This is a genomic window from Halalkalirubrum salinum (assembly GCF_005543295.1).
Lineage (GTDB): Archaea > Halobacteriota > Halobacteria > Halobacteriales > Haloferacaceae > Halalkalirubrum > Halalkalirubrum salinum.
This window is the reverse complement of record NZ_SRSG01000024.1, coordinates 113,405-171,075: the sequence shown is the minus strand read 5'-3', so window position 1 is coordinate 171,075 and position 57,671 is coordinate 113,405. Positions and strand designations below refer to the sequence as shown.

Sequence of the window (57,671 nt, the reverse complement as noted above, 5' to 3'; positions counted from 1 at the left end):
CGGGTGCTCGTACTCGACGACGTACTCTCGACTGGCGGGACAATGAAAGCGATCCTCGACGCCTTAACAGATATCGGCACCGACGTGGTCGACGTGGTAGCGGTGATCAAGAAGGCAGGCCCGAACAAGCTCGACGACACGGACTACCGCGTGAAGACGCTCATCAACGTCTCCGTTGAGGATGGAGAGGTTGTTATTGTTGATCCACAAGGCGACGAGTGACATCCTCGCCGCAGTAAACCGCGCGTTTCTCTTGCTGATTAAAGCTAATACGGATTATCTGATCATGCGTTTGTCAACGGTCTAGCGATCTTATCAATTATTCATCGTAAAAATAACAATATTAATTATGATGTTTACTGATATGTGCTCAAGACGTTATAGATAGCATACTCACCGATCAGTTGAAAACTCGAATAAACGTGCTATGAATGTACAAAATACGGAGTGTTGTCGCGGTGATTTCTGATTTTACCACCGAAAGACGTGGGGTTTTTAACCCAACGCTTATACTAATTTGGTATGCCACACCGTGCACGCAAAGGTCCCAGCAATACACCACGAATGAGCCGTCGACAGTGGATCTCCGCCCTCGGACTCGGTGGAGCTGCTGCGTTAGCTGGCTGCACTGGCGACGATGGAAACGGCGGCAACGGCAACGGCGGTAACGGAAACGGCGGTAACGGAAACGGCGGTAACGGCAACGGCGATTCAGCGACCGCAGACGAGCCTGATCCGATCGACCTGAGCCAGTCACCGCCTGAAGTCGACGGAGAGTACCACGTCACAGAAGCGTCGACGTTCGAAACGCTGAACCCAATATACAACGACGAGGACAGCGCGGGAACGGCAATCGGTTATGCGCTCGATATGGGGTATACGTTTGACCAGAACAACGAGGTCTTCGGACTGCTCTTTGAGGACATCTTCACCGAAGACGAGGGTGAGACGTGGACCATCCAAATCCGTGACGGGCTGGAGTTTAGCGATCCCTACGGCCAGTACACCGCCGAAGACTTTGTCTACTATATACAAGAAATTCACCAGTCAGAGTGGGCACAGAGCGTAAACAGCATAGACTGGGCCGGCGTTGAGGTCGAAGAGACGGGTGAGCTCGAAGTGCAAGCCACATTGGCGAACCCAAACATCATCTGGCCAGAGACGTTCGCTCCCCTCGAGTACCCAATTCCACGGGACCTGCTCGAACCATACGTCGAAGAGGAAGACGCAGAAGGGCTGCAACAAGACGAGGAATTGCTTGAACTGCAGTTTGCGGGCAACATGGGCGCATACGTTCTCGACGAGTGGATTCGCGATGGCGGTACCCAGTACACTCGCAACGACGAGTACTACCTCCGCGATCTCGCCGAAGACGACGACCTCCAAATCTTTGGCGAAGCACCGTACTTCGAGACTCTTCAGATCGAGATTATCGAAGAAGAGTCTTCGCGTATCGCCGCGATCCAGACCGGTGAAACAGACAACGTCGCGTTGCCCCCGAACCGCGGCCAGGAGTTCATCGAAGACGACGAGACGATAGTCGTGTTGACGCCAACGCCGTTCAACAACATCCTGTCGGTCAATATGCGCGATAACGGCTGGACCGCAGGACCAGGCAACCTGTTTACTGTGACCGAGTTCCGTCAGGCGATCGCCGCCGCAATTGACAAACAACAGTACATTCAAGGGATCCTGAACGGGTTCGCACAGCCACACTACACGTGGCAACCGGAGTTCTCCGAGTGGTACGCTGGGACAGATGAGCTCACGCTCTGGGGAGATCCCGAGGAAGGTGTCTACGGCGGAGAGGCTCGCGAACTGGCCGAACAAGCGCTTGAACAGATCGACGAGGACTACGCGTACGACGGCGACACACTCGTCGACCCAGACGGCGATCAGGTCGAACTTGAGATCTACTACAATGCTTCTTCAGACACCCAAGAACTGGCGGTTGATTTCTTTGCAAACGAGTTCGAGAGCAACCTCGGCTTTATTTTGAACACAAACGCGATCGACGCCACGACGTTCAGTGAGAACTACTGGAACGCTGAACCGGAGGGTGGCACAGACACCGTCAACGGCGAGGAGGTCGAGTGGGAACAACCCACCGCGAGCAACCCCGGACCACGAAGTGTCACCCCTGAAGAATCCTGGGACTTTGCGACGATCTTTGGGCTCAACACGTATCCCCGGAATCCGATCACAAACGAGGCCTTCTTCGACGGGGCGAACAGCTCCTACAATCCTGTTGGGTACTACCCTGGCTTCGATGCGGGGAGTGTCTTCGAGGAGATGCGAAACGCTGGCAGCCGCGAGGAGCTCGCAGAGGCGTTCTCCGAACTGCTCGTGAATCTCAACGAAGAACAACCCTACATTATGCTCGCTTTCGGTGACGACATCGAAGCGTACAACCCCGACCTCCGTGGGCCAATCGCGAACTTCTCAAGCGGATGGGACTTCGGTGCCTGGCACAAGGACGACTAATTAACCTACGAGTGCTTCGACGGCTTGAGTCTGCTCACAGGCGGAGCGTATTTCACTTGTGGAACACATACGTTGGGCACGCATCGACCACATCCGAACACGAACTGATATCCAACCCCGCCAATAGACCGAATTTACACAAACACGAACATGGGCCTTACACGCTACGTCATTGCACGCGCCGGCTGGGCAGCATTCGTCTCGTTTACGATCGTGACGATCACCTTTCTCCTGCTCGCGTTCGCACCAAACCCGTCAGTCTCAGAGGCGGCGACGCAAGCTGCGCTTCAGGGCGGCGATCCGGCACAAGCAGTTGAACAAGAACGGCAGCTCCGTGGGCTTGACCAACCCCTTCACGTTCGGTACCTCGACTTCCTCGAAGGGGTGTACACCCTCGATTGGGGCTGGTCACAGAACCGCCAGCAGCCAGTAACCGCCGCGTTGTGGGAGGGAATCTACTACACTGCACAGTACTCGATTCCATGGACCGTTCTGACGCTTCTCATCGGGCCAATCGTGGGCGTGTATTCGGCGGCGAATATGTACTCGTGGCGTGACCACCTCGCGACCGGCTTTGCCTTTTTTGGCTGGGCGATTCCGAACTTCTTTTTTGGTATCGTTCTGCTCGTCATCTTCGGGGTCTACTTACAGTGGTTCCCGATACAGTACAGTACGAGCGTCCCGGTGTTCAGCCTCGCGAACGTACATCAGTTGTTTTTACCGGTGTTCGTCCTCGTCACGGGATCGATCGGCTCCGTAATGCGTGTCTCCCGGAACGAATCTGCGGAGTTCCAGAACGCGGAGTTCATGAAGACCGCGAAGGCTAAGGGCGTCTCAGTGTACCGTGCCTACGCCTATCACGTGATGCGACCGACAATGGTGCCATTGTCGACGACGATCGTGAGCCAGTTGCTTGTCATCTTCCTCGGCTCGTCGCTTCTCGTCGAGATCGTCTTCGGCATTCCCGGATTAGGACGGATCACGTTCGACGCGCTCATCAACCAGGATACCAACCTCGTGTTGGGATCGACCCTGCTTTTCACCTTCATCGCAGTAGTTGGGAATCTCATCGAGGATCTGGTGTTCACCGTGCTTGACCCACGAATCAGTTACGACGATCGATAATCATGGAGGACTGCTAACTATGGCTACCGAAAGACCGGATCGATTTGATCAGATAGACTGGGATGAGATCGCCGGGTCCACCGGACGCGAACTCTCGGTCAATCTGAAACTTATGCTGCTCACTGGGACACCTGTCGTCTTGCTTGGGCTCTACGACCACTTCGTCGTGGGTGCACGGGAGGCGACGTTCGAGCGACTAGGCGAAGACCTCGGGCTCGCCTCGCAGTTCGAGGCGATCGGGCTGACGTTCGATCCCTCGAGTCTCGATATCCTGTTCGTCTTTACATTATTTTTGTTCCTTTGGTTCGTACTCTTGCCGCTGTATCAGAATCCTCGAATGACGAGATACTACTGGAAAGAGTTCAAGCGAAACCGTCCGGCAGTGGTGAGTCTCCTCTGGCTCGGGCTGATTTTCATTGGTGGTGTGATCGGGCCGTTTTTCATCAGTATGCCTGAACAGAACCTCATCGCCGCGTACCAGCCGCCGGTATTCGGCTCAGTCGATCAGGTTCACGTCTCACAGTGTATGGGTTCGATCGAAAACGGCCGCTGTCACGGAACCTGGGAGTATCCGCTCGGCACGAACCGTGGCGGAGAGGACGTGTTCGCCGCTGTCGTTCACGGGATGACCGTCACCATGCAGATCGCGTTTATTACGACAACGATCGTTGCGGCGATCGGAATTACGTTCGGCACCGTGAGCGCGTACGCTGGCGGGTGGGCCGACGAAATCATGATGCGATTCACCGACATCATCCTCTCGTTCCCGACGCTTTTGTTCTTCCTCCTTATCCTCTACATCTACGGCGCTGGGCTCGGGATGTTCATCCTGGTGTTTGCCGCATTTGGTTGGGGTGGAACAGCCCGGTACGTCCGAAGTAAGGCGTTATCCGTCTCCGAGGAGGAGTTCGTCAAGGCAACGCGAATCAGCGGTGCGGGAACGTATCGCATTGTCCGCAGACACATTGTTCCAAACACCGCAAGCAGTGTCATTACCCAGTTGACACTCATTATCCCCGGATTCCTGCTTGCGGAAGCACAGTTGGCGTATCTCGGGATCGGCGATACGGCAGTGCCGACGTGGGGACAGCTCATCTCTTCGGGCCGGAATGCGATCGACTTCGCACCGTGGATCGTGTTGGTTCCGGGGACGGTCCTGTTCTTTACCATCCTCGCGTTCAACTTCCTGGGAGATGCGCTGTTGGACGCGCTGAACCCGAAAGCCGAATCTGAAGCGGGGGGTGAGTAACTGTGGCTACCAACAAAGACACAACAGAGATGACCGAGTCGATCCCAACAGATAGCGCTCAGGCCGAGGATTCGACCGAACCGCTCCTCACTGTTGAGGGGTTACGGACGAAATTCGCTACCGACGCCGGATCGCTCGTCGCGGTCGACGGGGTCGATTTTACCGTCGAGAAGGGTGAGACGGTCTGTATCGTCGGCGAATCCGGCTCTGGGAAGACTGTTGCGACCGAATCGATCACTGGGCTTATCGATCAACCGCCTGGAATGATCGAGGGGAAGATCCGGTTCAACGGACACTCTCTGACCAGCATGACCGAGTCCGAACTCCGTTCGGTCCGGGGCAATGAGATCACCCACATCTTCCAGAATCCTCAGGAAGCGATGAATCACTGCTACACTGTTGGGTGGCAGATCGTTGAGGCGATCAAGATCCACGACGAAGATGTGACTGATGCGGAGGCGAAAGCCCGAGCAGTCGATATGCTCGATCGAGTCGGCATCGACAACGCGAGCTCACGGTTCACCGATTATCCCCATGAGTTCTCTGGCGGGCAGAAACAGCGAATCATGATCGCAATGGCGCTCGTCACCGATCCTGATCTGTTGATCGCAGACGAGCCAACAACTGCACTCGACGTAACCGTTCAGGGACAGATCTTACAGTTACTCAACGATCTCCAAGACGAATTTGAGATGGGAATTTTGCTCGTTACGCACGATTTGGGCGTCGTTGCACAGATCGCCGATCGGATTGTCGTTATGTACGCTGGCAAGGTAATGGAGCGCGGGAGCGTGTTCGACATCTTCGATACGCCATCGCATCCATATACACAGCAACTGCTCGATTGTCTCCCGGGCCGAGGCTCTGCTGTCGGCGGGATCCCCGGCAAACTGCCGGACCCGACAAACCACCCTGACGGGTGTCGGTTCGCTCCACGGTGTGCACACGCGGTCGACGCGTGTAAAACCGGTTCGCAGCCCGAAGAAATCACAATCGAAGGCGATCACAGCGTTTCATGCGTTTACTATACGGCAGGGTACGATCGAAGTGTCGTCGAACCACCGTCTTCTGAATCTACTGGCAAGAAAACGGAGGTAGAGTACTCGGATGACTGAACCGCTTTTGTCTGTTCGTGATTTACAAAAGCACTACCCGATCAAAAAGGGCTGGCTGAACAGACAGGTTGGTGCGGCCCGGGCTGTCGACGGCATCAGCTTCGATATCCAAGAGGGCGAAACCCTCGGTATCGTTGGCGAATCTGGTTGTGGGAAATCGACTGCTGCAACCTCGATCGTCCGCTTGGAAGAGCCAACGGCCGGGGAAGTCATTTTCAACGGGAGTGGCCGCGGTGGTGCAAGCCGGAACGCGGACGGGACACATCCAAACGATGTGACTCGCTTCGATCGCCGAGAACTCAAGCGATTCCGCCGGGATGTCCAGATGATTTTCCAGGACCCGTCTTCGAGTTTCGATCCACGGATGCCGATCGGCGATACTGTCGCCGAGATGTTGATTGTCCATGGCATGAATGATAAGCATCGCCGGCGTGCGATCGTTGAAGATCTCCTCGAACGAGTTGGGTTGTCCGGATCGGATTACGATCGGTATCCACACGAATTTTCTGGCGGACAGAAACAGCGGATCGCACTCGCTCGCGCGCTCGTATTGAATCCGAGCCTCATTGTCGCCGACGAGCCCGTTTCGGCACTCGACGTGTCGGTAAAAGCAGAGATACTCGGACTAATACGTGACCTCCAAGCGGAGTTTGACCTCTCGTTATTGTTTATCAGCCACGACATGTCGGTCATTCGTGAGATCTGCGATCGCGTCGCTGTGATGTATCTCGGCGAGATTGTCGAAATTGGTGACACGGAGACGGTATTTGCGGATCCACAACATCCCTACACAGAGGCGTTACTGTCGGCGATTCCGGTGCCCGACCCTCGATCCCGGACCGAACAGATTGAGCTCACTGGAACGGTTCCGAGTCCGACAAACCCCCCCAGTGGGTGTCGGTTTCATACGCGGTGTCACAGGGTTATCCAACCAGATGGAACCGACATCGATCAAGAGAGCTGGCGTGGATTGTTGAATTTGCGTGATTCGATCGCTGCTGACGAAGTTGATATCGAGCAGATTCGTGAGCTTGCACAGGCGAGTGAGCCCGAGGTCACCGTTGAGACGCAGATCCGCTCAGAGTTTGGAATTGCGTCGCTAGCAGATTCTGTGCTTGATTCAGCTGTTACCGAAGCGATTGAACAGCTTGCCGCAGACCGTCAGGCTGTGGCGGCAGAGACACTTGCGGAAGTGGTCTGGACACCGTGTGAGAAACGCGAGCCCCCAGAGACGACACATAGCGATGGCCACGTTTCGAGATGTCTCTTGTATGAACACGACCAACCTGAGACGGTTGCTGCCGATGACTGACGGCAGTGCGGGTTGCGTACCAGTTGTACTGCGTAATTGATTCGTGTGCGAGTCGTGGTTATTCGACAGTCCTGATGACGAATACTGCCTCCTCGATCGACTCGCTCCGACAATCAGGGCACCGAGAGGGGCGATTGATTGGGTCGTCGAAGCGGCTGAATCCACAGTTCGCACACTCGGGAGGGGAAACGAGGAACTGCTCGTCGCGTTCGTCGCCGTCGATCGATCTGGCAACGTGTTGGAGGTCTTGATAAATTGTTGAAACCGGCAGCGACAGCGCCACTGACAGTGCAGGCGCAGTGTGGGGCTCTTCGCGTAATAGCGCAGCGACGCGCTCGCGTGTTGTTACTTCCGACATAATTATACCTGTTGTATCAAGGGTAAAGAACTTATCTTCGGAGTCTGAGTGTGAAGTATGAAAGCAGTTGTTCTTGCCGGCGGATACGCAACGAGACTCTGGCCGATCACGAAAGACCGGCCGAAGATGTTCCTCCCGGTCGGCGATCGAACCGTCATCGACGGTATCTTCGAGGATCTCGAAGCCGATGATCGAGTCGACGAGGTGTTCGTGAGCACGAACGAACGGTTCGCCGGAGAGTTCGAATCCTACATCGAAGACAGCGACTTCTCGAAGCCGACGCTTTCGGTCGAAGAGACCGTCGACGAAGACGAGAAGTTCGGCGTCGTCGGGGCGCTCGCCCAACTCGTCGATCGCGAGGGCGTCGAAGACGATCTGGTCGTCGTCGCTGGCGACAACCTCATCGGCTTCGATATTGCGGAGTTCCTCGACTTCTTCGAATCCAAAGGCAACACCGCGCTTGCGGCCTACGACGTGGGGTCGAAAGAACGGGCAAAGTCCTACGGCCTCGTAACGCTTGACGGCGATCAGGTCGTCGGCTTCCAGGAAAAACCAGACGATCCAAAGAGCACGCTGGTGTCGATCGCCTGTTATGCGTTCCCCGCAGATACCCTCGAACTCCTGGAGACGTACCTCTCGGACGGGGAGAATCCTGACGAACCCGGCTGGTTCATCCAGTGGCTCCAGGACCGCGGCACCGTTTCGGCGTTCACCTTCGACGACGCGTGGTACGACATCGGCACCGCTGAGAGCTACCTCGAAGCGGTCGAGTGGGCGACTGGTGGGGAGGCCGTCGTTCACGACGGCGCAACCGTCGAAGATTCTGAACTCGGTTCAAATGTCCAGATCATGGACGGCGCAACGGTCACCGGTTCGACGATCGAAAACTCAGTGATCTTCCCGAACGCCGCCGTCACGGACGCTGAGATCAGCAATTCGATCGTCGACATCGAGGCATCAGTCGACGGTGTCGATCTCACAGACTCACTCGTCGGCGAGTACACACAGCTCGAAGACGAGTAGTACACTCGGAGAGCTCAGCCCGTTTTACTTCTTTTCGGCTAGCCTCGCGTCGGTGATTCGGAGCCGTCCGCGGCCGCCGGGTTCGTCCCATTCGACGTCGTAGTCGAGTTCGATCGCCCGCTGCATATGTGGGCCATCGGTCACGATCGTCTCGAACTCACCACCTTCGCCGAGAATGTGGACGCCGTACTCCTCGTTGAGCGCCTGCAGCTCTTCGATCGCCTCAGCGTCGAGGGTTCGTCCGAGCCACGACTCATCGAGTCCGTAGGCGGCGACCTGGACGATCGTGATCTCGAACCCGGCCTCCAACATCTCTGCGGCGAGCGCTTCCGGATCGCGCTGCCAAAGCGGCGCATAGAGTTCTATCTCGAGTCGCTCGCACATCGCTTCGATCCGGCTTGTCTGGAACTCACTTTCGATCGCGCCGGCGGTGACGCCCGCGAGATCGAGTTCGGCTGCGAGTTCTTCGAGCGCAGCTTCCAGCGGTTCGAGTTCGCGATCGCCCTGTGCACCGGCGTCGATTGTCGACTCAGCGTCAAGTTCACCAGGATCGATCTCAAGGAGGTCGATGCCGATGCTTTCGGCGGCCAAGCTTGTAAGATCGGTCGCCGGCACGTGGTACATGTACGAATCGCCGCTCGGATGGACCGTTACCAACGTGGTGACATTCAGTCCGTGTTCGAGCGCCTGATACAGCGCCCACGAGGAATCTTTGCCGCCGGAGAACAGGCTCACCCACTCGTCGTTCATGCGGTAGGTAGCCGTTCGGGACGATAAAACAGCGTTGGTCCGGTTAGTGGGCGGTACCGCGCAGTTCGTGTTGCCGAGGGCCTACATGTAGCCAAGATCGCGCAGGCGCTCCATCAGGTCCTCTTTGTCCTGGGCGCGGCCAGCGCGCTCGGTCGTGTTTTCCATATCCTGGAGCCACGCAGGCTCTTGGTCGCTCTTTTCGGTCGAAATCTCGCTGCCGAGCGATCGGAACCCCTCGAAGTACTTCGGCGACACCGGAATGTCCGATTGGTCGATTCCCTCTGGAAGGTCGTCGAAGGCCTGCGGCACGTACCCTTCTTCGGGGTAGCCAGGGACGGTATCGGGAACGACGAAGTGCCAGAACGCCTCCCAGACCGATTTTTCGTCGAACTGGAGAATGGGTTGGATGCGATCGTGTGGCGGATAGATCTCCGGGTCGTGTCGCGGCGAAAAGAACGTCTCGTCGGCGCGAGCCTCCTGTTCGTCCCAGCGGACCCCAGAAATGACTCCGTCGATGTCGTAGGTTTCGAGGGCGTCGTTGAGCGCGACGGTCTTCAGCAGATGGTTGCCCACGTACGTGTCCAAGAGGAATGGGAATGTTTCCTCTTCGTATTCGAGAATGTTGTGGACGTGGTGTTGGTTGTGTTCGGATAGTGCCGAAATCGGGATGTCATCGCCCGGTTCGAGGTTGTGTTCGTCGACGTACGCGCCAATATCCTCGTTTCTCGCCCAGATGACCTCGATATCCCATTCGTCGGCCCAGTGGCGGACGAAATCCTTGATCTCCTCGAAGTGCTGATAGTGATCAATAAAGACCGCGGGAGGCACCTCGAGATCGTGCTGTTCTGCGACCTCTTTGATGAAATACAGCGTGAGCGTCGAGTCCTTTCCGCCGGTCCACATGACCGCGGGGTTGTCGTACTCTTCGAGGCCGATTTTCGTGACTTCGATCGCCTTCTCGATTTTGTGCTCGATCGACGGATAGTCGGCTGGTGATTCATCCTCGCCATCGGTATACTCTACATTCGGCGCAGATGCAAGCGGTGTCGTCATTCGCCCTCCAATAGGACGTGATAACGTAAAGACTCTTTCAAGATTGCTCGTTCTTGTCGGTACACGCTATTGTCGGCAACTGTTGCAGCGATGAGTACCGGATACGGATCAAAACTGAACACAGATTAATCCGCCAAAGTTATAATAGCGTGTCAATCAACGACTATCCGCGACGCTGAAACGTGACAACAGTTCCAACCGTCTCCTGTCCATCGATGCGTTCTGTCGTGACATTGAACCCAAAAAATCCGTCAGCCCCGATCGCCTCTTCGACGATCGCGCGCAGGGCTGCGGGTTCATGACCTTCTTGTCTGATCGCGATTCGAACGCTCTGGCGATTCTGGCTCACGTCCGCAACGTCGTAGTCGGTGTATTCGAACGCCTGCTGAATCGCTGTCGTGAGATCGCTCATATTCGATTGCTACGAGGGCAGGTTACAAAAAGCCACGATGTCCATGGAAAAATGCGGTAGAGTACGTGCTCCTGAACAGAGACTACTACTCGCTCGGGGCCGATTCGGAGAGCGACTCATAGACTGCCCACGAGGAATCGCTCTCTGGTGGATCCGTCTGCGTGCCATCGATTTGAACGCCCGATTCAGCGGTCACCTCGCCGACGATCGCCGCAGTGGTCCCTCGGGCCGTGAGTCGATCGACGACGGCCGCGCTTGCGTCTGGAGACGCGGTGACGATCAGCGTGCCCGAACTCGTTGCCGTCCATGGATCGATTTCGAGTGCTGAACAGACTGCTTCGACACCAGGGGCGATCGGAACCGAGTTGCGATCGACCGCCAGCCCGACCTCGGCGCTTTCGGCAACTTCGTGAAGCGCGCCGAGCAGTCCGCCCTCCGTGGCATCGTGCATGGCGGTGACTCCCGGTTCCGCAGCGATCGCCGCACAGTCACGAACTGTCTGGGTATCCGACAGTCGTGCTTCGGCGGCCTGTTGAGCCAAGCACGAGAGGTCCAGCGCTTCGGAGAACAGCGTCGCAAAGAGCCCCGTCGCCTCGATCGCTGGCCCTTTTGTGACGATGAGATCGTCGCCGGCTCTCGCTCCGTCGGGACGGATAATCTCGTCGTGTTCACCGACGGCGATCGCCGTGGCCGCGCCGACCCAGGGGAACGATGCCCCGGGGTAGCGGGCGGTGTGGCCCGTGCAGACGCTGATCCCGAGGTCACGACACTCCGCGTCGATCGCGTCCCAGACTGCCGCGAACTCCTCGTCTGTAATCTCAGTCGGCAGCGAGAATGCGATCGTCAGATGCGAGGGCGCAATCCCCGAGACAGCGACGTCTGAAAGAACGATGTGCAGCGCGAACCGACCTGCGCGCTTAAAGCCGAGGTCGGGGAGAATCGAAATTGGGTCTGTTGCGGTTACGAGCGCCGTCCCGTCGACGTCGAGGACGCCGAAGTCGACGCCGTGTTTCGGGCCGATCGTCACGTCCGCGCGGGCTGCGCCGAGTTTCGGAGCGATCTGTCGATCAAAAAACGACGCTGAGATCTTACCAAGCGGCATCGCCTCAAGCATTGTCGGTCTCGAAAATGTATCCTCCGGTCAGCTACGACGGTTGGTGTCGTTCGACGATCGCGTCCTGTCGATCCTCGTCTTCGTAGACGGCAGTGATAATGAACTCAGTGTTTTCCACCGTCGTTTCGTCACCCATGAAATTCAACCGGCCCAGATTGCGACCGTCTGGGGTCTGTATTTCGAGATGGCGTGCGTCGCCAGCGTCGGTCCACGTGACCGTCACCTCCTCCGCAGAGTCCGGGACGATCGAGACACCGACATCGGTTTCGTCGGTGTACTCGGTCTCGTCGAACTCCTCGTCGAACTCACCGATGAACACCGCGCCCCCGACGACAGAGGCGACTGCCACCGTGGCGACCAAGAGTGAAACGATACACCAGAAGTTGATCACGTCAAGCGTGGCTCTGTCGGCGGACTGGTCAGCCGCAGCGCCACGGTGTTGCATAACCTGACAGTCGAGACAGACGAGTAAAAACATCGCGCTCGATGGCGCGGGGGGTGTAGTACCGAGCACACGCCGAATTTCCGCAACCATACCAATTTTTCATGACGGCGATCGACCATCCATCATATGGATATCTTTGTCGCTCGAATCATGTCCACGGCGGTCAAAACGGTAACCCCTGACACGCTGGTCGAGGATGCGGCCGCCACGATGCTCGAAAACGATATCGGATCGGTAGTAGTCGTCAACGAAGAGAATCATCCTGAGGGCATTCTCACGACGACGGACTTTGTACAGATCGTCGCGGAACGAAAGCCGAAGGACCGCACGCCGGTGTCGGCGTACATGTCGACTGACGTGATCACCGCGTCCGCACAGGATCCGATCGACGAGATCGCCGAACAGATGATCGAACACGGGATTCACCACATTCCGGTGACGAACGAGTCTGAAGGGTTGATCGGTATCATCACCACGACCGATCTAACCGCGTATCTCTCTGACACGCAAATCGCGAACGTCTAACAAATTTGGGACCACCCAAGGCAATCCAATCGGAACGGCCACCCATATTCCCAATCGCACTAACCACTTCAATCGGAACGGCCACCCATATTCCCAATCGCATCAACCTCTTCAATCGGAACAGTCACCCATATTCCCAATCGCATCAACCTCTTCAATCGGAACAGTCACCCATATTCCCAATCGGCAAGACTACCCGGTAGCTCTTACATTCGGGACATCGTATAGTCACGTATGAACACTATTATGGTGCCCGTCGACGGCTCCGAGGAGTCCAAAGCAGCGCTCGAATACGCCTGTGAGTCGTTCAGCCCCGATCAGATCGTGCTGTTGCACGTCATCGCGCCGTCAACAATCTACGGTCACACCCCAGACAGCGGCGTCTATACCGAACAACTTCTCGAAAGTCAACAGGAACGGGCAGCGGGATTGTTCGAGGATCTCGAGTCGGTGATCGAATCGACTGACTCCGACATCTCCGTCGAGACGGTGACAGAGATCGGTCGACCGGCGACGACGATCGTTCGATTTGCCGAGGAAAACGACGTCGATCACGTCGTGATGGGCAGTCGGGGACGGGACGGCGCGGCGCGGATTCTCCTCGGAAGTGTCGCCGAAACGGTTGTCAGGCGCGCGAGCACGCCGGTGACCGTGGTCAGGTAGCGGCTGTCACCGATTTAAAAAAATGCGGCGATCGGAGACGATCGGGCTGTGGTGGTTCACTCGAGCACGCCAACGATGAGATACGTCTCAGGTCGCTCGCTCGCACGTTCGATCGTGAAGCCGGCAGCCGAGAGCGTCTCCGCGGCCGACGCGGCGTCGTAGCGCTCCTCGAGCGGTGGCCCCGCGACACCTTCGCCATTTTTCGACCAGTCGACAACGACAAAACGCCCTCCCGGAGACAGCACCCGGATAATCTCGTCCATTGTCCCTTCGAGCGGGAGTTCGTGGAAGGTCATCGTCGAGAGTGCGCTCGTTGCGCTGTCGTCAGCAAGCGGAATGTCGTCAGTTCCCGCTTCGAGCCGGTCGACGTTTTCCGGGACACCTTTTTCGGCGTATGCTGCGTGCATCGCCGCCTGGATGTCGATCGCCGAGACGGACCCCGCAACCGCAGCGACGTCGTCTGTGTAAAATCCAGTCCCGCTTCCGAGATCAAGCACGTGATCGGCCTCCGAGACGTCGAGTGCTGCGATCAGTTCATCTCGAGAGCAGTAGCGGTATCGTCCGGGATCTTCGAGGCGATCGGCCTGTCCGGCATCAAACGTGTGAAATCCCATGCGGCAGCTACTCGGTCGAACGTAATAACGGTTCAGCACTCGACTTCGACCGGCGGCGTGTCGAACAGTACTCGAAACTGTTGGACTCCTGACGCTGGGTCGTAGCCGTCGCGTTTGAGGTGGGCGATCGGCGAGACGTTCGGGTTCCGCTCGCGGTGGGCGTAGACCGCGGTTCGCCCGTTGCCGATCGGAAACAACCGAACGTGTAGCTGATGGCTGCTCGTCATTCCATCTGCGCGGTATGCACAGCTTGCGACCTCGTAGGCGCGACCCTCGTTCGTGTCGACGGCGTGGACGTAGGCCCGAAGAAGTTGTGTAAAGCCGTACTCGTCGATGAGCCGGTTGCGGATCGCATCGGGCGATGCTGCCCAGACTCCAGCGTACTCGTCTGCTGGCGGCGGACAGATCCGAAGGTGATGCGGCGTCAGTCGGTGTGGGAGATTGGCAACCGTTTTACCGCCGATCACCCGCAGCCGCCATAACTGGCGTGTCGTTGATGCGATCCAGAGTACCGACCAGACGAACAAAAGCGGCGTCACGATCGCACGGCGAGTGCCCATACCGTTGGTACGTCCGATGATATTTAACACCCGCTCTTATCAGGATATCGACCATTCAACTGGATGCAGCAAGGGAGGTGCGAGCGATCGTCTCCGGACATCTTCATATGCGTCTGGAACGAATACGCGTCACACCGTGGATACTCCGACGCTCCCAGCGCGGCTTCGATGGCTCGGACGACGACTCGTGCTGGGTGGGTATTATCGCGTGGTTCACGCGAACTACACTCATCAGTGGCTTGCACCGACGAAACAGACGCCGGGCGGATCGATCAGGAGCTACGATCTATACAACCGCCACGGCACCGACGAGATGCTCGCGGCGATCGAGTCCAGGTGTGGCTCCGACAGCGTCGTCTATGACGTCGGGGCGAACGTTGGGACCTACTCGTTGTCGCTGGCTGCAGGCGGAACTGGCCGTCGAATTCTCGCCTTCGAGCCCGCGCCGCCGGTGGCGACGCAACTGCAGGCAAACGTCGCGGTCAACGGCTTCGAGGACCGCATCGATGTCCGCGCACACGGACTGGGCGACACCGCAGACGTGATCCCGTTTTACGTTTCGAGCTACACTGAACTGTCTGCGTTCGATCGCGAAAGCGCCGAACGCTGGGAGGCCCACGTCCGCGAGATTTGTGAGGTTCGAATCGATCGACTCGACACGATCGCCGAGGAGACCACACCACCAGATATTGTCAAGATAGATGTCGAAGGGGCTGGCGCGGCTGTGCTTCGGGGCGCAACCCAAACGCTGGAAAGCGTCCGCCCAATCATCTTTTTAGAGATTCACGAAGACGGATTAGCCGCATCGACAACCGCCGAGTGTCGAAAAATTTTACAGTCACACAGCTACGACGTCGTCGATCGCGGAGAGTACTGGATATGCGTGCCGTAGCGGGCTACGACCAGAGCTAAGACCAGCTATATTCCGACCCACAGATAAAGTACCGTGGTATCATAGGTCATAGTATCCATGGATATCGACACTGACGCGCTGACTGGGATGCACTATGCGGCAATGGCACTCGCAGGGATAAGTGGGATCGTGCACCTCGTCCTTGGGGTTAGCTTTTTGCCTCACTGGATGGGGTTCTCGTTTCTGGTCGCAACTGGTGGGTTCGCCGCGGGAATCGTCGCAATCGCAACCAACCAGTATCGGCGAGAAACGTACCTGCTTGGCATTCCGTTTACGCTGGGACAGATTGTCCTCTGGATCGCGCTGACGCATCCAGAGTTTGTCTCGAATCCGGGCGCGATCGCGACGATCGGCCCCGTCGAAGCGATCGACAAGTTCGCACAGATTGCGCTCATTGCCGTGCTCGTGGCACTGTTGCGAACAGAATAAGTGAACCTGACGGGCGCGTCGACTTTTCAGCGCCGTCCGACGACGGCCAGCCAATCCCACAGGAAGCTGCCACAGAGTGGGCCCAGGGTGATCCACGCAAGCGTTCGCGAGGTCGGATCGGACACGATCGGCGACAGCGCGATGAAGATCACGAGCATTGTGCCCGCACCGACGGCTCGCCGCCGCTGGCTGGGCGGTAGCTCGTAGACTGGCAGTCCCCGGCGGCGGCGATACCACCGACCCGCGTCAAAGAGATACAGTGCGATCCCTGCGAGGAGGAACGCTGGCGGCGCAGCCTCGATTGCCACTGCGACTGCTGCGCCAACGAGTACGACGAGCCCATCAGTCGCGCCATCCAACGCGCCACCAAGTTCGGTAACGGTCCCCGTTCGCCGGGCGACGATCCCGTCGACAGCGTCCAATCCAGCCGCAAGCGCGAATAGCAATCCCGGAAGCCAGCCTGTCGCGGCGGGGACGAGAATGAATCCACCCAGTGCGGGAATCATTGCACCACGGGTGATGGTGATCCACGACGCCGGCGTGATCGGTTCGCTTGGATACTGCTGACGAACACCGCGAACCGTTCGGTAGTACACCCCACCGAGTGCGACGAGGACGATCGTCACCGCGAGCGCATACTGATCAAGCGCTGGCGGAACGCGTACGAGTCCGACCGATCCGACGCCCACACCTGTCGCGACGATCGTCCCGAACAGCACGCCGAACGGCTGACGGCTCATTAGGTACGTGGAGGGCTTGGACGCTCAAAAGGGGTACTACACCCGGAGGTGATCGACACAGAATCGGATTGACCGCGGAGTACAAGCCGATCGCGACCGTACCAGCGATCGATGCGGATCGCGCTGCTCGTGGCTGGCGACTTCGACGCGCCGACCGGCGGGTATCTCTACGATCGACGGCTGGTCCGTTGGCTCCGCTCGAACGGCGACAGCATCCGCGTGTACACGACCCCACACCGCGGCTACGCCGACCACCTCCTGGATGCGATTCGCCCGACGTTCCATCGAAAGCTACGCGCGATCGCAAGCGACGCTGACGTCCTCATCATCGATGGCATTGTCCATCCCTCAGTCGTTGCGTCGATTCGACTCCTCTCGACGCCGACTGTCGCGCTCTGTCACCTCCTCGAAGTGACCGTCCCCGCCCAAAGTCGATCTGACATCTCGGGTGCGGTTCGGGGCGCGATCGCGCCGTCGATCGAAGCGCAGTTTCTCGCCGACGTTGACGGGGTGATCTACAACAGCGAGACGACAAAACACGAGGCGGCTGCCATCGGAACTGAGCGGTCGATCGTCGCGCCGCCGGCGGGCGATCGCTTTGACGACCATCCATGTCGTCACCGCGCAGTCTCAAATAGAGACAGCACACAAGAGGCCGATGAGCCGCTATCAGTCCTCGCGCTCGGGACCGTCTGCCACCGGAAAGGACACGACGTATTGCTCGAGGCGATCGCGAGGCTGGATCCGACGACCGTCACGGTAACGATCGTCGGGCGAGAGAGTGCCGAGCCAAAATTCGCCCAACAGATGCGCCAACGGGCCCGTCAACGCAATCACGACGTGACGTTTACTGGAGCGGTATCGGACGACGCGGTGGCTACAGCGCTTGCAGACGCCGACGTGCTCGCGGTGCCGTCTCGGTACGAGTCGTTCGGGATCGTCTACCTCGAAGCCATGGGCTTTGGAACGGTGCCGATCGCAACCGATGCGGGCGCGCCAGCTGCAGTTATCGGCGATGGTGGAATCATCGTTCCGAGTGAGGACTCGGCGGCGCTGGCCGACGCGATCGCATCGCTTGCGTCAGATCGCGATCGACTCCGGGCGTACGCAACGCGGGCGATCGATCGATACGATGCTCACCCGTCATTCGAGGAGACGATGCGGCGACTTCGCGGTTTCATCGCCGAAATATCTGAGTCGTCGACATAATCTGTGCGACCGATCAATAGGCCTGAAAGTGGGGCAGACTGCCTCAAAGTGCGATCGATCACTCGATAGCTAACGGTTCGTCACACTCGGGACAGCGCTCGTCGATAATCGTCGCCTGAGCGTCGCAGTTCGGACAAATCGAACGGTGACACGCAGGGTCGCCCATAGCGAAACCGACGGTCCCGGATCATTTGAACCATGCGCCCGCTGGTGTCGAGCGGGGTTGACAGTGCGATCGTCGTGATTGAGGGGAGCGACAGAGCTACCTCTCGCCTTTGGGTGCGGTCGGGGCCAGATTTTGTGGGGGCGATCGCAACGGGTACCGACGATCCGCCGTTCGGAACGGTCGTCCACAACTCGGAGTGAGTGCAATCGCAATCGAGATTAGAACAGCGCCTCGCTAGCGTCGAGCGTGTGGGCCGGCCCGCCGACCTCCCACACGTCGGTTTCGATCCCGATCGCGTCGATCCGCGATCGAACCGTCTCGACGTGTTCCTCGCGCGTGTTGACGTAGACACTCGCTCCCGTGTCCGTCGAAAAGTACACTTCGACACCTTCCTCGCGGAGCTCCCGAACTGCGTTGAACACGGCGATCGTCTCCGGCTGCCAGTAGACCCACCCAGACGGGCCGGTCATCGTCGCCGCGGTTAGCGACAGCGAGTCGTGTTCGGCGAGTTTGAACGCATCAATAAAGTCTGCACGCCGGAGCGCGTCGCGCATGTCGGCGATCTGTGTCGGGATGTGGGCCATCCGCGCGCTGAACATGTGGCTTTCGGCGGCCTCTTTGTGGGCTTCCTCAGTTTCTTTGTAGGCGGGCACATGGGCGGCGACGATTCGCAACTCGTCTTCGAGATCGGATTCCAGTCTGTATGATCGACAGTCCTCGTCGTTCATGCCTGCATAGAGGTGTGAGAATCCGCCGGTTACGGCGCGTGCGGCCGACGATGAGCCACGCCGGGCGACCGTCGATATCGCGGGATGGGTCATCTCAAGGCCGGCGGCCTCGACGAGTGCGAGTGCGGCGGCTGCAAAGCCCGATGAAGAGGAGCCGAAGCCGATGTTCGACGGGAAGGAGTTCTCGCTCTCGAAACGGACTGCGTGATCGAACCCCGCGAGTTCGCGGACGTAATCGACAACGAGTTCGATCCGCTCGGCCGCGCGCCCATCGACAACTTCGCCGTCGATTTTTAGCAAGTCTTCACTCGCGTCAGGTTGCCACTCGACCGTCGTGGTCGTGTTCGTCGGGGCGGTGCAGACGCTGATCGAATCGTGGTACGGCAGCCGAAGTTCGGGATCGCGCATCCCGTGGTACTTGACGAGCCCCTGGATCGGGTGGGCTCGCGCGGTCGCTTTCATGCTCATACGGCTTTTGGGGTTGGCCCGGAGGTTAGTCGTTCCGGATCGACGAACCGAGTGACCGCGGTGGCGATCGGACACGCTGTCCCGATCGAGGACCCACGACATAAAGACATTTGACCGCGGTACGCGAACGGCGGGTATGACCGAGTATACCGTCGAGTTCGTCGGGACCGGCGAGACGATCGAGGTGTCCGACAAACAGACGATCCTCAACGCCTGTATTGAAGCGGGGATCGCCCAGGAGTACTCCTGTCGGGTCGGCATGTGTCTGGCCTGCAGCGCGAAGATCATCGAAGGGTCGGTGACCCAACCCGCCGCACGAGGATTCACCGACGAAGAAAAAGAGCACTACGCGCTGACGTGCATGGCGCGCCCGCAGTCTGATCTAACGATCGAACGCGGCGTCTATCCGCCGAGTATTGAAGATGAAACCGCCGGCGATTCGCAGGCTGCGGCCGACGACTGAGACGGATCGGTCCGACTCGCGTGCTCACTCAGACGGCTCGAAGCGGTGCCGAACCACCTCGGCGTCGTTATCCCACTCGAAGTTGCCGCCGTGGACGCGAACCATTCGTTCTTTGTACGCCTCGAGTGACGGCGATCCCTCCGCCTGCGCGTCCGCATCTGTCATCTCACCGAGCGTCAGCTCTGTCACATCTGTGACTTCGAACGTCGTGCTGTCGATCGTGAACCTGTCCCCCTCCGCAGCGTAGGGGTTCCCCCGGGTCAGCTGGGTCATCTGTCCGTTCACAACGGCGTCTTTGACGCGATCGTTTGGCAAGAGGACGTCCGCATCTATCTCAGCCATGCCGGTGGTACGCCTCGGATGTACAAGTATGGATCGCCGGACCGATCGACAAGGCGATCAATTGGAATGTGATCGGTTGCTGTTACGAATTTCGTAATTGCCAGAGTCAGGATATCCACGCCCGTGGTGGCCGAATTCCGTGGCCAGACCCGCAGATTGAATACGGCTGATGAACCCTGTTGAGATGATGCGAAAAGAGCACCTCATCACGGCGACTCAGCTTTCGCGGGCGGACATCGAGGCGGTGCTCGATCGAGCCGCCGAGATCGACGCCGATCCGAGCGCGTGGGCTGAAAAATACGAGACTGCCGTTCTCGCGCTGTGTTTTTTCGAGCCCAGCACACGAACGAAGATGAGCTTCGACACGGCGATGAAACGCCTCGGCGGCACGACGACGGACATGGGCGGGGTCGAGTCCTCGTCGGTCAAAAAGGGCGAAAGCCTCGCAGACACCATGCGCGTGGTCGAAGGATACGCCGACGCGATCGTCCTCAGACACCCGAGCGAGGGCGCAGCACAGCTGGCCAGCGAGTTCGTCGACGTGCCCGTTATCAACGCCGGCGACGGTGCTGGTCAACACCCGAGCCAGACGCTTTTGGATCTGTACACCATCCGCGAGCATACTGGATTGGACGACCTCTCGATCGGGATCATGGGCGATCTGAAGTACGGGCGGACGGTCCACTCGCTGGCGAACGCGCTGACGAACTTCGACGTTCGCCAGCACTTCATCAGCCCAGAGAGCCTCCGACTGCCGCGAAGCGTTCGGTTCGATCTCCACGAGTCGGGCGCACAGCTCAGAGAACATACCGAGTTGGATTCGGTCCTCCCTGAACTAGACGTGCTCTACGTTACGCGAATCCAACGCGAGCGATTCCCCGACGAGTCCGAGTACCGCGCAGTCGCCGGTGAGTACCGGATCGACGCCAAGACGCTCGAAGACGGGAAGAGTGATCTCGCGGTGATGCACCCACTGCCGCGGGTTGATGAGATCGCCCCCGATGTCGACACGCTCGAACAAGCACAGTACTTCGAACAGGCCCACAACGGTATTCCGGTTCGTATGGCGCTTCTCGACGAACTCCTCGGAGGTGTTCCCCAATGAGCGATAGAGAACTCCGCGTCTCAAAGATCAGAAACGGTACTGTGATCGACCACGTCTCCGGCGGACAGGCACTGAACGTTCTCTCGATTCTCGGGATCGACGGCTCCGAAGGATTGGGCGTCTCGATCGTCATGAACGTTCCGAGCGCTCAACTCGGAAAAAAAGACGTTGTGAAGGTCGAAGACAGAGAACTGAGCCAATCAGAGGTCGATGTCCTCTCGCTCATCGCTCCTGAGGCGACGATCAACATCATCCGCGACTACGAGGTGACAAAAAAGACGCGGGTTGACCAGCCCGAAACAGTCACTGGAATTCTGTCGTGTCCAAATCACAACTGCATCACGAACGGCGGCGAGCCCGTCGAGACGAAGTTCTCGATCGTCCCAGACGGCGTTCGCTGTGCATATTGTGGAACGATCATCCGCGATTCGATCGCTGAGCACATCGACACGGAGTGATTGAGGAACTCACCAATACAGAGCAATCGAAGATTCCGTCTACACCGAAGAGTTTTGATCCCAGACGGTATACAGTATATTATGTCTACGAAACTAAAACTCGTCCTCGTCATCGCCGTGATCGCACTCGTGTACGTCGTCTTTTCGGGCGACACCGAGCCAGTCGAAGTCGATCTCGACGAGTAGGAAACGAATACACGAGGAGCACCCGAACAATCGAACCGGTCCGACGAACCGCAACAAATTTTTCGGTCGCTCACCGCGACCGAGACGGATTCAAACAGGAACGACAAGAATGCCCCGAGTGTCCCGAACGAATCACTTACACAGAGTCGGGCGTAACACCACCACATGTACGGCATCGTCACGCGCAACGTCCCGGAGGTCGAGTGGCCTGATTTCGATCGGGGCTTCTATGAGGTCAAAGACGTCACCGGCCGGCCGGCCGAGCCGATCGAGAACGCGGTCAACATGGTCTCGTGTTTCGGGGACAACGCGGCAGCGAACGAGAATCCCGATCTTGTGCCGGTCGATACGGACGGCATCCCGGCAACTCGCGATCAGACCTACTTCGATTGGGCCTACATCTGTCCAACCCACGACGCCTACCGCGAGGGGCTGTTAGAGATTATCGCTGATTGTGCAGCAGTGAATTCGGATGTCCGTCTTGACGACGTTGGATTTCCGCGAGAGGGCTACTGTCGCTGTGACCGCTGCCAAGAGCGATTCGACGCAAGTGAGCACGATTCTTGGGAGGCGTGGCGCGCAGCGGTAATCACGGACTTCGTCGCCGCGGCAGCCGATCGGATTCCCGGCAAGACGTATCTTACCCTCTATCCTGACCCCTACCCAGGGCATCTCTACGAGCGGGCCGGACTTGATCTGCCGGCGCTTTCGGAGTACGTCGACGAGTTCGTCGTCCCACTGTATGACCTTGATTACGGGACCACCTACTGGCTCGAGACGATCGCTCGTGGGTTCCGATCGGCGCTCGGCGGCGACTACTCGTTGGCGGGAGCAGAACCGGAGACGCCGTTTTCCATCGAACTGTACGCGGTCGACGTCGACGTCGACAATCTCATACACGCCACGGAGGTCGCTGAGGCGTATTGTTCGGACGTGTTCTTTGGGTACGATGCGAGTCAGGCGGCTGCGGCGATCCGTCGAAAGCGGGCGGACGATCGTGAGGGCAAGACCCACAGACCGGAGTGACCGCCGATTGGCGGGTCGATCCAGCCCACAAACCCTTTAGCGACGCTGATAAAACATAGTGACAATGTCGTCGCTTTCGGATGTCTTGTCGGAGTTTGTTGCCAACCCTGACGCGATCGTCCTCTTTTCGCCGAGTCGAGGGTTTTACGATCGGTTTGCGGACGTAGACAACCTCGTGGTGGTTGCAGAAGAGAACACTGTTGACGCCGAGCAGTTCGTCGAGTTGCCGCTTTCGTTCGCGAACGTCCGCGATCGGGTTCGGTTCGGAATCGAAGGCGCAATGGACGACGGGATTCTTGAAGAGGGTAACATCGCCGTCTGTGTTACCTCGATCTTCGACGACGAAAACGACTCGGTGAGTCGGGTCCGTGTCAGCGAGTCGATGCGATCGGGCATTTACGATCTCTTTACGAACTCGCGGGCAGATCCGAGCGTAATTCGGGATGTCTTTGATGTGGCGATCGAACTCGGTAAGAAAGGACAGAAGGGCAAACCCGTCGGCGCGTTGTTCGTCGTCGGGGATGCGGGGAAGGTGATGAACAAGTCTCGTGCGCTGAGCTACAATCCATTCGAGAAGAGCCACGTACACGTTGGCGATCCGATCGTCAACGTGATGTTAAAGGAGTTCTCTCGGCTCGACGGGGCGTTTGTGATCTCCGATTCCGGAAAGATTGTCTCGGCATACCGCTATCTCGAACCGAGCGCCGAGGGTGTCGACATCCCCAAGGGACTCGGCACGCGACACATGGCCGGCGGTGCGATCAGCCGCGATACGAACGCGACCGCGATCGTCCTCTCAGAATCTGACGGGCTGATTCGCGCGTTCAAAGGCGGGACGATCATTCTCGAAATTGATCCGGAGGAGTACTAACGATGGCTGTAGAGACGGTTCTAACCGCCATTCGCCGGGTGTTCGCGGGGATTCCGCCACGAGTGTGGCTTTCGGTGTTGATCGTCATTATCGGATTCGTGCTGAGCTATCTTGTCGCCGCAATCAACCGCCGAATTCTCGAACGAGCCGGCGTTCCCGAGTCACTCGAGGGGACGGCGATCGAACGGACCGCCCGAGAGTTCGGGACGTCGACAGTTCGGATCGTCGCAAAACTCACCGGCTATTTTGTATTACTTCTTTCGCTTCTTGTTGCGTTAACTGTCGCAGAGCTTGGATATGCCGATCTGTTCTGGAGCGGGGTCGCGGTGTTTTTGCCACAACTGTTCGTTGCGGTGGCGATCATATTGATCGGCGTCGTCGTTGCAGACAAAGCCGAGTTGTTTGTTGCCGAACGGCTCCGCGGGATCAAACTGCCTGAAATCGGCGTCATCCCTGCGCTTGTAAAGTACAGCATCCTCTTCATTGCGACGTTGATCGCACTCGGGCAGGTCGGCGTTGCGACACTCGCGCTCATTGTCCTGTTGGGCGCATACCTGGTCGCACTTGTTGTCTTCACGGCGATCGCGACGCACGACCTTTTTGCCTCGTGTGCGGCGGGGGTCTACCTGCTTTTGAACCAACCGTACGGGATCGGCGATGAAGTCAGGGTCGCGGGACAACGCGGGATCGTCCAGGAGGTCGATCTGTTCGTTACCCGGATCGAGACTGACGGCGAAGAACACATCATCCCAAACCGGAGTGTGTTCAAAAACGGGATTGTCAGGATTCGCGAGTAACCACCGGAAACCGACACAGACTGCTAGGCTCGCTACTCACGATCGATCGGTGCCGCAGGCACACCCGCGACAGTTTCGCCCGGTGGCACGTCCTCTGTGACGAGAGAGTTCGCGGCAACCTGTGCGCCTGCGCCGATCTGGACCCCGGGAAGGACAATCGCACCCGCGCCAATCATCGCCCGCTCGCCGATCTCGACGTCGCCCAGTCGGTATTCTTCCTGGAGAAACTCGTGACACAAAATTGTTGCATCGTAGCCGATGATCGCGTGATCGCCGACGGTAATTCGTTCGGGCCAGAACACGTCTGGCGTCGATTCAAGGCCCCACGACACGCCGGTGCCGACGTCCACGCCGATCGAGCGCAGAAGCCAGCTTTTGAGTCGGAGGCTCGGAGAGATCCGCGCGAGGACGATCGCAATGTAGTTCACCACGACCCGAAGTGGTGATTTGGCACGCGGCCACGACCAAAGCGAGTTGTGTCGACCAGGTGTGTCGATGCGCTCGAGACGGTCATGGCGACGGGCTGCTGATCGGCTGCGCTCTCCGTTGTCTGTCGGATCTCTGTCTGCGCCGTCTGTGGAGCCCTGATCGGTCACGATCGTACGATTGGCTCGGGTGAACAAAAGCGTAAACCTCCGTCCCCACAGTCCAAACCACAGGCGCTTTGTCCCCGGGATGACGAAAAAAGAGTACTATGAGTACCGTTAGCGTCATTGGGTGCGGCCACATGGGCAGCGCCCTCGTGAAGGGATTATCGAAATCGGGCGAACATCACATCATCGCGAGCGACATCGATCCGGATGCGATCGCGGCCATCGCGGAGTACGCGAGCGAAACGACGACGGATGCGCCGGAGGCAACCGATTCACCGATCGTCTTCGCCGCGTTGAAACCAGATATTATCACGATGGTGCTCGCCGATCTCGATCTCTCACCTGAGCAGACGCTCGTCTCGACAGCGGCGGGTGTGACAACCGAGGAATTGAAAAAGCACACCGACGCGAATGTCGTGCGGATCATGCCGAACGTTGCCGCAGCCTCCAGGAATATGGCCACTGCGATGACTGGTGACGACATTCCCGCGGAGGTTATCGCGCTATTAGAGGAGGTTGGCGTCGTCGTCGAAGTCGAAGAGTCCAAGATGGACGTCACGACGGCGGTCAACGGCAGCGGCCCGGCATTTGTCTTCTATCTCATCCAGGCCATGCAGGAAGCCGGCATCGAGAGCGGGCTTGCCCCCGAAGACGCGCGCGTGCTCGCCGCCCAAACGTTCAAAGGAGCGGCAAAGATCGTCCTCGACTCCGATGAGGACCTCGATTCGCTCATTGACGCGGTCTGTACGCCGGGCGGGACGACAATCGAGGGAATGAAAATACTCCGAGAGAGTGACGCCGCCGCGGCGGTGACAGAAGCGGTCCAGGCCGCTGAACGCCGATCGCGCGAACTCGCCTCGGAGGCGGAGGCAGCGAATGAGTGAGGTACTCGACAAAACCGCAGGTGAAAGAGCCAGACAGCAGGCCGCGTCGGCCGATCGCGTCGTCGTCAAAGCGGGAACGAACTCGCTGACAACAGAGAACTCAAAACTCGACGACGAGAAGCTGAACAAACTCGTTGACGACGTGATGGACCTGCTTGAGGCCGGCAAGGAGGTCGTGCTTGTCTCTTCAGGCGCCGTCGGCGCTGGGAAGGGCCGAGTCGGCTACGGCGACGCAAAAATCGAAGAGTCTCAAGCGCTATCGACGGTCGGCCAATCGCTTTTGATGCAGCGCTACACCGAGAGCTTCGAGCGCTACGACCACAAGATCGCCCAGATTCTTCTCACCCAGACAGACCTGAACGACCCAGATCGCTTTGCGAACTTCACGAACACGATCGAGACGCTACTCGAATGGGGAATCGTCCCGATCATCAACGAAAACGACGCAGTCTCGACAAAGGAAATTCGGATCGGCGACAACGACATGCTCTCTTCGTCGGTCGCGATCGGAATCGGCGCAGACGCGCTCGTGTTGCTCACCGATGTCGGTGGCGTGTATACGGCGAATCCGAAACACGACCCCGATGCGGAGCTGATCGACGTCGTCGGAACGAACTACGGCGACGTGCAGGCGATGGTCGACGAAAGCGCGACCGAGCAGTTCGGCGGCATCCAGACGAAGGTTGGCGGCTCTCGCCGGGTCGCCGAACACGGCATCGTCTCGATCATCGCTGAGTCGACTGAACCAAACGTCCTCAAACAGATCGCGGAAGGATCAAGCGTTGGGACCGTTTTTATTCCGACAAACGGTGACACAGATGAATGAACACGCCACACAGAGAGACCGATCGGCTGAATCGAAGGTCACAGACGCTGAGAGAGCGGCTCGCGAGCTCGCACAGCTTTCTGACGAGGAGCGATCCGACGCGCTCCACGCGATCGCCGACGCGATCGACGACAACACTGAGGCGATCCTCGCGGCCAACGAACGAGACGTCGAGGCCGCAGAGGAACTGCTTGCGGCGGGTGAGTACACCCAAGCGCTCGTCGATCGCCTGAAACTCTCCGAGTCGAAGATCGCGAGTATCACTGCGATGGTCCGTTCTGTGGCCGGCCAGGATGACCCGCTCGGAGAGACGATCGAGGCCCGCCGGCTCGACACTGGTCTCGAACTGTACAAGGTGAGCGTCCCGATCGGCGTCGTCGGGGCGATCTTCGAGTCTCGTCCGGACGCACTCGTCCAGATCGCGGCGCTGGCGTTGAAATCCGGCAACGCGGTCATCCTCAAAGGCGGTAGCGAGGCCGCCGAGTCGAATCGAATCCTCTACGAGACGATCGTCGAGGCTGTCCCAGGTCTCCCAACGGGGTGGGCCGAACAAATCGAAGCGCGGGCGGACGTCGCGGCGATCCTTGAGATGGACGACGCGATCGATCTGCTCATGCCTCGCGGGAGCAGCGAGTTCGTCCAGTACATCCAGGACAACACTTCGATCCCTGTGTTGGGCCACACCGAAGGCGTTTGTCACGTGTACGTTGACTCGGAAGCGGACATCGAGATGGCAACGAACATCGCCTACGACGCGAAGGTGCAGTACCCGGCGGTGTGTAACGCGGTCGAAACCGTCCTCGTCCACGAGTCGGCCGCGGAGTCGTTTCTCCCGAAAATCGCCAGCGAGTACGCCGAAGCGGGCGTCGAAGTCCGCGGCGACGATCGCGTCGGAGAGATCGTCGACGTGGAAACGGCGACTGAGGCGGATTGGTCGACTGAGTACGGCGATTTGATTGTCTCGATTCGGGTTGTTGATTCACTAAGTGACGCGATCGACCATGTGGCACGCTATGGGTCGAAACATACCGATGCGATCGTGACTGATGACGGCGATCGGGCCGCGCGGTTCATGCGGAGTCTCGATTCGGCGAGCGTCTTCCATAACGCCTCGACGCGGTTTGCAGACGGCTACCGCTACGGCCTTGGCGCAGAGGTCGGCATCTCCACGGGGAAGATCCACGCACGCGGCCCAGTCGGTCTTGAAGGATTGACGACGTACCAGTACTACCTCGAAGGATCGGGCCAGCAGGTCGGCACCTACGCCGGCGAGGACGCGAAGCCGTATCGTCACGAAGACTTCGACGGAGTGTGGTCGCCGGGATCGCTCTCAGACGGCGAGTAACGGCCGTTCGTACTACTGGCTACCGCTCGGACGGTTCCACTCGTTTGGACGTTTCGGGCAGAAGTATTTCCCGTATGGACTGAGTAACCAGCAGTATCTTGGGTGTAATTCGAACCACAATCGAACCTGTCAGACCGGCGTGTATCGGTGTAAGAGGCGTTGAAACGGCTAGTATGGTGGGCTTATTGAAGCACATAAGTACCGAATGACTCCGACTGATAATAAACTGGGGTAATACTATGGATTCTTTTGATTATTCGCCGATCGATCGACGAACGTATCTCGCCTCCCTCGCCAGCACTGGAGCAGCAGCACTCGCAGGCTGTTCAGCTTTTGAGGCTGAAGACGATAGCCAGACGAACACACTGGAAGATGAAAGCGCCCGTGCCCTTGCAGAACGGTTCGCGCCGTCACTCTATTTCGATACATATGAAAAGTGGTTCCCGACCGATCCGCGACCCTACGAGTCAGAATCGGACGGAAAGGCTGTCGTCAACGGGTTCGACGCCTTTGATGGCTATCACGAGCGGTACGATGAGGCAGAAGCGCCGCCCAATCCAACACTGTTCTATCACGCTGTCGAATACACCGACTCGCCGCTGGCGGTCATCCAGTTCTGGCAGTATTCGGCGTTCGACCAGTTCAGCACGAACTTCCACTGGCACGACTGGGAAGTGCTCCACGTCTTTGTCGACACAGAGACTGACGAACCGCAACTCTACGTCGCAAGTTCTCACTCCCGAAAGGTACCCAATAACGAATTTCTCGATCCCGATCCAGAGCGGATTCCGGCAATACTCGTCGAGTTAGGGTCACACTCGAACACGATCTCGATCAACGAAGAGCGCGAACGCTTCCAGCGACTCCCAAGCGACAGTATGCTTGCGGATATCACCAACGGAACGTTCGAGGGGCTGGACACCCTCACTGAACTCCCGATCGCCTACGGGCTCCCTCGTGACGAAGGGGGACGGCTGCCCTTTGTCGTCCCGGAACTCGACGGGGCGCCGATCTACGAACACGAAAATCTTCCGTCGATCGATCGCACATCTCTGATCGACGAATCACTCGTCGTTCGGTCTTTCGAGGCGCTTTCATCACCGCCGTCGGATCTCCCAGAACGCGAGGTTGGGATGGTATTCGACCACGCCGATCGGGAAGACACAGAGTCGGATGTCGAGTACGACCTTGTCCCTGCCAGTGAGGTCGAGCATATTGAGTCGTTCACCGGTCCGCAGTTGAGCTTCGAGTTCGCGGTGCCCGAGTTCGTTGAAGACGCCGTTTCGGGACACATCACAACTGTCGAGGTTCCTTGGCAGAGCCCCCGATACGAAAATCCAGCAGCAGATATTTCAGATCCAGACCACCGAGCAGCGCTAGCCGATCGATACGACGCGATCGGAGCGCCGTCCACGGCGAATACGGTTGTGACGTCAATCACGGAGGCGATTACAAACGACGACGCGCCGGAAGCCGAGGGGCTGACGACAGATAGCTCACCAATTGAATCTGTCGTGTTACTCGAAAGCGACCCAGAGATCGTTCCGACCTTCAGCGGGGGCGTAACAGTCGTCCAGGATGTCCAGGATGGTGATCACCAACTCACCATCAATGGTGCTGGTGTCGCGCCACACAGCCAGCAGATATCCACGCAGGAAGACCGCGACGTCACTGTTGCCGGCGTCGAGGGAGAGATCCCGCTGGTCGCCAACGAAGCCGCGGTCAAACTCGAAATCGATCCGGCTGACGCCGACAGCGAACTCACCGGACTTGCCGTCGAAGACGATTTCGCCGGACGGATCTACGATGCGCCGCTCTCTGATCCCGACGCCGTCTACGTCCATCGGGGCGGTGCCTATACGACTGAAATCAAAGATCGCAACGAAGAGATTGGTGCCATCCGGGTCAATCCCGCGGACGAATCGAGCGTTCGGCTCGAAAACCCGCAGACTGGCAAAGCGTCGCTTGCGACGTTTCTTGCGACGATCGCCGAGGAGACAGAAGCCTCCGTTGCTTCCGCAGTTGAGGAAGCATCTGACGACGATGCACAGGAAGATCGCGGTGGGGATACCGACGACGAAGACGATGATAACGGGCGCGAAAATTCGGTGCAGGGACTCCAGCAGGCATTGGCCGCCGTCGTCGAATCCGCAAAGCGAGCCAGCGAACGCGCCGAGGCCGGCGATCGGGGTAATGCAGATGCGGCACTTGATGCGGTCTCAAGCCGGCTCGATCGAGTCGTAGAACGGTTGCGTGAGGCCCGTGAATCACTTCCCGACGAAACTGCTCGTGCGGCCGACCGACGGCTTGATCAGTCCAAACGACGCGCCGAACAGGCGCAGGCGGCCGACAAACTCTGACGGATAGGCGATCGAGTAGATCTCCCTTGGAGGGAAACCAGCGCAGCATGCGATCGACGCTGCCAACACTCATGTGTGTCCGTGTCATACGAACACGTATGATAACGACAGCGCTTGCCACGATTACCCAGGTGGGTGATGGGGGACTACTCGGGTCATTTACCGACGCGATCGTCATCGTCGCATCCTTGATGTTTGTGCTGATGATCGTCGCACTTGCTGGGTTCGCATATAAGAGCCTCAGCGGTGATGGGATTACCTGGCCCGAGGATATGGAAGAGGAAGACGACGAGGGTGTTACCCGTACCGGTCCGGACGACGAATGGAAGTACGGTTGATACGAGCTACTATCGGTGTTCGTACTGTTTTTTGACCGATCGAGACACAGGATTGGGAGATATCGATATCTCTGGTTGGCCACGATACGCTCTCTGAGTTCGTGTCGTTCCCAGATTACGTGCCGTGTGAGGGATCTGCGATTTCGATTATATTGACCGTTCTTTGTTTGCGATTACGTTGGCCGTTCTTCGATTTCGATCGTGCACCGGTTTTCTGCGTCTGCACTGTCGGTTTTGCAGATATTTTGAATACTACCACAATGATTTTAAATGGTCGACTCAAGATTTAACTATGTCTTCACATCACAACGGAGGCGAAGAAACCGGTAGTACTCGCCGTCGGGTCCTCGCGGCGATGGGCGGCGCGAGCGTTATCGGGTTGGCAGGCTGCGTCAGCGATGACGATGGCAACGGTAACGGTGGAAACGGTAACGGCAACGGTGGAAACGGTAACGGTGGCAACGGCAACGGCAATTCTGGTGACGCTGAGTTCATCGCATCCTCCGCGGCGAACCCAGGAACATTTGATCCGACGATCATCACGGACGCGACCTCTAATTCGGTTATCGGAACAATGGCCTACGAGAGTCTTGTCGCGCCACTTTTCGATCTCTCCGAGTTCCGAGGAGAGCTCGCGACAGACTGGGAAGAGGTCGACGAGACGACGATTCGTTTCCAGATCCGCGAAGGCGTACAGTTCCACAACGGCGACGAACTCGTCGCCGAAGACGTGGAGTTTTCGATCAACCGAACCAGCGGAACGGCGAACAACGCCGACGTTTCCTGGATCGCCGAAACGGAAGTTCTCGACGATTACGAGATTGAGCTTCGGACCGAAGAGCCAGTCGCGCCGTATCTCTCACGGCTCAGCGCTGTGCCGATCCTCCCACGTAACGCAGAAGGAATCAGCGAAGATCCTGAATCGGACGACCATGCGTTCGATGAGGAGTCGATCGGAACGGGCCCCTTCGAGCTCGAGTCGTTCGAAACGGAAGATCGCGTCGTGCTCGTCCCCTTCGAGGACTACTGGTATGACGGCGATGAGTACCCCTCGACTGCGCCATGGGAACGGGTAACCTTCCGTATCATCACCGAACAGGTGTCTCAAGAAGAGGCGATGGCGAACGGCGAACTCGATATGATCGATAACGCCGCACCCTTCGAGCTTGATCAATGGGAAAACCAAACGGGCGAGGTCATTTCCGGAGACGCAGTCGGGTTCGACTTCGTGACGTATCCGTTGAAACAAGAGCCCTACACCAATCAAAAGCTCCGGCAGGGCATGACGAAGATGATCCCGCGGACAGACGTGATCGAAGCAATCTTCGGCGGCAATGCGACTGCCCTTGGAGGTCCAATCAGTCCTGGGCTCGGAGCATTCTGGGACGAGGACCACGAACAGCAACTCCTCGACGAGTTCGTCGGCGAAGACTTCGAGGCCGGGCTCGAACTGGTCGAAGAAGCCTTCGAAGAGGAGGGTATTGAACCTCCGTTCGAACTTGCGTTCATCACGAACGTCAATCGTACCCGCGAGCGCTGGATGGAAGTTATCCAGCAGACGTTCGACGAGACGGACCTCTTCGACGCCGAACTTGACGTTCGGGCGTTCGACGATCTCGTTCCGTTCCTGCTTGACCCAGAAGGCGCAGCCGAGAGTACTGACATCGTCGGCATCGGTTGGACCGGCGGTTCCGACCCCGACGGTCACGTGAATGACTTGCTTAACTCTGAGCGCCACGTGCCTGACGGGTTCAACTGGAATCTCTACGAGAACGAAGAAGTCGATGAACTCATCGCCGAGGGGCTACGAACCGTCGACATTGACGATCGCGTCGATGTCTACCACGAACTGCAGGAAGTGCTCGCAGTGGATATCCCATTCGTCAGTATGTGGACCGGCGACCAGATCGATGTGCTCGCGCCCGACGCCCTCGAAAGTCTCGATCAGTGGGCACCACATCCGAATTCGAGTAACCGATACAACGCGCTGTACAAACCACACCTCGATCAGGTTGCGTTCCCGCCGCAATAATCGAGTTTTTAACTACGGGTTGGTTTTAGACATTTAACGCACGTCAAATGAGCCTCCAACGATTTGTCCTGAAACGCGGGTTGCTCACCATTCCGCTTTTGCTTGGGGTGACGTTGTTCACCTTCGGGATGGTTCACGCAATTCCGGGAGATCCGATCGACTTCATCACGCTCTTCGCGGAGTTAGACGCGGAGACAGAAGCCGAGATACGGGCCCAATATGGGCTCGATAAACCGGTGTATATCCAGTACATCGATTGGGTTCTCAACGCCGCCCAGGGTGATTTCGGGAAGTCGATCGTCACCCGCCGTCCGGTCGCGACTGAGATCCTCAACCGACTGCCGTACACGCTTTTGATGGGTTCGATGGCATTTGCGATCGCTATCATCACTGCGATTCCATCGGGGATCGTTGCGGCATACTATCGCAACACGACCGTTGACCAGATCAGCCGTGTCTTCGCGCTTATCGGTGTCGCGCTGCCGAACTTCTGGCTCGGACTGATTTTGATCTTGGTGTTCGCGAGTTGGCTCAATTTGTTCCCGGTCCTGCCGCCGACCGATCGCGGGCTGTTGAGTCAGGACATGATCATTTATACGCTGTTGCCCGCGATCACGATCGGTACGGGATCGACGGCGTTGTTGATGCGGCTGATGCGATCGTCTATGGTCGAAGAACTGGATAAGGATTATGTCAGAACCGCACGCGCCAAGGGGCTTCCTGAGCGGACCGTCGTGCAAAAACACGTGCTCCGAAACTCGCTTATTTCAGTCGTCACGGTCGCGGCAATACAGATCGCGTTTATTATTTCTGGATCGGTCGTCGTCGAAATCGTCTTTTCGTACCCCGGAATTGGACGACTTCTCGTCGATCGAGTCGGAAACCGCGACTTCCCGGTGATTCAAGCGCTTGTCTTGATTATCGGTGTCGCAGTGATCCTCGCGAACTTGCTTGCGGACGTACTGTACGCATATCTTGACCCACGGATTCGATACTAATTATGGCACCTACTACCCCAGAACGGACAACAGAACGCGGACGTATTCGGATATCAGGGTTTGATCCCGACGTTGTTGCGTCCCGAGAGCCGCTCTCGTCGTGGACACCCGAACTAGAAGCGACCGAAGGAAAAGGCCGACTCGAATACGCCTGGGAGCGGTTCAAGCGCAATCGGTTAGCACTCTTTGGCACCGGTGTGATCGTGTTCATGGTCTTGCTTGCGGTGTTTGCCCGGCCGATTGAACTCCCTGATTCGCTTCCTGTTTTGGCCGGACAGGTAATTCAGCCGTTTTCGCTCGCGCCGGTCAGTCCTGGGACCCAGGACCTGATCAACGCACATAACCCGCCAACACTTGAGAACCTAGCCGCGTGGCCGCCGTCGCCGCTCGGGATATTTGGCACTGACTGGGCCGGTCGGGACCTCTTTTCTCGAGTTATTTATGGAGGTCGCTGGAGCCTGTCGATCGGATTCATTGCTGTCGCCGTCGCGTTGTTCATTGGTATCCCGCTTGGCTCTATTGCGGGGTACTACGGCGGGAAAATCGATGAAGCAATCATGCGCGTCGTCGATATGCTGTACGCATTCCCGTTTATTGTGCTTGCGATCGCGGTTATTGCGATTCTCGGCCGCGGTTACTGGGAACTGGTCCTCGCGTTGGTCGCCGTCGGTTGGCTGCCGTACGCCCGAATTATCCGGGGTGAAATTCTCAGTGTCAAAGAAAATGAGTATGTCGCTGCGGCAAAGGCCTTGGGGGCGACTGATCGGATGATCATCATTCGACACATTCTGCCGAACGCGATGGCACCGGTGATCGTGCAGGCGACACTCAGCGTCGGGACGATTGTGCTTGCGGCCGCAGCGCTTGGATTTATTGGTCTTGGCCTATCGCCCGCAAGCGCCGAGTGGGGCGTCATGCTCAACGTCGAGCAGGATTCGATCGCGAGGGGTCGGTGGTGGGCCGGGGTGTTCCCAGGGCTTGCCATCTTCACGTTCGTGATGGCGATCAACCTACTTGGTGACGGTGTCCGTGATGCCTTCGATCCACAGGGCGATCGGACTGGTTCAGGGGGGATGCGGTAATGGCATTGCTCGAAGTCGAAGACCTCACTGTCCGGTTTTATACCGAGGATGGGGTAGTCAAAGCGACGAACAACCTCTCGTATCGGATCGAAGCCGGCGAACACTTCGGTGTGGTCGGCGAGAGCGGGGCCGGAAAAAGTGTTTCCAGCCTTGCAATCATGCGATTGATAGAGGACCCCGGCGTGATCGAAAGCGGTGAAATCCGGTTCAAAGGCCAGAACTTACTCGAATTAAGCGCCGAAGAGATGCGAACTATCCGTGGCAACGAGATAGCGATGATCTTCCAGGACGCCGAAACGGCACTGAATCCGGCATACACCGTCGGTGAACAGATCGCAGAAGCCGTTCGCCATCACATGGACCTCGACGATGCGGCCGCGCGCGATCGAGCGATCGAGATGCTGGATTCAGTCGGGATCCCCGACGCTGCAGAACGCTACAGCGATTACCCGCACCAGTTCTCCGGAGGGATGCAACAGCGCGCCGTCATCGCGATGGCGCTCTCGTGTGATCCCGATCTCATTATCGCTGACGAGCCCACGACGGCGTTGGACGTAACAATCGAAGCACAGATACTCGAACTGCTCGAAGAGGTCTCAGAGACATTTGACACCGCGATACAGCTTATTACTCATGACCTCGGCGTCGTCGCAGAGTTCTGCGATAGGGTCATGGTAATGTATGCTGGCCATCCCGTCGAGATTGCAGCCGTCGATGATCTCTATTATAATCCTCAGCATCCGTACACGGTTGGTCTGATGAGTTCGATCCCCCGTATTGGAGACACGAGAGACCGGCTACAGACAATCCCCGGACGCATGCCGGACCTCATTGAGAACCCTCCCGGGTGTAATTTCCACCCTCGGTGTCCGTACGCCGAGGACGTGTGTGCGCGGCGTGAGCCTCCATTGGTGAACGTCGAGACGGGTGACCCGGCGGATCCGATTAACTCAGATTCTCAGAGTGCGGCCTGTTTAGAACACACTGGAGATCTTCTTGAAGGGCTGGATTATCAGGTAACCGTGCGTGGAACCGATGAGTCAACAGGGGACGCTGCATCGACCGATGGGGGTGTCTCTGATGAGTAGTAAGGAACCGCTCCTGCGGGTCGAGGGACTGAAAAAGTACTATGAAGCCGAAAACGACTTTCTGAGCCAGCTTCTGGGCCGATCGAAGACGGTGAAAGCTGTCGATGGGGTATCCTTGGAGATCGGCGAAGGCGAGACGTTCGGATTAGTTGGTGAAAGCGGCTGTGGCAAGAGTACGATCGGTCGGACAATTCTCCAACTTGAGGAGCCGACAGCCGGCTCGGTCTATTTCAGGGGCCAAGACATTACCAAACTCTCTAGCGAAGAACTCAGAAACCTTCGGACAGAGATGCAGGTGATCTTTCAGAACCCACATTCGAGCCTCAATCCCCGACTTACCGTGAACGACATTATCGGTGAAGCGTTCGAGATACATGATATCGGCACCGAAAGCGAGCGTGACACTCGGATCAAAGAGCTTCTCGAACGGGTTGGACTCAACGCCAGCCACGCTAACCGGTACCCTCACGAGTTCTCTGGCGGACAGCTCCAGCGGATTGGAATCGCCCGTGCGCTGGCCGTCGATCCGGATTTTATTGTCTGTGACGAACCAGTCTCCGCGCTCGACGTTTCAGTGCAGGCGCAGATTCTTAACCTGCTTGAGGATCTCCAAGCAGAGTTCGGCATTTCGTATCTGTTCATTGCACACGACCTCTCGGTGGTCGAACATATTGCCGACCGGATCGCAGTCATGTATCTCGGAGAGATCGCGGAGTACGGTACGCCCGAAGAACTCTTTACACCGCCGCAGCATCCGTACACGGAGGCGTTGTTGTCTGCGATTCCCGAGGCGGATCCGCGGTGGGACGGCAATCGGATCATTCTGGAAGGGACTGTTCCATCGCCAATCAATCCGCCGTCCGGGTGTAAGTTCCACACCCGCTGTCCGAAAGTTATTCCTCCGGCTGGGTACGCCCTCGAGCAAGACGAGTGGCGGGCGATACTCTCACTGCGAACACGGATCGACAACGGAAATATTCCACTGGACCAATTTTCAGGAGACATCGCCACCGCGATCCGCGAAGAGTACGACATCCCCGACACGATCCCCGCAGATGTTGATCGGATTCTTTCGGAGGCACTTGAGGCGGTCGCGGTTGATGACTTCGAACGCGCATCTAGTATGCTGGATAAAGAGCTTGAAACGCCGTGTGCGGTTCACAATCCTGCGATCCGATCGACGGCGAACGGACAGGTTGCGTGTCATCTCTTCGATGATCGGTATGCAGATGGTACAGTCTATCCCGAAACCACTAGGGAAGCAAACTAATTCGAATGCGACGCATTTACGAATCGAACGCACTGGATCGCGACGACGCCGACCCGTTCAAACCAAACGCCAGTCGCGACACAACACCGACCGCGGCGCGATCGATCCCGGCACAGAAACTCAGTGCTGCGATCATTCCACAACGACTCATTCGACGAGGGGTAACGATCGAGGTATCAACCCCTCGTTCGACATATACGAAGGGGCAAGCCGTGCCATTCCATGTCCAGATACGAAACCGATTGCCCATACCAATTACCATTGAGACGAAACATCCTGTTCTGTGGACGTGGTCGGTTGACGGCCACCGTGACGCATCACGGCTCGACGATCCACTCCCTGCCCGTCCCGGGCAGTTCACGTTTGATCGTGGCGAAACAAAACGGTTCACCCGCCGGTGGACCCAGACGTTCCGGGTGTCGTCGACAACGTGGGAGGAGGCATCTCCCGGGATATACACGATACGAGCGGCCGTCGCCGTAGACGACGCTGTGCTTTCGGATTCGGTCTCAGTGACGATCGAGTGACCTACTCGTCGTAAAACGCATTCGTCGCCGCTTCTGCCAGCGATCGCGTTGCGGTAACCAATGGATCGTCTTCGGCAAGTTCATAATGTGATTGTCCATCCTCGCCGGTGGTTTCATCGAGGACATCGAATGGTTCGAGGGCATCAATTGCTTGGTGAACTGTGCTTTGGGTGATCCCAGCACCCGCAGCGATCTGTTTGACCGACAGCGGCTCATCGGCATACAGCAACGAGGCGAGGATTCGCGCACGGGCACGGTTTGCGAACAATTTTACGAGTCCGTTTTGATCGACAAGTTGCGTGTACTCGTCGGTCGCCTGTGGGTCTTCGTCCATATGCCGGATTTTCGATCCGCTCGTATGAATACTGCGGTCAGCGACAATCACGGAGAGTGCCCACTCTCGAAAAGATTCGGTTCTGTCAGGTCAGTTTTGCAACTCGTTCATATGGTCGATCCGCGACTGCACGAGCGATGCAGTGCCAATATCGTGGCGAATGTGGAACCCTTCGCCAGCAGCTGACAGAGCGTCCTCGGAGATCGTCTCGGCGGTCGCGATGTCTTCTCCTCTCCCGACGACCGCAAACGATCGCGACGTCGTCGTGTACAGCCCGTCCTCGCGCTCGTCGACGCTCGCGTAGAACAGCAGCGCGTCGCCGGCGGCGTCTTCGTCAACCTCGATCTTCGCGCCGGCGTTCGGGTTCGTCGGATATCCCTCTGGGACCGCGTACTTGCACACAGTTGCCTGCGATGTGAACAACAGTTCCGGGAGACGATCGCCTTCACGGGCGGCGACGAGTACGTCGAGGAAGGAGGTTTCGAGCACGGGAAGCGTGTTCATCGCCTCGGGATCCCCGAATCGCGCATTGAACTCAATTACTTTCGGTCCCTCGGCGGTGAGCATGAACTGGCCGTAGAGCACACCCTTGTAGCCCTCGAGCGCGTCAACGGTCGCCTCGATGATCTCAACTGCGTCCGCGTAGTCTTCAGACGTCATGAACGGCAGGTGAGTCGTTGTGTCGCTGTAGGAACCCATCCCACCGGTGTTTGGGCCCTCGTCGCCCTCATAGGCGCGTTTGTGGTCCTGGACCGCGGGCGCGGTTCGAACCTCACCGTTCGCGACGAATGCCTGGATGGTGAACTCCTCGCCAACCAGTCGCTCTTCGAGGACCACCCGATCGTACTCGGATTCTCGAAGGTACGTTTTCGCTTCCTCGGGCGTGACCTGATCGCCAATAACCTTCACGCCTTTCCCACCGGTGAGCCCGGCGGGCTTGACCGCGAGGTCACCGTCATACTCGTCGATGTACGCGCAGGCCGCCTCAATGTCTTCGAACGTCTCGAAGTCCGGACAGCCAGGAATCGCGTGCTCGCGCATGAACGATCGCTGGTAGGCTTTGTCCGTCTCAATTTGGGCCTCCGTGGACTGCGGTCCGAAGGTGTACACGCCTGCCTCCTCAAGCGCGTCGGCGACGCCAGCGGCGAGCGCGGATTCGGGGCCAATGATCGCGAGCGTCGCGCCGATCGACTCGGCGTACTCGACAATTGCGTCGGGATCAGTCTCCGATCGATTCTCGAACCCGGCCGCGAGTGCTGCAATACCGGGATTTCTGTTACTCGCACACGCAAACAGCGTACAATCGGGTGCCAGTGCCCGCGCGATCGCGTGCTCGCGACCGCCGCCACCGACGAGTAGGACTGTCTCGCTCATATCTCCACTGCGAGTGCATAGACGTGTAAGCGTTACTGTTGAGAAACGCCAGATAATGCATGATTATGCAATTACGGGCGGGCGATCGCCTGCCAAATACAGGTCAAAGACTCCGCCGAAAGCAACGCACTTGGGTCCAGATCCCGTTGAGCGAGTATGAGCGCTCCAACGGACACAAACCGGCTGGATTTGGCGGGCAGTCCATATCTCCGACAGCACGCGGATAACCCCGTCAACTGGCAGCCGTGGGACGACGCAGCACTCGCAGCCGCAAAGGAACGGGACGTACCGATCTTTCTGTCGATCGGCTACTCCGCGTGTCACTGGTGTCACGTGATGGAAGAAGAGAGCTTCGAGGACCCCGAAATCGCCGAGAAGCTGAACGAGTCGTTCGTTCCGATCAAGGTCGACCGCGAAGAGCGCCCCGACCTGGATCAGATCTATCAGACGATCTGCCAACTCGTCTCCGGTGGTGGGGGGTGGCCGCTGTCGGTGTGGCTCACCCCAGCGGGCAAGCCCTTCTACGTCGGGACGTACTTTCCCAAGCAGTCGACTGGTCGGCGGCCAGGGTTTCGTCAGCTCCTCGACGATATCGCAGCCTCATGGAATGACCCCGAACAGCGAGCCGAGATAGAATCGAGAGCCGACCAGTGGACCGACGCCATCACGTCAGAGGTCGAGTCCACGCCCGATGTCCCCGACGGCGTCGACCAGGAGCCACCGGGCGAAGAGCTGCTAGAGACCGCTGTTCGAGCGGCGTTGCGCAGCGCCGACAACGAATACGGCGGCTTTGGCGGTGGCGACGGCCCAAAGTTTCCACAGGCCAGACGACTCGAACTCCTGCTCACGGCGGCGACCGCAGGCAACGACGACGCGGTGGCGATCGCAACCCGATCGCTCGATGCGATGGCCAGCGGCGGGCTCTACGACCACCTTGGTGGTGGATTTCACCGCTATACGGTCGATCGCAAGTGGACTGTGCCACACTTCGAGAAGATGCTGTACGACAACGCCGAGTTGCCGCGGGTGTACCTTTCGGCATATCAATACACGGGTAGAGAGCGGTACGCCGACACTGTTCGAGAGACGTTATCATTCGTCGATCGGGAACTCAGGGCCGACGACGGCGGCTTCTACAGCACACTCGACGCTCAAAGCAGTGGCGCGGAGGGAACCTTCTACGTCTGGACTCCCGGTCAGGTCCACGATGTACTAGCGGATGAGAATGCCGAACTGTTCTGTGACCGATTCGGCGTCACCAAGCGGGGGAATTTCGAACACGGAACCACCGTGTTTAACACTATCACGTCTATCGACGATCTCGCTGCTGAGTACGATCTCCCGCCTGAGGTGATACGATCTCGACTCGACGCGGCGAAGAACGCGTTGTTCGAGGCTCGGAGCGATCGCGAACGGCCACGGCGAGACGAGAAGGTGCTCGCTGGCTGGAACGGGCTGATGATTTCGGCATTCGCTCGGGCTGGACGGGTACTCGACCCCTCGTTCGCTGAAACGGCAGCCGAGGCGTTGTCGGCAGTTCAGGAAGCGTTGTGGGACGCATCGAGTGGCCGGCTGCGTCGCCGCGTTATCGACGGCGAAGTTGCCGGTGAGGGATACCTGGAGGATTATGCATTCCTCGGGCGAGCAGCGTTCGACCTGTATCAGGCGACCGGTGAGGTTGAGCCGCTGGCGTTCGCGATCGACCTCACAAAGACGATCGTAGACGAGTTCTACGACAAAGAGCGCGGAACGCTGTACTTCACGCCCGAGAGCGGCGAAGCGCTCGTCAGCCGGCCACAGGAGTTCTACGACCAGTCGACGCCGTCGAGTCTGGGCGTCGCCGTACGATTGTTGGCACAGTTGGACGGCTTCCAGACGGACCGCCATTTTGCAGAAATTGCCGACGACGTGTTGGGGACCCACAGTAACCGAATCGACACACAGCCGCTCGAACACGTCTCGTTGACGCTTGCGGCGATCGAACGCGCTCGTGGCGGGACAGAACTGACGATCGCTGCCGACGAGATTCCAGAGCCCTGGCGCGAAACCCTCGCCAGGCAATATATTCCCGGGATGGTCCTCGCACGGCGACCCACCGGTGAGGCGGAACTCGACAAGTGGCTTTCGGTGCTCGGACTCGATTCGGCACCACCCGTTTGGGCCGACCGTGGGGCACGCGAGGGAGAACCGACCGTCTACGCGTGTCGAGCGTTCACCTGCTCGCCGCCGAAACCCGATATCGAAGCGGCGTTATCGTGGCTCACAGCGCAATAGGCTGAGACGAAAGCGACACCCAGAGGAGACGACTCGAGAGACTCCACGGAGATGACCGCAATGATCACGGTGTTTATCAGCACCGACCGTTATTCGGCGAGCATGAACACCTCCCAGTACGATCTGCTCTATCGGGTGTACAATGAATTTGACACCGATACCCTCAGAGAGTATCAGGACTTTGTCGATCTATTTCCCGCTGTCGACTCTCCTGTTGCGCTCGACCGCTGGAACGACGCCAGCGAAGACCTAGCGGCAATGAAATCGGAGATCGCCGACGCGATTCCCGACGGGGAGATGTATGCCGAAATTGCCGCTCGTGTAGACCGTGATAGCGCGTTCACCGCAATCGACCTGTACACAAAATACGATCGTGGGGTAAACGCGTTGGTCTTGGATGTCGACGAGACGCTGCGATCGGCGGGGAGCACAGACAATGAGATTCCGCGTGACACCCTGCACGTGCTGGGGGAGTTTCACGAGGCAGGCGTGCCGATCGTGATCTGTACAGGCCAAACGCTCGAGAACGTCAAGGGGTTCACCATCCAGGGTCTTGGCAACGAGATTGTACACTCTGGAGCGCTGAGCATCGTCTATGAGACCGGATCAGGCGTGTTTACGCCTGGACACGGCGCAGACACCAAACAGCTTCTGTACGAGGGGCTCGATACAGAGATCCAGGACGTGTTCGATTATCTTCGGACAAACGTGTTGTCGTCCGCCCCAGAGAATGTCCGCCGCTGTTGTCACCTCCAGGGGAATGAGTTCAACGTAACACTCAAACCAAATTTTGAGACTGGAAGCGATCGCGCCGAGTCGGTGATCGATACCGCACTCGTCTATCTCATTGACCTTCTTGGGTCGGCGGTGTCGGACGACGATCGGGCGTCGTCGTGGGCACGGGCGTACTACGCAGACGCAGATCCGGAAATTCAGGCGGTACTCAAGGAAGCGAACGGCGTCAGTGATGTGGCTCCCGCATCGATTCCCGAGGGAATTCGATCAACATTCGAGCGGATCGATGTCGCGTACTATCACGCTGACGCCGCTGAAATCAGTTCTCTTGAGCTCAACAAGACCGCTGGCGTCGAGACCGCGCTGTCAGTACTCGATATCGACGATCCGTTCGTTGCCGTGATCGGTGACAGTAAATCTGACCTTCGAGTCATGCGGGCCGCCCGAGACGGAGGCTGGGGGATCGCTGCCGCTCCAGAACACGCCTCAGACGACGTATTGACGCACGTCAGAGAGACAGATGGGCTCGTATTCGATCGAGGGCGAGCGGCGACGATGCTCCGAACGATTTTTGTGATGAACCTGCTCGCAGACGAGATACACTGAGAAACTCCACAGACAGGGATCGAAAGTGTCGTCTGTTGGTGACCGCTATTTGATTGGTGATGTTGCCTCATCGTCTGTGTCTGGCCGGCTATCTTCATCGTCGTCGGTGTCGGCGTCCGTTTGGGTGTCCGTCGTTTCCTCTTCGGCTGTGGGATTCACCTCAAAGAGACTGACGAGCGACTCGATTTCAGATTCATCCATCGCTGGGGGATCAAACCGATAAATTGCGTCGTCATCGACAACATAGTAGGTGCCCGTCTCAGGATCTTCGACGACTGGGTTATTCGAATCGATCGCGAAATCAGCGAGATCTGCAAGCGACGCTGCCCGGGCGACAGGCCGATCAAACACGGATTCTGGCAGCGAGACCCTGACAATCCACTCGTCGAACTGGGTGAGGTCTTGTTGGTACGAGAGGTACTCCCGTTCTGCATCGGTGAGTTCGAGCCCACCATTTCGGTACGCAACGGCGAGCAGAGCTGAGCCGAGTAGTCCGAGCACGAGCAAGATTGGGCCACCATAGCGTTCGATCGGGCTCGGTTCGACCGGGACGGATACGGTTTCAGACTGCGTGAACTCGTCTGTCGCTTCTCCAGGATCGTCGACGGTGTAGGTATCGGTTCCGATGTCGATCGGCAGTTGGTTCGTATATGTCTGATCGACTGATTGTCCGTCGACAGTACCAGAGAACTGTGTCTCTGCTTCGACGAATATCTCGACGGAACCAGGGTCGGAGCCCAGTTCGGAATTAATATCGCCCAGTCGGCTGTTGACCGCGGACGTGTTTATCGTAAAGTTGCTGTTCGTCGACTCGTCTGGTGGAAGGTCTTCGGTAGCCGTTTCGGTCAACTCTTGCTCTTCGGACCAGTAGACGGTGCCTGTATCCTCGTCGACCGATCGATAGACGAGCGTCACCGATTCTGTGACCTCGACACCGTCGGACTCACCGGTATACCCCGTCGAAAACGACCCGTCAAGTTTGGGTGCAATGTTCCCGAAGTAGGTGTTTCGACCGTCGAGAACCGTCCCGAGAGCAAAAACTGTATTGTCTCGTGTGACCGTTGCGCTATGGTCGAACTCTTGTTGGACCTCCCACTGCGAAACGGTCCGTTCCTCGGTCGTCGTTTCACTCTGGACATACGCGCCGTAGGTCAGGTATCCACCGGCGGCCGTGATTAGGAGAAACACGAGGATGAGGATCCCGATCTGTCCGCTCACTACGGACCTGAGCCTCAGACCTCCCTTACTCATGTGTGATCATCTTCGTCTATCTCTGTTTCGTTTTGTTGTCATATTTCTTCCGGTGTCGACGCTTCAGCGCTATTTGAACAGCCGCGAGACGAGGCTACCCGAGGGTCGATCACGGTGTCTGGTCCTGATACGGCCAGTTCCAATGAGAACCGTCCCGAGGAGGTAGATTCCTCCGCCGAGTACGGCGTTTATTGCGGCGATCGGTGCCCACGGATGGACGGTCTGAAGTCCATCGATCACAGATGCAGGGAGGACCGCAAGGTAGCGGTGTTCTGTGATGTAAAACTGGTAGTAGCCGGTCTCCGGTGGTGTCGTGATCGAGATATTGACTGTCTCGTTCGATCGGCTAGGGAGATACAGTTGATCAGGCTGCGCCTCAATACCTTCGGTGCGGGACTCGTAGTAGACGTGCGTCGGGATCAATCCGCCATTGGGAACGCTGTACGGTAGCTCCTCGGTCGTGTTCTGTTGGATAACCGTTGGATTCTCTGAGGAGAACTCCGAGCTTACAATGTCAAACTCCTCAGTACCACCCGGCATTACCATTGCGGCTGTGGCGCTTCCCATCAAAACCAGCGCCAACACGGCGAGAATCAACCGTGTGTCTGTTCCATCATCGCGGGATCGATCGCGTGAGCGCTCCCGAGGTTTGTCTTTTTCGCGGATAACTTCGTAGAGATATGCAATTGTTGAAAGGCCAAACAGAATGTACGCGATACCGGTCGTTCCGGTGAACGCACGGGTTCCAAACAGCGCCGACAACTGGAGTTGGAGTTCGCTCAAGACGCCTTGTAGCCCCATCACGGCGGTGCCGAGATGTGGTATGACGATGACTGACCCGCCGATCGTCGCGGCCTTTGCAAGGATTTCGGCGTCCTGCACCGGCGGTTCGCCACTATCTTGATCAGTAAACGGATTCGCATCTCCGCGGGTAGTATACCCCCGATCTGTCTCTTCTGCGATCCGGTGCGTTGTGAGCCCGCCGCCTTCGATCTCTTCTGCGTCGAAGGTGACGACATCACCGGGCTCGTAGCCTCCGACAAGCGGAGCAGGAATCGCAATGAACCCGTCTCCGGGTTCTAACGTCGGCGACATACTACCGGTTTCAACGAAGCTCAGAAATATCGGCTGGCCAAGGAACTGTCCGGCAAGGAGACCGACAATGAGAATAATCACGAAAACTTCTATCCCCAGTGTCGCGTATCGTTTCATTCCCATTTCGATCCTTTCTCATAGCTCACCAACAGGTTTAGTGTAAAAAAGCTTCGTGGTTGGCTGTAATCACGCCTCACGATCGGATTGCGTCTCTGCTCCGGGCCATATCACGATTTTCTGAGGCGTTCATCCGTTTCTGGTGAGAACTCAAGACACAAGATCAGAGGATGGGTACCGTCGTGGGGTGGTTACGATAATTCCGTTCGATGATCCAGCTTTCTTCCCGTTAGCAAAACGGCCGAACAACCGTCTCAAACTGGCTCACTCAGATTTCGTTTTATTCTCCGTATCCACGGGTACGATGCTATTGAATAGGTAACTGGTGACGAACGCGAGACAAAATCCGACCACGTGGATATAGACGTTAATGACCACGGGGCCGGTAACGACTGCTCGGGGAAACGCGACGAACGGATAACCGACCAACAACAAAAGCGTCACTAGCGCAATATGTGCCCGCAACTCGGGTGCCAACAGTACACGGAGTAGGGCCATAACCGAGCCACCAGTTGACCGACGGATTGAGAAAATAAAACTCACAAACACGAGGAAGATTCCCCCCGCAATTACTATGGACCAGATATTCATCGGGAGCACAAGTGTGACGCTCATCGCTGTAATAAAAAAGAAGAATACTGGGGCGTCGCGCGCCCGAAACCCTGGTGTGACGTTGGTGATCAGATAGTTCGTGAGTGCAATCGGGAGCAGACCAAAAAACGCCATATTAATTCCCGAAAAGCCGTAGCCGATCGCATCGCGCGGTACAGCGAGGTTCAATCCTGAGAGCGCAAAGGGAAACACAAATACGAGCGTCACGAATGCGGTATAAAAAAACCGTCTTGCACCCGCGAGGATACAGAGGACATAACAACTCAAACACAACAACCCGTACGAAAGCAAATTAATTGCGAGGTGTTCAAATGTCAAGTGGATAAAGTGTGCGGTGAACGCGGTGGGTACTGTTGGGTCGAGATATGCGAATGTGTACGATCGCCGGACTGCCTCGGGAAGGGTGAACACGTACGTCAGCACCGCAGGTACCGCGAGGATGACGAGCATGTCGATCGGATGCCACGCTCGACGAAACTGTGAGCGGAGTGAGAGAGTGTGGCTTAGCGAACGTTCAGCTGTCACTATGTATTTCGAAATGGTCGGTTGGGAATAACTTTACTCTCTCCACTGTGATCGACAGGTGCTACGGTTTTCGGGAGATACCCATACTGCCACGACTAACTCTCGTAACCAAGAGCAAGAGCAGCCCTGCCAACCCGAGCGAGAATGTGAGTCCGAACCCTTCTGAAAGGCCAAATCCACCAGCCTCTTCGACAGTCTGCTGCTCGTCACTGTCGTCGCTGTCGTCGCCCTCGCTAGTGTCGCTTCCGCCACCACTCTCGCCGTCGTCATCGGTTGATGGGTCCGTGGATTCGGTCTCGTTTTGTTCGGACCCCTCGGATCCGTCTCCTTGTTCTTCGTCTTCGACATCGTCCTGCTCTTCATCTTCGACATCATCCTGCTCTTCATCTTCGACATCATCCTGCTCTTCATCTTCGACATCATCCTGCTCTTCATCTTCGGTATCATCATTACTCGTGAATGCGCTCAAACCACCTGAATCCGAGTCAGTGTCCGCAGTAGAGTCCTCTGGGACCTTTGCATGGATGTTCATGTTTTCGATGAGGGGTTCGGATCCGTCGACGTTCCGGGTATCGATGCGGAGGCCGATCGAGACGTTCTCTCCGGCGGCAATAGTGATGTTCGAATCTTGTTCCATAATGACACTATCCGCAGAAGTGAATTGTACTGCCTCAGTGTCTCCATCGTGGGTTATCCACACCTCAGCGGCTCCTGACTCGTCACTTTGGTAATTCACGTAAAAGACCGTCTCAATGTACGTTACTCCGTTTGCGCTTACTCCCTCACCGTTGGTGTCTGGGTTACTGGAACTAATGTCGACGTACAGCTCACCAGTTTCGGGATCGACGAACGAGTAGTTTCCATCATCGGTCGCAGGATACAACCGAACGTCTCCCGCTGGATCTTGGTCTTCGTCGAATGAGAGCAGATCGCCCGGTTCGACCGGCACTGCTCCGGTTGACACCGCAAGCGATAGCCCACTCACGAGTGCAACCACGAGCAGTACTGTTCTGACTCGACTGCTCATGGCTGTCCACCGCGATCGTCACCGATCGACGCGTCAGGGGCTCGTTTGATTCCAGTCTGCTGTTTCGTCTCGTTCATACCTTTGTCCTCCTGAACCGACCCTCTGTGCCGCGACGCCCGTCGCGCAGCGATCGATCCTCGGGGCCACTTCTCTGGTTGGTTGTCCTTTGATGGCCGCGTATAAGGTATTACACTCCCTGATAGTGTTCAAGCAGTCCTTGCGCCACTAATAAAAGGCGAATTTTCAGGTAGTTGAGACGGATCAAACCGGGCGATCGTACAGATCGACCGTCTAGACGGCGTCGAATCAGGGATTACTGTCTTCGGGAACTTTTGCGTGGATTTGCATATTGTCAATGAGCGACTCAGAGTCCTCGACCTCCTGTGTATTGATACGGACACCGATCGACGTGTTTTCGCCTGCGTCAACGAGCACGGTCGAATCTTCGCTCATGATGGTGCGGTTTTCAGAGACAAACTGGACTGCCTCGGTATCGCCATCGTGGGTGATCCACACTGCCGCGGGGTCTGGGTCTGATTCGTTGCTCTCGTAGTTCACGTAGAAGACCGTCTCGATGTCTGTGGTGCCGTCCGCGTTTACCCCTTCACCACGAGCCCGATCGCTCGAACCAATATCGACGACCAGTTCACCGGTCTCCTCATCGATGGACGAGTAGCTGTTGTCAGTCGTGGGATAAAGGCGAACCTCGCCTGCTGGCTCTTGATTCTCATCGAACGGGAGCAGATCGCCTGGACCAACCGAGACTGCGCCGGTCGCTGCCGCAAACGAAAGTCCGCTCAAGAGTGCAAGTATAAGGAAACCCGATCGCACCGTTCGGCTCATCGTTGCCTCCCTCTGGTGATCGTCGAATGTGGTCGCCTCGCTGATTGTTGCTCCGGCATTGTCATATTGGCTGTTGAGTTACCCCTCCGCGATCGTCTGAGCGGTTGTTGTGTAGTTGGTGAACATGTGAATTACCACGGGTCACCCGACCCGTGGCTTCCTGTTTCAACGACGTTGTCAGACTCAGTCTGACAGCCTGTCGAGGTTCCCTCGACAAACGCGCTTTGCAGGCACAACACAGAACGATCAAGTATCGTTCGCGTCCGCACCCGTAGGGAGCGCAGTCTCCGCAGGCGTTCGAAAATCGCGTGGCGATTTTCCCAGCCCATCAGAATCGTACCGCGATTCTGCGGACGTTGATTCGGCCTCTCCCAGACCTACTACCGCATCTACATCGTACGCAATACCCAACTCCTCTAACCCGAGTTTCAAAACGTTGTACGAGGCGTTCTCGTCCCGGTCGGCCTCGAACCCACAACTTGGGCACGAGTGTTCCCGAACCCAGAGTGCCTTATCGGACTCAACGTCACAGCGAGCGCACTGCTTAGTCGTCCCCTCAGGTGGGACGGTCACAACGTGGCAACCGTTCTTGTCGCCGTGACGCTCGAACGTTTTGATGGCGTCACTCCACTCCATCGACGCAATGTTCCGCCCATTTGAGTCCTGTTCGAGCATCCCGCGAACGTTCAGCTTCTCCAAGAACACCGCATCGTACTGTGTCGTGTACGAGCGAGCAAGTTTCTCGATGAAATCCGTTCGCTTGTTCGACAAGCGTTCATACGCTTCAGCGAGTTTCACTCGGGCTTTCTCCCAGTTCGCAGACCCGTGCTGTTTGCGAGACAATGCCCGATGACGCTTCTCGATTCGTTCACGATCTTCAGACTCATCCAACGGTTTTACAGCGTTGCCGTCTGAATCATGTGTGAGCTTGAGGATGCCGAGGTCAATTCCTACAGTGTCTTCGAGTTGGATGTCTTCGACGGCTGGTTTCTCGGGGTATTCTGGGTCGTGGTTAACGACGACCGACGCATACCATTTCCCTGATTTTTCTTTTTTCAGACGGACTTCTTTGATTGTGCCGTCTTCGGGGAGTGGGCGGTGGTAGTCTACGTCCATCGTCCCAAGTTTCGAGAGTTCAAGTGTAGCGTGTTCGGTTCGGCCCGTGTTACTATCCACGTCGAAGCCTGATTGGTTGAACACGATACTGCGGTACTCTCTTGGCGGTTTCCACTGGAGTTTCCCAACGTTGTAGCCGTTGGATTTGAGTGATTTGAGAACGCTGAGGCTTGAGTAGATGCGTCGGACAGCCATCTGCAAGCACTTCGAGTTTACCGTCGTCCACTTTGGCCACTGGCGTTTCCACGTGGGGAGCTTGTTCTGAAGTTGAGTGTACGTGGGTTTGTCACCATCTGGAGCAGAGTCGTAGAGTCCGAGTGCGTGGTTGTAAACTTCCCGACAAATGTTGATGTGTCTGCGAGCTTCAATCGCTACACCGTCGGTCATGTACACGCGATACTTGAACGTCTGCTCCGCTAACAGTATCTCGGGGTGCGGGTCACTTGAACATTCGGTTTAAGTCGGGCGATTGTCGCATTCATCCACGGGTACGGTGACCCGTGGGATTCTGCTTGTTAGCATTTAAACCGTTTCGGCAACGCCGAAGCAGATACCACCGACAATTAGCTTCGATCGTTTACCCGCATAGAATCTGCTTATCTGAACACTACCAATTCAGCCCATCAAATATTGAATATGAGGAATGTTTCTTGAGGCGTGTAAGATAGAGGGCCCGTATGCAGCACGAAAGTCAGAAAGGTGTTTCTCCACGGTCCAATCATCACGGCGTCCACTCGTCAACGACTTCTTTCCCGGATCTCTGAGTTGGACGGTTCCACTGGACGGTTTACTAACGGTTACTCCTCTAGGTTGTGTGACCGATCTCGTGTCAAGACCCACCTCAGCAGTCCACTGGTGGTCACTTTCTGGATCATCAGTGTAGAAAGTGTGTTCGCCGGATTCTATAACAACCTTCGTCGTTTTACTATTTCTGCGCCCAAGAGATAGGAAGTTAGCTACTGCTCGGTGTCAGTCACGAACGCTCCCGGGTTCCTCCTCAACGTGAATGGTGACTGAACCCTCAACATCCTCACTGTCCAGTTCGTCCTCAATTATTTTGACGCCAACTGACAGACCACCAACGCTCTCATTGTAACTTGTTTTTGTTCCGCCTGTTTCCCAGAGAGCTTCTTCAAGACGGTCTTCTTCATCATCTTCTGCATAAAATTGCACACCGGCGAGGTCCTCGGTCGTCAACCAGATGTCGGCGGAGCCGACATTTACAGGGCGAATTACGAACACATCATCAAACGTGTAGACGGAATCTTCGTTGACTCCCTCTCCATCATTATCCAGATACCCTGGAGTATCTGCATCCCCATTGAAATTGAGTTCGAGGGTGCCATCAGTTTCTTCCGCGTATTCACCGTTCTTTTCACCGGGCACAAGGGCGGTGAAACCAGCGGAGTCGTTAGCCACATTAACATCGACACTGCGATCACCAGTACTCGCAGATGTGAACGCGCCCGTACCAACCGCCGCGCTACTTCCTGCTGCCAATGCCCCCAAACCGATTACGAATTTGCGTCGTTCCATAGTTGTTTCACTTCGGTTAGCGCAGCCCCGATCGATCACCGCGATCGTCCAGGGCCACGTTCCAGTTTCTTCTATATGGGGGAGGGACATTGTATTAGGCCGCCAGAAACCTCGAAGGGCTGGCCTGAAACACACAGTTGGCATCCAATTATCATATTTGCGGTAAGATTGTAAACAGGCGTAAGACAGCTTCTCTGTACATTTCAGGCCCTCCCTGAACGTATGAATTACCGCCCTATTAACTGATTTCTCCCCGATCTCGGCTCCTCACGCTGCGCCGTTATGCAACGGATCGATAGCCCGTATGTGCCCAAATATACGCGAATCGATCGGCAATCCTGTCTCCGCTCGAGGACACGCACCGATCGCATCCCACTCTCTTCACAACCAATATGATACCGTATTGATCGCTTCACGCCCTGCTTGAATTCGCTCAGGCGCCTCAATACTACGTTGAAAACAGATGATTTTGTCCCAATGACGGATGCGTCCGAACGCGAGGGGGGACGATGAATAGGAAACAGACGCTGGCGCTGTTGACGGCTGCGTTGCTCGTTACGTCCGCAGTCGCGGGGACCGGGGCCTTTTCGAGCATCTCTGCGGATCGCGACGTAAGCGTCACAGTGACGAACGATGCGAACGCGTTTCTTGGCTTAGAACCGGCTGAAGGTACCAATGGCGTCTATGCTACAGAACAGAACGGACAACTCCAACTGAGATTCGACGGGACAGGGACCAACGCCGAGGGGCTCAATCCGAACGCGACGACATCATTCGACGACGTGTTTACCGTCTCGAACCACGGGACTCAGCGCGTTGCCGTAACGATCAAAGATGAAACCAACGGGGTGGAGTTCTCCGCTCCGACTGAAGACGGGACCGCTCGGCTCGACGGCGAGGACGCCGTCGGCGTTTCGCTCGATCCGGGCGACACCGTTCCAGTTTCGGTGTTGATCGACTCCGAGAACGCATCCACGATCGAGTCACTGGATTCGGTCACCATCACGGCCGATGAGGCGGACACAGACGACGCGGACGATGCGGCCGACACAGGTGACTCTCCAGAAGACCGAGAAGAAGAATCCGACGACAGTGAGGATCGAGACACTGACAACCCTGAAGACGAACCGCCTGCATCTGAGCCGATCGAGGGCGAAAACAGCGTCCAAACCAGCGGGACAGCATCGACAGGAGACACCGTTCCGATCGACACCGCGAGTCTCAACACCTCCCAATCAGACGAGCCATCGCTGGACGCGTTTGATATCACGTACGCGGACAATACCTCCTACAACACGACGCTCAGTGTTGAAAATGAGGGACCGTCAGAAGCCAGCGAAGAACCGGACGGCACGCCGCTAAAGTATGTTAACGTTTCCCATCCAGAGACGCCCGATAGCGCGATCGAAAACGCGACGTTCCAGTTCACCGTCCCGGACGACGCGGGCAATGGGACCGGAGCAGTGCAGCTTGTCCGGTATAATGAGACGACAGACCAGTGGGAAACTGCCCAGACAACGGTCTCATTCGTTGAAGAGACCGACGAGGGTGTCGTCTACCAAGCCGAAACCGAGCAACTTTCTGCGTTCTCGCTCGTCGAACTCGGCCAGCGTGCATACGTCCGGACACCTGAAACTGGAGCTCCGATCGATGACGATCCGATCGGCGACCGGAACGCGGGCCTCCTCTTCGATGCAGACAATGAGTATCCAGCAGGGATCTACCAAACGTACCGCGAAGATTCGTTTAATCAGAACGCGTGGAACGAAGATGCAACGACTGATGCAGACGATGCCGCGGCGCTGATTCGCGAGCGACTCCGATTAGACGAACAAATAAAAGGCGAAATCGAAGATTGGATTCTCAGCTACGCGCCGACACCGATCGCCGCCGTCCAGAAAGTCGTCGCCGCTGTCAATGCACTGATCGATGCTAATGAATTCTTCTCAGAATACGGATCAGGCATTCAAAAACAGGCGGTCGCAATTCACGTCGATCCAGGAGCCCAGAGCCACGACGATCTGCAGGCAAACCTCGCAGCGCTTGAAACGAACACCGACGAACTCAAAACGGCGATCGAGAACAACGACTCGGCGAAACAGCGTGAGTTGCTCGAAGAGCGCGAGGAACTACTGAAAGAAACCTACGAACTGTTGCCAGTGTACACCGCTGACGTCCACCAGGACGTGATCGGCGATTCGGCTGGGATCGAGGATCCACAGGCGTACCACATCATTCGATCTGATGTTGAATCACTTCGCGTCCAACTTCTCGCAGACTACGAACAGACGACGAACGAACTGTATGGCGCACCAAAACGATCGCTTGCCGAAGACACGTCGATGCCGACGCACGGCTGGACGACAGACGATGAATCAGTTGTCTACGACACTATGGACACATCGTCTGATTACGCTGTGGTTGAAATCAACGGATCTGCGGCGGCCACACAAGATGCAGACGAGATCGATCTCGAAGTCGCCGGAGCGAATGTCGATGAAATGGACGTGACAGTCGTCTCTGATCGACCCGATCAGCCGCGGTATGAAACCGGCGATCGGCTCACTGGAGATGGATCGACGCTCAGTGGGACCGTTGATGCAGGTGATTCCTCGTACGTGATTGTCCGCGCCGACGGTGCGGTTGGCCCGGTCCGGATTGAATCCGACGCCGATGCTCCTCTCAGTGTCTCCGAACGTGCCGGACCAGACATCCAACGGCCAGTTGCAGATCTGGTTGAAGGCCCAGAACCGGTGTCGCTCGGGGATGAAAACACGGTATACCCCACAAACGATTCTGAGGTCCAGTTGACGTGGCTGCTGTGGGATGCAAAGACCCCGACGGACGAACTCGAGTACCGATTTAGGGCCGACACCGGCGATGGATTCACCGAACTCGGTGAGTGGAAGAGCGCGCCCGCAAATGGAAGAGTGTCTCCAGACCTGAACTACGATGATGGGATCACTCGTGTCCAACTCGAAGTGCGAGACAATGCTGGTCGAACCGCAGCACGGAACGTCGACCTGGTGGTGAGTGAGGGTGCCCCACAGACCGCTGTCGAAGCGCCGGATGACCCAACGATAGGTGATGTGTACGTCCGCGTCCTCCCAGAGCGACGGATCGAGAGTGTCGAGCTGCAGGTTCGAGATTCCGGAAACGAAAGCTGGGAAGACTGGCAAACAATCGAAGACACGGACGGACTCGGGTTGCTGACCGCCCCACGAACGGGTGATATTGATATCAGGGCTCGCGCGACGGGCCTGGACGGAGATACCGGTGACTGGGATGAGACTTCTCTCACCTACGAACCACCGGATACGACCTCGCCAGATATCGAACTCGAAACAGCACCAAGTAACGAGCAGACCCTTGTTGATGGGGACATCCAAACACGGCGGGTGACCCAGGATGAAGCCGTTCCTCTTGAGTGGACTGTCGACGACGATCGGACGGATCCTGCCGATCTCGAATACCGCGTGCGTGAGAGCGCAGCCGAGTGGAGTTCGTGGCAACAGGCCACAGATGGGTCTGTCAGCGTCACTGCCGAGGCCGAGCGGGCGGGAAGTAACGCGACGATCGAGGTTCGAGACGAAGCCGGGAATGTCGAAACGGATACTGTTCGCCTTCGTCGCGACACGACTGCCCCCGAAGTGACCGTTTCCGCGGGCGACAGCGTGACCGGAGGTACGATCAATCCCGATCCAAACGAACCAATTCAATCGATTGAGTTGGAGTACCGCCGATCGAACGACACTGCGTGGAAAGACTGGAAGACGCTCGGATCAGCTGAACAGACTGACGTGCCACTGGACGTTGTTGGCTCAATAGACGTTCGTGCGCGGGCAATCGACACTGCCGGAAACACTGGCGACTGGAGTGAGAAAGCAAGCTTCAACAGTTTGCCAGCGCGACGTTCAAAGTCGATCGACGACGAGAAGGAATACAACCCCGACGGTGGCGTTGCGAACGAGACATACGAACAGCCCGGACTTGACGATTTCCAGCAGGGACTCGTCGAGTACGACGCACTGGTCGACGAAATTGACGGTGAGTTGTTCATTGACATGTACGTGCGCTCTCGGGACGGGAGCAGGTATAACATCTCATCTGTGAAACTCGAAGAGGATGGAAACCAGACCATCCGCGGTGACCTGCCGGGGAACCTCTCAGCGGATGATTCCCTCGAAATTAGGGTACGCGGAAACGGATCAGTGGTCCTCGATAGCCTGCGCGCGATCGGCTCTGAACCATCGGTGCCGACACTCCAGGCGAACCCCTCAAACGCCACGGTCAATGAGATCGTAACTCTCTCGATTGATCCAGACTGGCCGGGAGACACCTACGTCGAGCGATACGAGTGGGACACAGACGGAGACGGCACTATAGACGACTCGACCGACGAGCCCACACTCGAAGTAGCGTACGACGATCCGGGCGAACGGAACGTAACGCTCTCAGTTGTCGATGTCTTCGGCGAAACTGACAGTGCAAACACATCCGTCCGCGTGAACGCACCGCCAGAGCCGGCGTTCGATGTTCCGAGAGCGGTTGAAACAGGCGAAGCAGCTGTGTTGAACGCGTCTGCGAGCGTTGATCCTGATGGTGAGATTGTCGAATACGACTGGGACACTGATGAGGATGGCAACACTGAGGAAACTGGCGAGACCGTTGAAGTAGACTTTGCGGACGACGGAGCGTATCCAGTTGCGCTTTCAGTTACGGATGACAACGGTGCCACCACCGTTCAATCACAGAATCTGACAGTGTTAAATCGGCCTCCACAGCCAGTGGTTGCGGCCGAAACTGAACAGCCAATTGTCGACGAACCAATCGAACTGAGTGCGACAGAGAGCGTTGATCCAGACGGAGACATTGTCGAATACGAGTGGAATATAAGCGAGGGATCGATCGATGATACCGGCAAAGAGGCTGAAGCCACCGTTGATACGTACGGAACACAGAGCGCAACGCTTCAGCTCACCGATGACGACGGTGCGACCAACACGACAGAAGCTGAGTTCTACGTCAACGCGCCGCCGGAGCCAACCATCGACACACCTACAGAAGCCTTTACTGACGAAGCGATCGCGTTGAACGCATCAGGGTCGACGGATCCAGACGGCTCGATCGATGCCTACGAATGGGACATTGAGGGAGCGTCCGATCGCGATGGGTCCGAGGAGACTGTGCGCTTCCCGGACGATGGCAACTACACGATCACACTCAGTGTCACCGACAACAACGGAACTGAGCGACAAACGTCGACCGAGATAACCGTGAAAAATCGACCGCCGACCGCGGCTGCGACTCGCCGCACCGAACAGCCAGTCGTGGGCGAGCCGGCTGCGTTCGACGCGCTCGACAGCTTCGACCCGGATGGGAGTGTCGAAACTGTCGAGTGGCGGTTCTCCGAGAGCGATGGGTTCGAAGAAGGTGAGCGTGTGCTCAACCGATCGTTCGATACGCCTGGCACACAGACGGTAACACTTCGAGTCACGGACGATGACGGTGCGACCAACACGACGGAGGCAGAATTCTACGTCAACGCGCCGCCGGAACCAACGATCACCGCACCCAATGAGGTGCCAACTGGGCAGCCGATCGAAATAAATGGAACAGAAAGCACTGATCCGGACGGAAGGATCGTCGAATACGAGTGGATCGTAGACGAGCGAGTAGTATCTGATGGATCTACCGAGAAACTGAACGAATCCTTCGATGACGACGGCACGTATCCAGTGACGCTTCGTGTCCGCGATAATAATGGGACGGTTCGATCAGCGACTCACCCGGTGACCGTAACGAATCGTCCGCCAGACGTCGATGTCGAGGTGCCTACAGAGAACGTAACGGTCAACGACGAGTTCTCCATTGATCTGTTCGCTGCAGATCCCGATGGAGAAGTAGAAAATCAATCGATCGAAGTTGTTAGTCCAAGTGGGCAACGCCTGTCGACAAACGGGACCGTATACACAGTCCGACCCAACGAGACGGGAGTGTGGAGAGTGACTGGTTCGGCAGTGGACGATGATGCCGGCAAGTCCGAAAGTAACCAAACGGTGAGAGTCGTTGAGGAACTCGACCTCTCGATCGAATCCTTCGATGAGCCACGGGTCGATGAGCCGTTCGAACTCGAAGCGAGCTCGTCCGGCAATATAACTGATACACAGTACTCCTGGA

54 protein-coding genes (2 of these 54 running past the window's edge) are annotated in these 57,671 nt (G+C 57.3%); 33 read left to right on the top strand and 21 right to left on the bottom strand.

Annotation, left to right across the window (positions count from 1 at the left end; all coding sequences use genetic code 11):
- From hpt to E5K03_RS10070, 6 genes are all read left to right on the top strand, one after another.
- On the top strand, window positions 1-222 hold the end of the coding sequence (gene hpt, locus E5K03_RS10095) for a hypoxanthine/guanine phosphoribosyltransferase (protein WP_138006723.1). Its footprint begins 345 nt before the window's first position; 222 of the gene's 567 nt are visible here — the last part of the coding sequence; the start codon falls outside the window, past its left edge; it ends in the stop codon at window positions 220-222.
- Between the two features lie 300 nt (window positions 223-522).
- Window positions 523-2,484 carry an ABC transporter substrate-binding protein gene (locus E5K03_RS10090; RefSeq protein WP_138006722.1) on the top strand — a complete coding sequence of 654 codons (1,962 nt, stop codon included), beginning with the start codon at window positions 523-525 and terminating at the stop codon, window positions 2,482-2,484.
- 150 nt (window positions 2,485-2,634) lie between these two features.
- Complete coding sequence (locus E5K03_RS10085) at window positions 2,635-3,609, top strand: ABC transporter permease (RefSeq protein ID WP_138006721.1); 975 nt, start codon at window positions 2,635-2,637, stop codon at window positions 3,607-3,609.
- Window positions 3,610-3,628: 19 nt separating this feature from the next.
- Window positions 3,629-4,858: an ABC transporter permease gene (locus E5K03_RS10080; protein ID WP_138006720.1), complete on the top strand. Its 1,230-nt coding sequence runs from the start codon at window positions 3,629-3,631 to the stop codon at window positions 4,856-4,858.
- 29 nt (window positions 4,859-4,887) lie between these two features.
- On the top strand, window positions 4,888-5,973 hold the full coding sequence (locus E5K03_RS10075) for an ABC transporter ATP-binding protein (protein ID WP_138006792.1): 1,086 nt from the start codon (window positions 4,888-4,890) through the stop codon (window positions 5,971-5,973).
- Window positions 5,966-7,285, top strand: a complete 1,320-nt coding sequence (locus E5K03_RS10070) for an ABC transporter ATP-binding protein (RefSeq protein WP_138006719.1) — start codon at window positions 5,966-5,968, stop codon at window positions 7,283-7,285. Before E5K03_RS10075 ends, E5K03_RS10070 begins: the two co-directional genes overlap by 8 nt.
- Window positions 7,286-7,343: 58 nt before the next feature.
- Here the strand turns inward: E5K03_RS10070 and E5K03_RS10065 are convergent, their stop codons facing one another.
- Window positions 7,344-7,643 carry a transcriptional regulator gene (locus tag E5K03_RS10065; protein ID WP_138006718.1) on the bottom strand — a complete coding sequence of 100 codons (300 nt, stop codon included), beginning with the start codon at window positions 7,641-7,643 and terminating at the stop codon, window positions 7,344-7,346.
- Between the two features lie 57 nt (window positions 7,644-7,700).
- On the opposite strand from E5K03_RS10065, the gene E5K03_RS10060 reads away from it, so the two are divergent.
- Window positions 7,701-8,666 carry a sugar phosphate nucleotidyltransferase gene (locus tag E5K03_RS10060; RefSeq protein WP_138006717.1) on the top strand — a complete coding sequence of 322 codons (966 nt, stop codon included), beginning with the start codon at window positions 7,701-7,703 and terminating at the stop codon, window positions 8,664-8,666.
- Window positions 8,667-8,690: 24 nt separating this feature from the next.
- On the opposite strand, the gene E5K03_RS10055 is transcribed toward E5K03_RS10060, so the two are convergent.
- The 5 genes from E5K03_RS10055 to E5K03_RS10035 all read right to left on the bottom strand — a co-directional run bounded on the left by E5K03_RS10055 (window position 8,691) and on the right by E5K03_RS10035 (window position 12,440).
- Window positions 8,691-9,416 (bottom strand): diphthine--ammonia ligase, encoded by a 726-nt coding sequence (locus tag E5K03_RS10055; protein WP_138006716.1) that lies wholly within the window; start codon window positions 9,414-9,416, stop codon window positions 8,691-8,693.
- Between the two features lie 81 nt (window positions 9,417-9,497).
- A complete protein-coding gene (locus E5K03_RS10050) occupies window positions 9,498-10,469 on the bottom strand; it encodes a phosphoadenosine phosphosulfate reductase family protein (RefSeq protein ID WP_138006715.1) in 972 nt (323 codons plus the stop codon).
- 163 nt (window positions 10,470-10,632) lie between these two features.
- Window positions 10,633-10,881 (bottom strand): hypothetical protein, encoded by a 249-nt coding sequence (locus E5K03_RS10045; RefSeq protein WP_138006714.1) that lies wholly within the window; start codon window positions 10,879-10,881, stop codon window positions 10,633-10,635.
- A gap of 85 nt (window positions 10,882-10,966) precedes the next feature.
- A complete protein-coding gene (locus E5K03_RS10040; RefSeq protein WP_240730000.1) occupies window positions 10,967-11,995 on the bottom strand; it encodes an AIR synthase family protein in 1,029 nt (342 codons plus the stop codon).
- A gap of 31 nt (window positions 11,996-12,026) precedes the next feature.
- Window positions 12,027-12,440 (bottom strand): hypothetical protein, encoded by a 414-nt coding sequence (locus E5K03_RS10035; RefSeq protein ID WP_138006713.1) that lies wholly within the window; start codon window positions 12,438-12,440, stop codon window positions 12,027-12,029.
- A gap of 126 nt (window positions 12,441-12,566) precedes the next feature.
- On the opposite strand from E5K03_RS10035, the gene E5K03_RS10030 reads away from it, so the two are divergent.
- Window positions 12,567-12,965 carry a CBS domain-containing protein gene (locus E5K03_RS10030; RefSeq protein WP_240729999.1) on the top strand — a complete coding sequence of 133 codons (399 nt, stop codon included), beginning with the start codon at window positions 12,567-12,569 and terminating at the stop codon, window positions 12,963-12,965.
- Window positions 12,966-13,199: 234 nt separating this feature from the next.
- A complete protein-coding gene (locus E5K03_RS10025; protein ID WP_138006712.1) occupies window positions 13,200-13,628 on the top strand; it encodes a universal stress protein in 429 nt (142 codons plus the stop codon).
- A gap of 56 nt (window positions 13,629-13,684) precedes the next feature.
- Here the strand turns inward: E5K03_RS10025 and E5K03_RS10020 are convergent, their stop codons facing one another.
- A complete protein-coding gene (locus E5K03_RS10020) occupies window positions 13,685-14,242 on the bottom strand; it encodes a class I SAM-dependent methyltransferase (RefSeq protein WP_138006711.1) in 558 nt (185 codons plus the stop codon).
- A gap of 32 nt (window positions 14,243-14,274) precedes the next feature.
- A complete protein-coding gene (locus E5K03_RS10015) occupies window positions 14,275-14,802 on the bottom strand; it encodes a hypothetical protein (protein ID WP_138006710.1) in 528 nt (175 codons plus the stop codon).
- Window positions 14,803-14,938: 136 nt separating this feature from the next.
- Here E5K03_RS10015 and E5K03_RS10010 point away from each other — a divergent pair, with 136 nt between their 5' ends.
- On the top strand, window positions 14,939-15,694 hold the full coding sequence (locus E5K03_RS10010) for an FkbM family methyltransferase (protein WP_138006709.1): 756 nt from the start codon (window positions 14,939-14,941) through the stop codon (window positions 15,692-15,694).
- 78 nt (window positions 15,695-15,772) lie between these two features.
- A complete protein-coding gene (locus E5K03_RS10005) occupies window positions 15,773-16,144 on the top strand; it encodes a hypothetical protein (RefSeq protein WP_138006708.1) in 372 nt (123 codons plus the stop codon).
- A gap of 26 nt (window positions 16,145-16,170) precedes the next feature.
- Here E5K03_RS10005 and E5K03_RS10000 read toward each other — a convergent pair whose 3' ends face one another.
- On the bottom strand, window positions 16,171-16,884 hold the full coding sequence (locus tag E5K03_RS10000; protein ID WP_138006707.1) for a CDP-alcohol phosphatidyltransferase family protein: 714 nt from the start codon (window positions 16,882-16,884) through the stop codon (window positions 16,171-16,173).
- A 111-nt stretch (window positions 16,885-16,995) separates the two neighbouring features.
- Here E5K03_RS10000 and E5K03_RS09995 point away from each other — a divergent pair, with 111 nt between their 5' ends.
- Together E5K03_RS09995 and E5K03_RS17225 are read left to right on the top strand one after the other, a co-directional pair.
- The gene (locus E5K03_RS09995; protein WP_138006706.1) at window positions 16,996-18,093 is read left to right on the top strand and encodes a glycosyltransferase family 4 protein; all 1,098 of its coding nucleotides are present in this window, start codon (window positions 16,996-16,998) and stop codon (window positions 18,091-18,093) included.
- A gap of 198 nt (window positions 18,094-18,291) precedes the next feature.
- Window positions 18,292-18,459 (top strand): hypothetical protein, encoded by a 168-nt coding sequence (locus E5K03_RS17225; protein ID WP_171006666.1) that lies wholly within the window; start codon window positions 18,292-18,294, stop codon window positions 18,457-18,459.
- Between the two features lie 18 nt (window positions 18,460-18,477).
- Here E5K03_RS17225 and mvaD read toward each other — a convergent pair whose 3' ends face one another.
- Entirely contained in the window at window positions 18,478-19,449 is a 972-nt protein-coding gene (gene mvaD / locus E5K03_RS09990) for a phosphomevalonate decarboxylase MvaD (RefSeq protein ID WP_138006789.1), read from the bottom strand.
- 142 nt (window positions 19,450-19,591) lie between these two features.
- On the opposite strand from mvaD, the gene E5K03_RS09985 reads away from it, so the two are divergent.
- Window positions 19,592-19,918, top strand: coding sequence for a 2Fe-2S iron-sulfur cluster-binding protein (locus tag E5K03_RS09985; protein WP_138006705.1), 327 nt, complete (start codon window positions 19,592-19,594; stop codon window positions 19,916-19,918).
- Between the two features lie 24 nt (window positions 19,919-19,942).
- Here the strand turns inward: E5K03_RS09985 and E5K03_RS09980 are convergent, their stop codons facing one another.
- Window positions 19,943-20,260 carry an ASCH domain-containing protein gene (locus tag E5K03_RS09980; RefSeq protein WP_138006704.1) on the bottom strand — a complete coding sequence of 106 codons (318 nt, stop codon included), beginning with the start codon at window positions 20,258-20,260 and terminating at the stop codon, window positions 19,943-19,945.
- Window positions 20,261-20,447: 187 nt separating this feature from the next.
- On the opposite strand from E5K03_RS09980, the gene pyrB reads away from it, so the two are divergent.
- The 5 genes from pyrB (at window position 20,448) to E5K03_RS09955 (ending at window position 24,703) form a co-directional block, all read left to right on the top strand.
- Complete coding sequence (pyrB, locus tag E5K03_RS09975; RefSeq protein ID WP_138006788.1) at window positions 20,448-21,365, top strand: aspartate carbamoyltransferase; 918 nt, start codon at window positions 20,448-20,450, stop codon at window positions 21,363-21,365.
- Window positions 21,362-21,823 carry an aspartate carbamoyltransferase regulatory subunit gene (gene pyrI, locus E5K03_RS09970; RefSeq protein WP_138006703.1) on the top strand — a complete coding sequence of 154 codons (462 nt, stop codon included), beginning with the start codon at window positions 21,362-21,364 and terminating at the stop codon, window positions 21,821-21,823. Before pyrB ends, pyrI begins: the two co-directional genes overlap by 4 nt.
- 351 nt (window positions 21,824-22,174) lie before the next feature.
- Window positions 22,175-23,035: a hypothetical protein gene (locus E5K03_RS09965; RefSeq protein WP_138006702.1), complete on the top strand. Its 861-nt coding sequence runs from the start codon at window positions 22,175-22,177 to the stop codon at window positions 23,033-23,035.
- A 64-nt stretch (window positions 23,036-23,099) separates the two neighbouring features.
- Window positions 23,100-23,906, top strand: coding sequence for a diadenylate cyclase DacZ (gene dacZ, locus E5K03_RS09960; RefSeq protein WP_138006701.1), 807 nt, complete (start codon window positions 23,100-23,102; stop codon window positions 23,904-23,906).
- 2 nt (window positions 23,907-23,908) lie between these two features.
- On the top strand, window positions 23,909-24,703 hold the full coding sequence (locus E5K03_RS09955) for a mechanosensitive ion channel domain-containing protein (protein ID WP_138006700.1): 795 nt from the start codon (window positions 23,909-23,911) through the stop codon (window positions 24,701-24,703).
- 32 nt (window positions 24,704-24,735) lie between these two features.
- Here E5K03_RS09955 and E5K03_RS09950 read toward each other — a convergent pair whose 3' ends face one another.
- Window positions 24,736-25,299 (bottom strand): acyltransferase, encoded by a 564-nt coding sequence (locus E5K03_RS09950; protein ID WP_138006699.1) that lies wholly within the window; start codon window positions 25,297-25,299, stop codon window positions 24,736-24,738.
- A 98-nt stretch (window positions 25,300-25,397) separates the two neighbouring features.
- Between E5K03_RS09950 and proC the strand changes: the two genes are divergently transcribed.
- The 11 genes from proC (at window position 25,398) to E5K03_RS09895 (ending at window position 38,046) form a co-directional block, all read left to right on the top strand.
- Window positions 25,398-26,180, top strand: coding sequence for a pyrroline-5-carboxylate reductase (gene proC, locus E5K03_RS09945; RefSeq protein WP_138006698.1), 783 nt, complete (start codon window positions 25,398-25,400; stop codon window positions 26,178-26,180).
- Complete coding sequence (proB, locus tag E5K03_RS09940; RefSeq protein WP_138006697.1) at window positions 26,173-27,006, top strand: glutamate 5-kinase; 834 nt, start codon at window positions 26,173-26,175, stop codon at window positions 27,004-27,006. The genes proC and proB overlap by 8 nt, the downstream gene beginning before the upstream one ends.
- Entirely contained in the window at window positions 26,999-28,351 is a 1,353-nt protein-coding gene (locus E5K03_RS09935) for a glutamate-5-semialdehyde dehydrogenase (protein ID WP_138006696.1), read from the top strand. Before proB ends, E5K03_RS09935 begins: the two co-directional genes overlap by 8 nt.
- A gap of 239 nt (window positions 28,352-28,590) precedes the next feature.
- Window positions 28,591-30,711 (top strand): hypothetical protein, encoded by a 2,121-nt coding sequence (locus E5K03_RS09930; RefSeq protein ID WP_138006695.1) that lies wholly within the window; start codon window positions 28,591-28,593, stop codon window positions 30,709-30,711.
- Between the two features lie 98 nt (window positions 30,712-30,809).
- Window positions 30,810-31,049 (top strand): hypothetical protein, encoded by a 240-nt coding sequence (locus E5K03_RS09925; protein WP_138006694.1) that lies wholly within the window; start codon window positions 30,810-30,812, stop codon window positions 31,047-31,049.
- A gap of 292 nt (window positions 31,050-31,341) precedes the next feature.
- The gene (locus tag E5K03_RS09920; protein ID WP_138006693.1) at window positions 31,342-33,081 is read left to right on the top strand and encodes an ABC transporter substrate-binding protein; all 1,740 of its coding nucleotides are present in this window, start codon (window positions 31,342-31,344) and stop codon (window positions 33,079-33,081) included.
- Between the two features lie 47 nt (window positions 33,082-33,128).
- Window positions 33,129-34,079, top strand: a complete 951-nt coding sequence (locus tag E5K03_RS09915) for an ABC transporter permease (protein WP_138006692.1) — start codon at window positions 33,129-33,131, stop codon at window positions 34,077-34,079.
- A 2-nt stretch (window positions 34,080-34,081) separates the two neighbouring features.
- Complete coding sequence (locus tag E5K03_RS09910) at window positions 34,082-35,161, top strand: ABC transporter permease (protein WP_138006691.1); 1,080 nt, start codon at window positions 34,082-34,084, stop codon at window positions 35,159-35,161.
- Window positions 35,161-36,249 carry an ABC transporter ATP-binding protein gene (locus tag E5K03_RS09905; protein WP_138006690.1) on the top strand — a complete coding sequence of 363 codons (1,089 nt, stop codon included), beginning with the start codon at window positions 35,161-35,163 and terminating at the stop codon, window positions 36,247-36,249. Before E5K03_RS09910 ends, E5K03_RS09905 begins: the two co-directional genes overlap by 1 nt.
- Window positions 36,242-37,519 carry an ABC transporter ATP-binding protein gene (locus E5K03_RS09900; protein WP_138006689.1) on the top strand — a complete coding sequence of 426 codons (1,278 nt, stop codon included), beginning with the start codon at window positions 36,242-36,244 and terminating at the stop codon, window positions 37,517-37,519. The genes E5K03_RS09905 and E5K03_RS09900 overlap by 8 nt, the downstream gene beginning before the upstream one ends.
- Window positions 37,520-37,524: 5 nt before the next feature.
- Window positions 37,525-38,046, top strand: coding sequence for a hypothetical protein (locus E5K03_RS09895; protein ID WP_138006688.1), 522 nt, complete (start codon window positions 37,525-37,527; stop codon window positions 38,044-38,046).
- Window position 38,047: 1 nt separating this feature from the next.
- On the opposite strand, the gene E5K03_RS09890 is transcribed toward E5K03_RS09895, so the two are convergent.
- Window positions 38,048-38,380, bottom strand: coding sequence for a winged helix-turn-helix domain-containing protein (locus E5K03_RS09890; protein WP_138006687.1), 333 nt, complete (start codon window positions 38,378-38,380; stop codon window positions 38,048-38,050).
- 90 nt (window positions 38,381-38,470) lie between these two features.
- The gene (gene purD / locus E5K03_RS09885; RefSeq protein WP_138006686.1) at window positions 38,471-39,754 is read right to left on the bottom strand and encodes a phosphoribosylamine--glycine ligase; all 1,284 of its coding nucleotides are present in this window, start codon (window positions 39,752-39,754) and stop codon (window positions 38,471-38,473) included.
- 156 nt (window positions 39,755-39,910) lie between these two features.
- Between purD and E5K03_RS09880 the strand changes: the two genes are divergently transcribed.
- Together E5K03_RS09880 and E5K03_RS09875 are read left to right on the top strand one after the other, a co-directional pair.
- Entirely contained in the window at window positions 39,911-42,028 is a 2,118-nt protein-coding gene (locus tag E5K03_RS09880) for a thioredoxin domain-containing protein (RefSeq protein WP_138006685.1), read from the top strand.
- Between the two features lie 102 nt (window positions 42,029-42,130).
- Window positions 42,131-43,369: an HAD family hydrolase gene (locus E5K03_RS09875; protein WP_138006684.1), complete on the top strand. Its 1,239-nt coding sequence runs from the start codon at window positions 42,131-42,133 to the stop codon at window positions 43,367-43,369.
- A gap of 45 nt (window positions 43,370-43,414) precedes the next feature.
- Here E5K03_RS09875 and E5K03_RS09870 read toward each other — a convergent pair whose 3' ends face one another.
- The 7 genes from E5K03_RS09870 to E5K03_RS09840 all read right to left on the bottom strand — a co-directional run bounded on the left by E5K03_RS09870 (window position 43,415) and on the right by E5K03_RS09840 (window position 51,491).
- Window positions 43,415-44,587, bottom strand: coding sequence for a DUF5305 domain-containing protein (locus E5K03_RS09870; RefSeq protein ID WP_138006683.1), 1,173 nt, complete (start codon window positions 44,585-44,587; stop codon window positions 43,415-43,417).
- 102 nt (window positions 44,588-44,689) lie between these two features.
- A complete protein-coding gene (locus tag E5K03_RS09865) occupies window positions 44,690-45,838 on the bottom strand; it encodes a S26 family signal peptidase (RefSeq protein ID WP_138006682.1) in 1,149 nt (382 codons plus the stop codon).
- 258 nt (window positions 45,839-46,096) lie between these two features.
- Complete coding sequence (locus tag E5K03_RS09860; RefSeq protein WP_138006681.1) at window positions 46,097-46,969, bottom strand: hypothetical protein; 873 nt, start codon at window positions 46,967-46,969, stop codon at window positions 46,097-46,099.
- Window positions 46,970-47,030: 61 nt separating this feature from the next.
- A complete protein-coding gene (locus tag E5K03_RS09855) occupies window positions 47,031-47,996 on the bottom strand; it encodes a DUF1102 domain-containing protein (RefSeq protein WP_138006680.1) in 966 nt (321 codons plus the stop codon).
- 306 nt (window positions 47,997-48,302) lie between these two features.
- Complete coding sequence (locus E5K03_RS09850) at window positions 48,303-48,839, bottom strand: DUF1102 domain-containing protein (RefSeq protein ID WP_138006679.1); 537 nt, start codon at window positions 48,837-48,839, stop codon at window positions 48,303-48,305.
- Between the two features lie 246 nt (window positions 48,840-49,085).
- On the bottom strand, window positions 49,086-50,378 hold the full coding sequence (locus tag E5K03_RS09845; RefSeq protein ID WP_265338727.1) for an RNA-guided endonuclease InsQ/TnpB family protein: 1,293 nt from the start codon (window positions 50,376-50,378) through the stop codon (window positions 49,086-49,088).
- 546 nt (window positions 50,379-50,924) lie between these two features.
- Window positions 50,925-51,491, bottom strand: coding sequence for a hypothetical protein (locus E5K03_RS09840; RefSeq protein ID WP_138006677.1), 567 nt, complete (start codon window positions 51,489-51,491; stop codon window positions 50,925-50,927).
- A 509-nt stretch (window positions 51,492-52,000) separates the two neighbouring features.
- Between E5K03_RS09840 and E5K03_RS09835 the strand changes: the two genes are divergently transcribed.
- Window positions 52,001-57,671, top strand: the 5' portion of a protein-coding gene (locus E5K03_RS09835) for a PKD domain-containing protein (RefSeq protein WP_138006676.1). It continues 1,559 nt past the right edge of the window; only the first 5,671 of its 7,230 coding nucleotides appear in the window; the start codon lies at window positions 52,001-52,003; the stop codon falls past the right edge of the window.

What these genes read in the sequence shown, in the direction of transcription:
- E5K03_RS10090 (WP_138006722.1), top strand. Translation starts at nt 523, where the DNA reads ATGCCACACCGTGCACGCAAAGGTCCCAGCAATACACCACGAATGAGC.
- E5K03_RS10085 (WP_138006721.1), top strand. Translation starts at nt 2,635, where the DNA reads ATGGGCCTTACACGCTACGTCATTGCACGCGCCGGCTGGGCAGCATTC.
- E5K03_RS10080 (WP_138006720.1), top strand. Translation starts at nt 3,629, where the DNA reads ATGGCTACCGAAAGACCGGATCGATTTGATCAGATAGACTGGGATGAG.
- E5K03_RS10075 (WP_138006792.1), top strand. Translation starts at nt 4,888, where the DNA reads ATGACCGAGTCGATCCCAACAGATAGCGCTCAGGCCGAGGATTCGACC.
- E5K03_RS10070 (WP_138006719.1), top strand. Translation starts at nt 5,966, where the DNA reads ATGACTGAACCGCTTTTGTCTGTTCGTGATTTACAAAAGCACTACCCG.
- E5K03_RS10065 (WP_138006718.1), bottom strand. Translation starts at nt 7,643, where the DNA reads ATGTCGGAAGTAACAACACGCGAGCGCGTCGCTGCGCTATTACGCGAA.
- E5K03_RS10060 (WP_138006717.1), top strand. Translation starts at nt 7,701, where the DNA reads ATGAAAGCAGTTGTTCTTGCCGGCGGATACGCAACGAGACTCTGGCCG.
- E5K03_RS10055 (WP_138006716.1), bottom strand. Translation starts at nt 9,416, where the DNA reads ATGAACGACGAGTGGGTGAGCCTGTTCTCCGGCGGCAAAGATTCCTCG.
- E5K03_RS10050 (WP_138006715.1), bottom strand. Translation starts at nt 10,469, where the DNA reads ATGACGACACCGCTTGCATCTGCGCCGAATGTAGAGTATACCGATGGC.
- E5K03_RS10045 (WP_138006714.1), bottom strand. Translation starts at nt 10,881, where the DNA reads ATGAGCGATCTCACGACAGCGATTCAGCAGGCGTTCGAATACACCGAC.
- E5K03_RS10040 (WP_240730000.1), bottom strand. Translation starts at nt 11,995, where the DNA reads ATGCTTGAGGCGATGCCGCTTGGTAAGATCTCAGCGTCGTTTTTTGAT.
- E5K03_RS10035 (WP_138006713.1), bottom strand. Translation starts at nt 12,440, where the DNA reads ATGCAACACCGTGGCGCTGCGGCTGACCAGTCCGCCGACAGAGCCACG.
- E5K03_RS10030 (WP_240729999.1), top strand. Translation starts at nt 12,567, where the DNA reads ATGGATATCTTTGTCGCTCGAATCATGTCCACGGCGGTCAAAACGGTA.
- E5K03_RS10025 (WP_138006712.1), top strand. Translation starts at nt 13,200, where the DNA reads ATGAACACTATTATGGTGCCCGTCGACGGCTCCGAGGAGTCCAAAGCA.
- E5K03_RS10020 (WP_138006711.1), bottom strand. Translation starts at nt 14,242, where the DNA reads ATGGGATTTCACACGTTTGATGCCGGACAGGCCGATCGCCTCGAAGAT.
- E5K03_RS10015 (WP_138006710.1), bottom strand. Translation starts at nt 14,802, where the DNA reads ATGGGCACTCGCCGTGCGATCGTGACGCCGCTTTTGTTCGTCTGGTCG.
- E5K03_RS10005 (WP_138006708.1), top strand. Translation starts at nt 15,773, where the DNA reads ATGGATATCGACACTGACGCGCTGACTGGGATGCACTATGCGGCAATG.
- E5K03_RS10000 (WP_138006707.1), bottom strand. Translation starts at nt 16,884, where the DNA reads ATGAGCCGTCAGCCGTTCGGCGTGCTGTTCGGGACGATCGTCGCGACA.
- E5K03_RS09995 (WP_138006706.1), top strand. Translation starts at nt 16,996, where the DNA reads ATGCGGATCGCGCTGCTCGTGGCTGGCGACTTCGACGCGCCGACCGGC.
- E5K03_RS17225 (WP_171006666.1), top strand. Translation starts at nt 18,292, where the DNA reads ATGCGCCCGCTGGTGTCGAGCGGGGTTGACAGTGCGATCGTCGTGATT.
- mvaD (WP_138006789.1), bottom strand. Translation starts at nt 19,449, where the DNA reads ATGAAAGCGACCGCGCGAGCCCACCCGATCCAGGGGCTCGTCAAGTAC.
- E5K03_RS09985 (WP_138006705.1), top strand. Translation starts at nt 19,592, where the DNA reads ATGACCGAGTATACCGTCGAGTTCGTCGGGACCGGCGAGACGATCGAG.
- E5K03_RS09980 (WP_138006704.1), bottom strand. Translation starts at nt 20,260, where the DNA reads ATGGCTGAGATAGATGCGGACGTCCTCTTGCCAAACGATCGCGTCAAA.
- pyrB (WP_138006788.1), top strand. Translation starts at nt 20,448, where the DNA reads ATGCGAAAAGAGCACCTCATCACGGCGACTCAGCTTTCGCGGGCGGAC.
- pyrI (WP_138006703.1), top strand. Translation starts at nt 21,362, where the DNA reads ATGAGCGATAGAGAACTCCGCGTCTCAAAGATCAGAAACGGTACTGTG.
- E5K03_RS09965 (WP_138006702.1), top strand. Translation starts at nt 22,175, where the DNA reads ATGTACGGCATCGTCACGCGCAACGTCCCGGAGGTCGAGTGGCCTGAT.
- dacZ (WP_138006701.1), top strand. Translation starts at nt 23,100, where the DNA reads ATGTCGTCGCTTTCGGATGTCTTGTCGGAGTTTGTTGCCAACCCTGAC.
- E5K03_RS09955 (WP_138006700.1), top strand. Translation starts at nt 23,909, where the DNA reads ATGGCTGTAGAGACGGTTCTAACCGCCATTCGCCGGGTGTTCGCGGGG.
- proC (WP_138006698.1), top strand. Translation starts at nt 25,398, where the DNA reads ATGAGTACCGTTAGCGTCATTGGGTGCGGCCACATGGGCAGCGCCCTC.
- proB (WP_138006697.1), top strand. Translation starts at nt 26,173, where the DNA reads ATGAGTGAGGTACTCGACAAAACCGCAGGTGAAAGAGCCAGACAGCAG.
- E5K03_RS09935 (WP_138006696.1), top strand. Translation starts at nt 26,999, where the DNA reads ATGAATGAACACGCCACACAGAGAGACCGATCGGCTGAATCGAAGGTC.
- E5K03_RS09930 (WP_138006695.1), top strand. Translation starts at nt 28,591, where the DNA reads ATGGATTCTTTTGATTATTCGCCGATCGATCGACGAACGTATCTCGCC.
- E5K03_RS09925 (WP_138006694.1), top strand. Translation starts at nt 30,810, where the DNA reads ATGATAACGACAGCGCTTGCCACGATTACCCAGGTGGGTGATGGGGGA.
- E5K03_RS09920 (WP_138006693.1), top strand. Translation starts at nt 31,342, where the DNA reads ATGTCTTCACATCACAACGGAGGCGAAGAAACCGGTAGTACTCGCCGT.
- E5K03_RS09915 (WP_138006692.1), top strand. Translation starts at nt 33,129, where the DNA reads ATGAGCCTCCAACGATTTGTCCTGAAACGCGGGTTGCTCACCATTCCG.
- E5K03_RS09910 (WP_138006691.1), top strand. Translation starts at nt 34,082, where the DNA reads ATGGCACCTACTACCCCAGAACGGACAACAGAACGCGGACGTATTCGG.
- E5K03_RS09905 (WP_138006690.1), top strand. Translation starts at nt 35,161, where the DNA reads ATGGCATTGCTCGAAGTCGAAGACCTCACTGTCCGGTTTTATACCGAG.
- E5K03_RS09900 (WP_138006689.1), top strand. Translation starts at nt 36,242, where the DNA reads ATGAGTAGTAAGGAACCGCTCCTGCGGGTCGAGGGACTGAAAAAGTAC.
- E5K03_RS09895 (WP_138006688.1), top strand. Translation starts at nt 37,525, where the DNA reads ATGCGACGCATTTACGAATCGAACGCACTGGATCGCGACGACGCCGAC.
- E5K03_RS09890 (WP_138006687.1), bottom strand. Translation starts at nt 38,380, where the DNA reads ATGGACGAAGACCCACAGGCGACCGACGAGTACACGCAACTTGTCGAT.
- purD (WP_138006686.1), bottom strand. Translation starts at nt 39,754, where the DNA reads ATGAGCGAGACAGTCCTACTCGTCGGTGGCGGCGGTCGCGAGCACGCG.
- E5K03_RS09880 (WP_138006685.1), top strand. Translation starts at nt 39,911, where the DNA reads ATGAGCGCTCCAACGGACACAAACCGGCTGGATTTGGCGGGCAGTCCA.
- E5K03_RS09875 (WP_138006684.1), top strand. Translation starts at nt 42,131, where the DNA reads ATGAACACCTCCCAGTACGATCTGCTCTATCGGGTGTACAATGAATTT.
- E5K03_RS09865 (WP_138006682.1), bottom strand. Translation starts at nt 45,838, where the DNA reads ATGGGAATGAAACGATACGCGACACTGGGGATAGAAGTTTTCGTGATT.
- E5K03_RS09855 (WP_138006680.1), bottom strand. Translation starts at nt 47,996, where the DNA reads ATGAGCAGTCGAGTCAGAACAGTACTGCTCGTGGTTGCACTCGTGAGT.
- E5K03_RS09850 (WP_138006679.1), bottom strand. Translation starts at nt 48,839, where the DNA reads ATGAGCCGAACGGTGCGATCGGGTTTCCTTATACTTGCACTCTTGAGC.
- E5K03_RS09840 (WP_138006677.1), bottom strand. Translation starts at nt 51,491, where the DNA reads ATGGAACGACGCAAATTCGTAATCGGTTTGGGGGCATTGGCAGCAGGA.